General features: G+C 61.2%; 33 protein-coding genes and 2 pseudogenes (2 of these 35 cut by a window edge). 10 read left to right on the top strand and 25 right to left on the bottom strand.

Annotated features, from left to right (window positions below):
• From ACFSDX_RS24895 to ACFSDX_RS24850, 10 genes and pseudogenes are all read right to left on the bottom strand, one after another.
• On the bottom strand, window positions 1-120 hold the beginning of the coding sequence (locus tag ACFSDX_RS24895; protein ID WP_382318657.1) for a beta-L-arabinofuranosidase domain-containing protein. It extends 2,247 nt beyond the left edge of the window; the window shows 120 of its 2,367 coding nt (coding positions 1-120); its start codon is at window positions 118-120; its stop codon lies off the left edge, out of view.
• A gap of 172 nt (window positions 121-292) precedes the next feature.
• Window positions 293-1,954, bottom strand: a complete 1,662-nt coding sequence (locus ACFSDX_RS24890) for a glycoside hydrolase family 43 protein (protein WP_382318655.1) — start codon at window positions 1,952-1,954, stop codon at window positions 293-295.
• Window positions 1,955-2,019: 65 nt separating this feature from the next.
• Window positions 2,020-4,110 (bottom strand): alpha-glucuronidase, encoded by a 2,091-nt coding sequence (locus ACFSDX_RS24885; protein ID WP_382318653.1) that lies wholly within the window; start codon window positions 4,108-4,110, stop codon window positions 2,020-2,022.
• Window positions 4,111-4,152: 42 nt separating this feature from the next.
• Window positions 4,153-7,011: a glycosyl hydrolase 115 family protein gene (locus ACFSDX_RS24880; protein ID WP_382318651.1), complete on the bottom strand. Its 2,859-nt coding sequence runs from the start codon at window positions 7,009-7,011 to the stop codon at window positions 4,153-4,155.
• A gap of 251 nt (window positions 7,012-7,262) precedes the next feature.
• Window positions 7,263-7,634 (bottom strand): annotated as a pseudogene (locus tag ACFSDX_RS24875) (DDE-type integrase/transposase/recombinase); the annotation flags it as partial.
• A 61-nt stretch (window positions 7,635-7,695) separates the two neighbouring features.
• Window positions 7,696-7,905: pseudogene (locus ACFSDX_RS24870) on the bottom strand (IS3 family transposase); the annotation flags it as partial.
• A gap of 197 nt (window positions 7,906-8,102) precedes the next feature.
• On the bottom strand, window positions 8,103-8,267 hold the full coding sequence (locus ACFSDX_RS24865) for a transposase (protein WP_382318649.1): 165 nt from the start codon (window positions 8,265-8,267) through the stop codon (window positions 8,103-8,105).
• A 65-nt stretch (window positions 8,268-8,332) separates the two neighbouring features.
• The gene (locus ACFSDX_RS24860) at window positions 8,333-8,767 is read right to left on the bottom strand and encodes a hypothetical protein (RefSeq protein ID WP_382318647.1); all 435 of its coding nucleotides are present in this window, start codon (window positions 8,765-8,767) and stop codon (window positions 8,333-8,335) included.
• A 690-nt stretch (window positions 8,768-9,457) separates the two neighbouring features.
• Complete coding sequence (locus ACFSDX_RS24855) at window positions 9,458-11,641, bottom strand: ATP-binding protein (protein WP_382318646.1); 2,184 nt, start codon at window positions 11,639-11,641, stop codon at window positions 9,458-9,460.
• A 208-nt stretch (window positions 11,642-11,849) separates the two neighbouring features.
• Window positions 11,850-14,786: an FG-GAP-like repeat-containing protein gene (locus ACFSDX_RS24850; protein ID WP_382318644.1), complete on the bottom strand. Its 2,937-nt coding sequence runs from the start codon at window positions 14,784-14,786 to the stop codon at window positions 11,850-11,852.
• 366 nt (window positions 14,787-15,152) lie between these two features.
• On the opposite strand from ACFSDX_RS24850, the gene ACFSDX_RS24845 reads away from it, so the two are divergent.
• Window positions 15,153-15,530: a response regulator gene (locus tag ACFSDX_RS24845; RefSeq protein WP_382318758.1), complete on the top strand. Its 378-nt coding sequence runs from the start codon at window positions 15,153-15,155 to the stop codon at window positions 15,528-15,530.
• Between the two features lie 658 nt (window positions 15,531-16,188).
• On the opposite strand, the gene ACFSDX_RS24840 is transcribed toward ACFSDX_RS24845, so the two are convergent.
• Both ACFSDX_RS24840 and ACFSDX_RS24835 read right to left on the bottom strand, forming a co-directional pair.
• Entirely contained in the window at window positions 16,189-21,042 is a 4,854-nt protein-coding gene (locus ACFSDX_RS24840) for an Ig-like domain-containing protein (RefSeq protein ID WP_382318642.1), read from the bottom strand.
• A gap of 84 nt (window positions 21,043-21,126) precedes the next feature.
• Complete coding sequence (locus ACFSDX_RS24835; protein ID WP_382318640.1) at window positions 21,127-21,660, bottom strand: phage tail protein; 534 nt, start codon at window positions 21,658-21,660, stop codon at window positions 21,127-21,129.
• A gap of 244 nt (window positions 21,661-21,904) precedes the next feature.
• Between ACFSDX_RS24835 and ACFSDX_RS24830 the strand changes: the two genes are divergently transcribed.
• The gene (locus ACFSDX_RS24830) at window positions 21,905-22,531 is read left to right on the top strand and encodes a LuxR C-terminal-related transcriptional regulator (RefSeq protein WP_382318638.1); all 627 of its coding nucleotides are present in this window, start codon (window positions 21,905-21,907) and stop codon (window positions 22,529-22,531) included.
• Window positions 22,532-22,573: 42 nt separating this feature from the next.
• Here ACFSDX_RS24830 and ACFSDX_RS24825 read toward each other — a convergent pair whose 3' ends face one another.
• From ACFSDX_RS24825 to ACFSDX_RS24775, 11 genes are all read right to left on the bottom strand, one after another.
• The gene (locus ACFSDX_RS24825; protein ID WP_382318636.1) at window positions 22,574-25,570 is read right to left on the bottom strand and encodes a sensor histidine kinase; all 2,997 of its coding nucleotides are present in this window, start codon (window positions 25,568-25,570) and stop codon (window positions 22,574-22,576) included.
• Between the two features lie 1,105 nt (window positions 25,571-26,675).
• Window positions 26,676-26,804 carry a LacI family DNA-binding transcriptional regulator gene (locus ACFSDX_RS24820; RefSeq protein WP_382318634.1) on the bottom strand — a complete coding sequence of 43 codons (129 nt, stop codon included), beginning with the start codon at window positions 26,802-26,804 and terminating at the stop codon, window positions 26,676-26,678.
• Between the two features lie 140 nt (window positions 26,805-26,944).
• On the bottom strand, window positions 26,945-28,294 hold the full coding sequence (locus ACFSDX_RS24815) for a vanadium-dependent haloperoxidase (protein WP_382318632.1): 1,350 nt from the start codon (window positions 28,292-28,294) through the stop codon (window positions 26,945-26,947).
• A gap of 52 nt (window positions 28,295-28,346) precedes the next feature.
• Window positions 28,347-30,071: a hypothetical protein gene (locus ACFSDX_RS24810; RefSeq protein ID WP_382318630.1), complete on the bottom strand. Its 1,725-nt coding sequence runs from the start codon at window positions 30,069-30,071 to the stop codon at window positions 28,347-28,349.
• A 38-nt stretch (window positions 30,072-30,109) separates the two neighbouring features.
• Window positions 30,110-33,535, bottom strand: coding sequence for a VCBS repeat-containing protein (locus ACFSDX_RS24805; RefSeq protein ID WP_382318629.1), 3,426 nt, complete (start codon window positions 33,533-33,535; stop codon window positions 30,110-30,112).
• Between the two features lie 124 nt (window positions 33,536-33,659).
• Window positions 33,660-35,288, bottom strand: a complete 1,629-nt coding sequence (locus tag ACFSDX_RS24800) for a RagB/SusD family nutrient uptake outer membrane protein (protein WP_382318627.1) — start codon at window positions 35,286-35,288, stop codon at window positions 33,660-33,662.
• Window positions 35,289-35,306: 18 nt separating this feature from the next.
• Entirely contained in the window at window positions 35,307-38,258 is a 2,952-nt protein-coding gene (locus ACFSDX_RS24795; RefSeq protein ID WP_382318625.1) for a SusC/RagA family TonB-linked outer membrane protein, read from the bottom strand.
• 298 nt (window positions 38,259-38,556) lie between these two features.
• Entirely contained in the window at window positions 38,557-40,596 is a 2,040-nt protein-coding gene (locus ACFSDX_RS24790) for a glycoside hydrolase family 127 protein (RefSeq protein ID WP_382318623.1), read from the bottom strand.
• A gap of 502 nt (window positions 40,597-41,098) precedes the next feature.
• Window positions 41,099-43,471 carry a beta-L-arabinofuranosidase domain-containing protein gene (locus tag ACFSDX_RS24785; RefSeq protein WP_382318621.1) on the bottom strand — a complete coding sequence of 791 codons (2,373 nt, stop codon included), beginning with the start codon at window positions 43,469-43,471 and terminating at the stop codon, window positions 41,099-41,101.
• Window positions 43,472-43,599: 128 nt separating this feature from the next.
• Window positions 43,600-45,999, bottom strand: a complete 2,400-nt coding sequence (locus ACFSDX_RS24780) for a glycoside hydrolase family 127 protein (protein WP_382318619.1) — start codon at window positions 45,997-45,999, stop codon at window positions 43,600-43,602.
• Window positions 46,000-47,019: 1,020 nt separating this feature from the next.
• The gene (locus ACFSDX_RS24775) at window positions 47,020-47,406 is read right to left on the bottom strand and encodes an outer membrane beta-barrel protein (protein WP_382318617.1); all 387 of its coding nucleotides are present in this window, start codon (window positions 47,404-47,406) and stop codon (window positions 47,020-47,022) included.
• 149 nt (window positions 47,407-47,555) lie between these two features.
• Between ACFSDX_RS24775 and ACFSDX_RS24770 the strand changes: the two genes are divergently transcribed.
• The 3 genes from ACFSDX_RS24770 (at window position 47,556) to ACFSDX_RS24760 (ending at window position 52,885) form a co-directional block, all read left to right on the top strand.
• Window positions 47,556-48,635, top strand: a complete 1,080-nt coding sequence (locus ACFSDX_RS24770; protein WP_382318615.1) for a helix-turn-helix domain-containing protein — start codon at window positions 47,556-47,558, stop codon at window positions 48,633-48,635.
• A 560-nt stretch (window positions 48,636-49,195) separates the two neighbouring features.
• On the top strand, window positions 49,196-51,586 hold the full coding sequence (locus tag ACFSDX_RS24765; RefSeq protein ID WP_382318613.1) for a T9SS type A sorting domain-containing protein: 2,391 nt from the start codon (window positions 49,196-49,198) through the stop codon (window positions 51,584-51,586).
• Between the two features lie 195 nt (window positions 51,587-51,781).
• Window positions 51,782-52,885 (top strand): fibronectin type III domain-containing protein, encoded by a 1,104-nt coding sequence (locus ACFSDX_RS24760; protein ID WP_382318611.1) that lies wholly within the window; start codon window positions 51,782-51,784, stop codon window positions 52,883-52,885.
• A 238-nt stretch (window positions 52,886-53,123) separates the two neighbouring features.
• Here ACFSDX_RS24760 and ACFSDX_RS24755 read toward each other — a convergent pair whose 3' ends face one another.
• On the bottom strand, window positions 53,124-53,603 hold the full coding sequence (locus ACFSDX_RS24755) for a recombinase family protein (protein WP_382318609.1): 480 nt from the start codon (window positions 53,601-53,603) through the stop codon (window positions 53,124-53,126).
• A gap of 395 nt (window positions 53,604-53,998) precedes the next feature.
• Here ACFSDX_RS24755 and ACFSDX_RS24750 point away from each other — a divergent pair, with 395 nt between their 5' ends.
• The gene (locus ACFSDX_RS24750) at window positions 53,999-54,583 is read left to right on the top strand and encodes a recombinase family protein (protein ID WP_382318607.1); all 585 of its coding nucleotides are present in this window, start codon (window positions 53,999-54,001) and stop codon (window positions 54,581-54,583) included.
• A 66-nt stretch (window positions 54,584-54,649) separates the two neighbouring features.
• Here the strand turns inward: ACFSDX_RS24750 and ACFSDX_RS24745 are convergent, their stop codons facing one another.
• Window positions 54,650-55,027, bottom strand: a complete 378-nt coding sequence (locus tag ACFSDX_RS24745; protein ID WP_382318605.1) for an NrtR DNA-binding winged helix domain-containing protein — start codon at window positions 55,025-55,027, stop codon at window positions 54,650-54,652.
• A gap of 128 nt (window positions 55,028-55,155) precedes the next feature.
• Between ACFSDX_RS24745 and ACFSDX_RS24740 the strand changes: the two genes are divergently transcribed.
• From ACFSDX_RS24740 to ACFSDX_RS24725, 4 genes are all read left to right on the top strand, one after another.
• Window positions 55,156-55,770: an RNA polymerase sigma factor gene (locus ACFSDX_RS24740; RefSeq protein WP_382318603.1), complete on the top strand. Its 615-nt coding sequence runs from the start codon at window positions 55,156-55,158 to the stop codon at window positions 55,768-55,770.
• On the top strand, window positions 55,767-56,195 hold the full coding sequence (locus ACFSDX_RS24735; protein WP_382318601.1) for an anti-sigma factor family protein: 429 nt from the start codon (window positions 55,767-55,769) through the stop codon (window positions 56,193-56,195). The genes ACFSDX_RS24740 and ACFSDX_RS24735 overlap by 4 nt, the downstream gene beginning before the upstream one ends.
• A 62-nt stretch (window positions 56,196-56,257) precedes the next feature.
• On the top strand, window positions 56,258-56,689 hold the full coding sequence (locus ACFSDX_RS24730; protein ID WP_382318599.1) for a hypothetical protein: 432 nt from the start codon (window positions 56,258-56,260) through the stop codon (window positions 56,687-56,689).
• Window positions 56,690-57,398: 709 nt separating this feature from the next.
• Window positions 57,399-57,671: the beginning of a TonB-dependent receptor gene (locus ACFSDX_RS24725; RefSeq protein WP_382318597.1), read on the top strand. The gene runs 2,214 nt beyond the window's last position; the window shows 273 of its 2,487 coding nt (coding positions 1-273); its start codon is at window positions 57,399-57,401; its stop codon lies off the right edge, out of view.

Below are 57,671 nucleotides of genomic sequence, written 5' to 3'. Positions count from 1 at the left end.
TTCGCGAAACGGGCTGTCGAGCAGCTCCACCGACGACAAGGGGAAGCTTTGTAACGGCGCCTGCTGGCTATGCCCCATAGCAGGCAACAGCAGGGCACATGTCAGAAGAAGTTGCTTCATAAATATAACTGCTTACTCTATGGTATTTAACTGGCAACTAATAGCGAGTAAAATAAGCCAGCTAAACCGTCGCAAGCTACCATAACCGTAGTTTAAAGTTGGGAGTAGCTGCCAGGAATAGCACGCGAGTGGGAAACGGGGGCCGTAGTTTGGGTTGGTAGGGAGATGAAAATCAGTTCGCCAGCGGAGCGCCATACACCGCCAGGGCAAAGTCATAGCCGCGCTTATCGTTCAGCAGCACGAGTTGCCGATTTTGGTAGGCGCTGCCGGCGGCGTAGGTATCCTGGCGGCCCACCCGCCAAAATAGCGGCGCCGACTTCGCCACGCCCTGTAATTCCAGCGCGTAGCGGTGCCCCGCCCGCAGCGTCACCTGGCTCGCAGCGGCAAAATCAACTTGCAGAATGCCAGCCGCCTGGGGCGTGTAGCTGAAGGGTAGGCTAATGGCAGCCCCTAACAGATTGGTGCCGGCCGGGTAGGTGGGCGCGTCGGCTACCAGGCCATCGGCCGGCCCCAGGTCGTAGAGCGCTAGGGCAACGGGCTGCTTCGCATCCGTGCCGAAGCCATCGCCTCCAAACAGGTCGAGGCGCGTCAGCCGGCAATTGGCCTTCACTTCAAAGGTTTGGCCGAGGCTAGAAACTCCTTTATTATGGTTGAAGCTGAGGTTGTCTAGGGCCGCCGTGGCTGGGGCGGGCATGGTACTGAAAACGGGGGTGCCGGGCCACTGCGGGGGCCGGGGCTGGGTGTTTTCGGTAATGGTGATGCCCGAACTGGCTACCGCTGGTGCGCCCGACAAGGCCGCTGGCGGGCGCGCCTGTGGCGCGGGACTAGCGCTTGAGCGGGGCGGTACGCTCAGGCCAGCCACGGTGTGGGCAATGGGCTGTATGGTGCCGTCGGGGTTGTAGTAGAGGTACTCGGCGCACACGCTGCGCCGGCCCAAAGCGCCGCTTTCGCCGGTGGGCAGCGTGAGGGTGGCGTTGTGGTAAAACAGGTACCACTGTCTCTTAAACTCTACAATGCCCGGGTGAATCGTGTAGCTGTTTTTTGCCTGTTCAGTGAGGATGCCCTGGTAGGTCCAGGGGCCGGTCACGCTAGGGGCGGTGGCGTAGCAGAGCTTTTCCGACATGCCCTGGTGGGCAAAGGCGGCGTACGTGAGGTAGTAGGTGCTACCGCGCTTGTGCAGCCACGGCCCTTCGGTATAGTTCGGTACCTCAATGCGTTGGATGGGTCCATCCAGCTCGGTCATGTTGGGCTTGAGCTTGGCCAGGTAGCAGTTGGGATTGCCCCAGGCCAGCCAGGCCGTACCATCATCGTCCACAAATACGGTGGGGTCGATGTCGTCCCAGCCGTTGGGGCCGGGGGTAGTTTGGTCGGAGATAAGAGCCGAGCCGCGGGCATCCACGAAGGGGCCGGTAGGACTGTCGGACACGGCTACCCCGATGGCTTTCGCATTGGCTGGGGCGCCCTCCTGCACCGCTGCATAAAAGTAAAACTTGCCATTGCGGGCTACCACCTGCGAGGCCCAAGCGTCCTTAGTAGCCCACTTGAAGTCGCGCACCTTCATCACCGAGCCATGCGCGGTCCAGTGCTTCATATCGGTGGTGGAATAGCACCGCCAGTCGTTCATATTGAACATCTGCCCTTCTTTCGCTTCATCGTGCCCCACGTAGAGGTACACCTTATCCTTATATACCAACGGCGCCGGGTCGGCGGTAAATACGTCGCGTAGGATAGGGTTTTCACCCGGCTTGAGGGCCGCCTGACCGTAGCTGCGTGGGGAGGTGGCAGCTAGCCCCAGCGCAATGAGTAAGGTAGCAGGAAGGAAAGACTTAAACATACTGATGGGGGTAAAAAGCGGTAAAGCAGACGGCCCGCAAGTGGCCGGCTAATGAAGCGAGCTGATTAAGGCTGGCGGGGTTGCCTGAGCGGCCGGGGTGGGGTGTCGTTGGCAATGACGGCGTCCAGCGTATGCATGGGCGGCTCGATGGCGGCCGGAATAGGCAAGTGGCTAAACTGCTGAAAGTAGAGCAGGCAAGCGTCTTTCCACACCACGGCGTTTCCGCTTTGAGTGCGCAGCTTGTTTTGCACTACCCCAAACCGCTCGGCGTCCACGTAGGGCCGGGCCTGGTCCCACACGCGCTGACACTGGCGCACTTGCTGCACGCCATGGTCGTAATGCAACGCTAACTCGTCCCACAGCGTGCGGCCGCTTTTCATCTTGAAATCCCAAGGCAGATGGTGGAACCACAGCAGGTACTCGTCGGGGCAAGTGGCGGGGTCGTTGAATTGCGTGGCCAGGGGCTCGTGGTACTGGCTCACCGCGTCGCTACCGGTCTTGGTGCGGTCGAAGCCCACGCCATTGGCGGCGGCCTGGTGGTAATAGCCTGGAGTCCAGTCGGCGCGCATCCCGGGCGGCGCCCACCAGGGGCCGGGGCCGTAGTGCCCGTGGGTGGCCGACATGATGTGGTGCAAGCCCAACGGCATGGAGTAGTCCACGATGGCCTCACGGCTAGCTAGCATCAACTGTGTCATGGACGTCAGGAACTTCGTACTCCAGTCTGCCGCGTAGGTGGCCGGCTGAGTGGTGCCGCCAGCTGCATCGTGGAAAGTCAGCTTGAGCCACTCCTCAGCCAGCTGGGCGCTTTTGGCGCTGCTGTTCCAGGCCAGCCGCCCAAAGGCGTACCAGTTGGCCTGGGCAAAGTCGTGCCCGCACCAGTTGGTATCCAGGCCGATATTGGCTACCCCGGCCATAGCCGAGTGCGCCTGGTGGTACACGCTGCCATTAGTGCAGCGGGCTACCGTACTGCCGGGTCCGGCTTGGTACGTGTCGCTTTGCAGGCATTCTTCCCACATGGGCGCCAAAAATGCCAGGTCAATCTCGTGCCCCAGGTACTCCTGGGTAATCTGAAACTCGGGCATCACAGCCGTCTTTTTCAGCGCCCCAAACAACGGGCTGAACGGCTCACGGGGCTGAAAATCAACTGGCCCATTTTTGGCCTGAATGATGACGTTGTCCCGAAATTTACCGTCGAGCGGCATAAACTCGTTGTAAGCCTGCTTGGCGCGGTCCTTATCAGTGGGGCTGTATACGAAGGCGCGCCACATCACCAAGCCGCGGTAGGGCTTGAGGATGTCGGCCAGCATGTTGGCGCCGTCGGCGTGGGTGCGGCCGTAGTCCTGCGGGCCGGGCTGCCCTTCGCTGCTAGCTTTCACCAGGAAGCCGCCAAAATCCGGCACCTGTTGGTAAATCTCCTTCGCCTTGCTGCGCCACCACTTAATGACGGCCGGGTCTAGCGGGTCGGCGGTTTTCAGGCCGCCCAGCAATACCGGCGAGGAAAACTTCACGGAGAGATACGTCTTCACCCCATACGGTCGTAGCACGTCGGCAATGGCTTTCACCCGCCCTAGGTACTCGGCCGAGAGTATCAGCGGCGAAGCATTCACGTTGTTGAGCACGCTGCTGTTGATGCCGATGGAGGCATTAGCCCGGGCGTATTCCTGCCACAGCATTTTGTCGCGCTTGGTCACCACTAAGGCGCTGTCCTTGCGCCAAAAGATGGACTGCCCGGCGTACCCCCGCTCTACCGACCCATCAGGATTATCCCAGTGGTTGAGCAGGCGGTACTCGTACGATGGATTAGAGACCTCGTCGACCACCGGTTGGCCGGTTTGTTGGCGCCGTAGTAATTCAAATGCCCCATATAGGAGACCTGCGTCGGTGGTGGCTTCAATTTTCTGCGGGCTCAAGCGAAATCCATCGTATTTAATAGCTTTGTCTTTCTTGAGGCTCAACGTAACGGTGGCCCCGGCGCTACCCTGCCAGCCTTGCTGCAATTCTTGCTTTGCCATAGCGAGCAAGACCGACTTTTTGGTGGGCACGACTACCGTAACCGGCACCGCCGCGTGTGGGCGTAGCCAGAGCTGGTGGCCGTTTTCGGCTCTCAGCCCAAAGCAGGAACCTAGTAACCAGATACTAAGGAGGATTTTTTTCATCGGGTGGGATAAGAAGGGTAGTTCGTTGGGGGTGTTTGCGCCTTACTTCGTGCGGAAGCTTTCCGGCGGGCCTAGGTAGCTTTCTTTCAGCCCACCCGTGTCCAGCACGAGCTTTTGCAGGACAATGTTGGGAGTAATGACCCAAAATTTCAGCGTATGTACCCCGGGAGTCGCTAGCTGGTGGTTCGATGCCATGGTGCGGATATTGTCCATCATAGCCGTTTCGGAATTGTCGTTGGCCCAGGTTTCACCGGGCCGGTGCTGGCTAAGATTAAGCAGTTGGGGCTTTTCGTCATCGAAGGCCACAGCATACACCAAGCCTCCGGCGTTGTTGGTGTCGATGCTGGGCGTAAAGTAAGCTTGTAGTTTCACCGGGCCGGCTTGGTGCAGCACCACCTGGTACTCGAGGTGGGGCGCGCTAGCAGTGGGCTCCTGCTGAGGGGCCGTAGCGGGCACGAGGGTGATGCCTGTAGACGTGCGCCCGTAGTTGTCGAGTACCTGCCAGGAGGTAGTGGCCGACTGAATAGCCCGCGTGTAGTGCGGGCCACTAATAGACACATAGCCATTGCCTTCAACGTAGCCTTTACCGGTCAGCGCTGCCTGCGGGTTACGGTTGTCGATGGGCACTTGCACTACAATGCGCTGACTACCGGAGCCGCTTATTGTGACGGGCACCTGGCACTTGCCAGCCGGGGCCGTGGCCCAATCCACACGCAACCAGAGGCGCTCTTGCTGAGCAATGGTACCGCGTGGCTTGTCGATTTTAAGCCACGACACGGGGGTAGTCGCGGTGTAGGCAAACGAGTCCCGACCCCGGTTGAAGATTTCGAGGTAGTGGGGCTGGTTTTGCCAAGCGTTCAACTCCGGCAGCACAGCCGCCTCCTTAGCCAGCGGCCACCAAGCGGTGCTGCCCTCTAGGGCTACAGCCATTTCGGGCTTGCCCTTTAATGTGGTCCCTAGGGTAGCGGGCAGTTCATCATGCCCGTCGGGGCCGCGCCAGGTTTTGTAAAACACGTGGGGCTGGTCCATCATATGGTTCCACTTACCGTTTTGCAAGGTGTGGTTGTACTGGTAAGTCAGCAGCGAATCCTGCACGTAGAAGGCCTTTACTTGCTGAGCCATGCTGCGGGTTGCGGCCCGACCCTGACTGGCGTAGAGCTTATTCTTACCCAGGGCCAAGTGTAAATCCATCAGGTTAGCCAGGGCCTGGATGGGGTAGCCTACAACCTGGAAATAGGCGTCCTGGGAGGCAGAATCCAGCTGTTTACTCACTTGCACGGCCTGTTCGCGGAGGATGTGGTACCGCTCTACCAAGTGCTCAAATTCCTGGTAATTGGTGAGACTAAATGTGTTGAGCGACAGCAGCTCCGGCTTCCGCACGCCGTTATAGTCGTTGTACGTAGTGAGTAGGTTGGCTATTTGCTGGGCGTGCGCAGGCCCAAACTGCTGGCTCGCCCACTGGTGGGTAAACTCGGGCAGCTTCTCAGCGGGCCACTGCTTGGGGTCCCAGGCGTATTTGAAGTAAAAGCTGATGGGAAATTCCATGGGCTTGAGGTCGCCCACGTTCAACACCCAGATGCGGTCTACCCCGTGGTCGTAAGCCTGGTGGAACTGCTCCCACACTTTGGTTAGCTGGTTGGAATTAATCCACTTATAGCTCCAAGGGCCGCCGTTGAAATCGAGGTGATAGTACACGCCGTAGCCGCCGGCCCGCTTAGGGTCAGTGGACTTGGGTAGGCGCCGGATGTTGCCGAAGTTGTCGTCGCACATGAGTAGGGTCACGTCGTCGGGCACACGCATGCCCTGGTCGTAGTACTGCTGCACTTCTGTGTACAGGGCCCAGAGCTGAGGGATGGTCTCCACGGGCCGACCGGTCACGTCGGCCAGGATTTTGCGCTGGTCGCGTACGATGCTTTCCAGTAAGGCAATGTTGGTACCGGGCGCCATGGGCACGTCGCCGTCGCCGCGCATGCCCATGGTCACAATGCTTTCCTTAGTGCCCATGTTTTCGATGCCCTGCTGCCAGAACTTCTGCAATTCCGCTGGGTTTCGTTCGTAGTTCCAGAGGCCTTTGCCATAGCGCTGCCACTCCTTTTGCGAACGAACCATGGGCTCGTGGTGCGAGGTACCCATCACCACGCCGTACTCGTCGGCTTTTATGGGGTTTAGCTTGTCGTCGTCGTTAAAGGCATTGCCCCACATAGCCGGCCACAGGTAATTGCCCCGCAGCCGCAGAATCAACTCAAACATTTTCTCGTACGCCTGATGATTGGCGCCGCCAAATTTCTCTTTCACCCATCCTGAAAAAGCGGGTGCTTCATCATTGATGAAAATACCCCGGTATTTCACCGCCGGCTCGTTTATCAGGTAAGTACCCGGCTTCACGGCCACCATTTGGTGGTGCACGACCGGCACGTCGGCCCACCAGTACCAGGGCGATACGCCCAACTGCTCCGATAGCTCATAAATGCCATAAATGGTGCCGCGCTTGTCGCTGCCGGCAATCACCAGGGCCCGCGCAATACCCGGAAAGGGCTTGTCGATGGTTTGCGTCACCGACGCTTCCCACTTGCCTTGCACTTGGCTCACATCCAGCTTTTTGCTGCGCACCAGTGCGTCCACGAGCGGACTATGGCCTATGGTGCCGATGATGAGTACCTCTTTGCCCTTCAGTAGCTTGCGTTGCTGCAACAACTCGGGCTGGGTGCCTGTGGCCAGTAGCACATCGTGTTGCAGGTCGGTGGTCGCCCGTATGACGCCTTTATAGTCTGCCGGGCTTACCAGCAGGGGTAAGGCTTTACCATTGGCGGCCAGCACCAACTCCAAAGGTTTTTCGTCAAACAAGAGGTAGGACTGCGCCTGTGCAACCGAGCTCCACAGCACCAGTGACAAGATGTTCAATAATGAATTTTTAAAGCATATCATAAGCAGCCAAGCAGCGTGATTAGGGTTATTTTTGGTAGGTAGGCGCTGTACAGTAGCGTGAACTTTTAGTCCGCTTGAAGTACAGGCATCTGACTCACAAGCTAAAAATTCGCGTTACTGAGGTGGTCTAGCTAGGCCGGACACAATTGGGACGTGGTTTAAAGGTGGGTTTCGAAATGGTTGAGGACGAGGTAGCCGAGTGCGGAGTGCTAGCGCTCTGCGCTGTATTAGGCCATATGGTGGCTGATTTCGAGTTGAGTTTCGGTCAGGCCAGCGAAGCTACCACCGTCGAGTAGCTCGGCCTTGAAGCAGCTCCAAAACGATTTGACGTGGGCGTTGTGGTTCATGCTTTGCCGCGCCCTGTGTCGCGCTAATAGGTCTTTAAAGCGGGTAGCGGTGTACTGACTGCCCTGGTCGGAGTGCACGACGAGTCCCGCTGGGGGGCGACGCATGGCCAGGGCCTGGCGGAGCGCCTCGCTGACCAAGTCTCCAGGCATAGTGTCGCGCACGTCCCAGCCGACGACTTTGCGTGAGCAGCGGTCCAGCCACACGGCTAGGTACAGCCACCCGCCGCCCTGGCGCGGCAAGTAGGTGATGTCGCCGACCCAGACCTAGGTGGGAGCCGTGGGGGGCAGCTGGCCGAGCAAGCGGCCGTGCGCGCAAGCCGTGCGCTTGGAGCACGCGACGGATGCGCCAGCGGCCCACAGCGTGGCCGTCGGCCTGCATCTCCACCCACAGCCGGCAAGTGCCGTAGCACTGGCTGTGGTGCGTAAAAGCTTCGCGCACGGCCACTTGCCAGACCGGCTCGACCTTAGGTTGCTGCCGCTGGCGTTGCCAAGCACAATACGCGGCCGGCGCCACACGCAGCATCTGGCAAAGTTGGCGTACGGGCAAGTGGGCGGCGCGCTAAGCGATGTGCTGATAGGTGCTCACTGGGTCGGCTGGCCGAAGATGACTAGGGCTTTTTTAAAAATATCAAGCTCTTACTCGGCTTGCTTGAGGCAGGCGCGCAGGATGCGCACCTCCGGGTGGCGGGCTACCTCTTCGCTGCCCACCTCGGCCGCGAGCTATGCCTGCTGCCAGCGGTAAAGCAGCTTGGAGCTGATGCCTAGCCGCCGTGCGGCCGCCTGCGTGCTACGGCTCTCGCCGGTCAGGCGTAGAGCTTCAGCCTTGAACGCCTCGTCGTATTTACGCCGTTTGTCGGGCGACGCCCCTTTATTTTTGGTTGCCATAACTGAAGAAATATACGTCCTTCTTCTGTCCGGCTTGCCTAGATTACCCCACTGCTTAGCCACGTTTACTGGCATTCCTGAAAGATAATGGGCGCTGTTTGCGCGATGACCACACTGCGGCCTGGTCCGGTGTTGCGATGCAAGTAAAAGTAGCAGGTGACGGGGCGCTTGAGCTGCGTATTACGGCGAATAGCGGCGATGGGGTAGGTGATGGTGAGCGTATCCTGGCGAGCGGAAATAGCCGCGACGCCCTGCCGCCCATCCGAAAAGGTCATATGTGGGTTGGTGCTCTGAAACTTGATGGAAACGGCAAAGCCTTCCGTGGACTGCTCCGTCTCAGACAAACTGTAGACGAGCTTAGCCCGAATCACGGAGGTGGGCTGTAGCGTCGCGCACGGGGGCTGGTTGAGCGTCAGCAGGGCGAGGTGATTGGGGGCCGGGGTTTGCGCCAGGACGGCACTTACGGTGAGCAGGGCGAGACTACCCGGTACGACTCGCATAAACGCAGGACTTCTCACAGGGCAAAGGAAGAGAAAGGTCTCGCTGACGAAATGGTGTTACTAGCCCGTGCGACCCTCCAAAAAAGGACCGTGGCTGTTGCAGAACTCCACCTAGGGCTCGTACGCAGATACCGCTAGTCAAATCGGGCGAATAAATCGGCCGTAATCGCACCTTATTTGCGCCTTTGTAAGGGCGACGACCAGCTTTTAAATGAACCGGAGAGTTCTGCAACAGCCACGGGCCTTTATTGAATTAATTAGTGCTGGTAATTAGATTTTTATATTGCATGGCAACTACCTGCTATAAGCATAGGGTCGCGGCGTGCCCCACGCCAGTTGCCTAAGCTCTTGAAGTTACTGATTGCATGAGCACTTCAAAAAATGGCAGCTTACAAAGCCCCAAAAACAGTATTTCTGAAGCTTTTTAAGCACTCACTTCAGACCCCATTATTTGGTCCTTTTTTGAAATAGTGCTTTTAGTTGAAAGGCGTGTTAAGCTAAGAAAATGTAATTTTTAAAGGCACCGGCTAAAAACTGCGGAATCTGCTTCATGAACTGCACGCTTTCTATTCGATAACGGAGGGCACGATCAGCTTTGACTGAGCCGCGCCGAGTTGCTAAGCGCTGTGCCACTGACACAGACCTTCAGGGCACGGCCGCTACCCCATAAGCGTTCGGGGCCCCAATAGGCTACCGATGGAGTGCCGCAGGGCGAGCGCTCAGTTCAAGCGGCAGTTGCAACGTAAACTCGGTATAGTAGTCTACTTCCGACTGTACGCTCAGCGTGCCGTTATGCCCCTGCGTAACGATGTCATAGCTCAGAGAAAGACCCAGCCCCGTACCTTCCCCCGCTGGCTTGGTCGTAAAGAAAGGGTGGAAGACCTTTTGCCGGATTTCTTCTCGCATGCCGGTGCCGTTGTCATATACCTTGATTTCCAGCGCCTGAGCTAGGCGCCGCGTGCTAAGGCGCACCGTGGGAATATAGGTGGAGGTCGCAAGTTGCTGACGCTGGCGCACCGCATAAAAGGCGTTCGTGAGCAGGTTCAGCAGCACCCGCCCAATGCCTTGAGGCTCCATTTCTACTAGCCCTGACTGCGCATCATAGTCGGTGAGAAGCGTGACCACCACCGTGCTGTCCTTGGCCCGCAGCCCGTGATAGGCTAAGCGGAGGTACTCCTCGCAGAGGGCGTTGGGGTCGGTGGGAAGCCGCTTACCGGTGCTCGGGCGGCTGTGCTCCAGCATGCCCTGGACAATAGTAGCCGCTCGTTGGCCATGCGCCCGTATTTTATGCAAGTTACTGTGCAGGTCATTCAACAAGTCTGCTTCCAGTTCCGGCTCGTGGACGGGGGCTAAGCGCCCCTGTTGAAGTTCCTCCACCAACTCGGCACTGACGTCTGAAAAGTTATTGACAAAATTTAGTGGATTCTGAATCTCGTGCGCGATGCCCGCGGTCAGCTCCCCCAAGCTGGCCATTTTCTCGCGCTGAATCAGCTGGCCCTGGGTGGCCTGCAGCGTGAGTAGAGCGTAGTCGAGGGCATCGCGTTGCTCGGCAATTTGCTGATTTTTCTCGTTCAGCCGCCGGTTAGCCCGTTGCTTGAGCCCCACGTTTCGCCACAAGAGTCCGGCCAGCAGCCCCACCCCGCCTAGGCCGACCAGCAGTCCGATTAGTTGCTGGTGCTGGCGGGCACTTTGCTGCGCCTGGAGCTGGCGCGTCTTGGTGAGCAGCGCAATCTGGGCCTGCTTTTTGTCCAGTTCGTAGCCGTAGCGCAAAGCGCTGGTCTGGCGCTGCGTTTGCTCGCCGGCCAGCGTATCTGTATACGCCCGCGCCACTTGCTGGTAGTGGTAGGCGGGGGCAAACGCGCGCCGGGCGGCGTAGGCCTGGGCCAGCACCTCACTGGCATCGCGCATGTTTTCCTTGCTGCGCGTTTGCTGCCCCAGCTGCAAACTGTGGTGGGCCAGGCGAATGGCACTATCCGGCTGCCCGGTGGCCTGGTAGACTTGCGCCAGCAGCAACTCGGCGAAGGGCAAGCTATACGTATCCTGCGTAGCCAGCGCCCGGGCTTGGGCATGTAGGCCGTGTCCCTTAGCCAGAGCATAGTTGCCCTGTAGGCGGTACACGTCCGCGACATTGATTTCGTTAATCGTGCTATTTACCTGATCGTGCTGCTCGGTTGCGAGCTGCTGGGCCCGGGAATAGTAGCGCAGGGCCGCCGGCCAGTTTTTTTGCTTGGTATAGACGGTGCCGAGCGCATTCAGCATCGACATCACGACCTGGTGGTCGCCGGCTTGCTCGCCATTTGTTAGGGCCGCTTGTAAGGTGGGTAGGGCGGCCACGTAATCTTCTAGGTTCAGGTAGATGGAGCCGAGCGTGGCCTGCAGGCGCCGCTTCGTTTGCTGGTCGCGGGCCTGCTCCGCCAAGGGTAGGCCCTGCTGGGCAGCTACTAAGGCCGCCGCGAAATTGCCCTGAATGAGTTCGGCCAGCATCAGCTGCAAGTAGCTTTCTGCCTGCCCTTGCCGCTGGCTAAGGCGCGCAAATAGCTGCTGGGCCTGTTGCGCGTAGCGCCGGGCCAGCTCGTACTTTGCCTGCCGCCGGGACAAGGTGCTCAACCACAGCAAGGCCCGGGCTTCTCCCGGCGCGTAGTGCGCGTGTCTACTGCGCGTGAGGGCCTGTTCGGTAAGCGCTTGCGCTTGGGGCAAATCAGTAGCCGTTAGGGCGATGGCCAACGCCTGCAACCGCTTGATGCGCAGCGTATCCGGCTGGGCCTGCGCCTGCAACAACTCCTGTAGACTATCCACCAGGGGTCGTTGGGCGTGCAAGGGCAATGCCGTCACGAGGAAGAAGCTTACGCCAGCAATCCGGGAACGATAGGTCATAGCGGCGCGCAGTTAAGCAAGAGCAGTAGTTGCAGCCAATTCTTCATAAACAGGGGGGTAGAGCGTTTAAGGAAAAAGCTTTCTTGGTGCCAGGCAGCACCCGCCCTGGCGCGCCAAAGCACAGCTAGCCCCGGCGGACTAGCTGTGCCTAGTGGGCGGCGACCACCTGAGTCGAGCCGCCTGGCCGCCCAGCCTAGGTGGCTACTACTTAGCGGGTAAGCACGAGCTTCTGCGTCAGGGTTTGCCCGCCGCCGGTGAGGCGCACGGTGTAGAGGCCGGCGCTCAGGCCGCCTCCCCCTAGGGTGCGCTCGACGACTTGCCCAGCCGGGGCCGGGCCGTCGTAGAGCGTCGCCACGGCCTGGCCCAGCACGTTGTAGACCACCACCCGCACGGCCCCCTCCTGGGCGGGGCGGAAGCGCACGATCGTGCTGGTCGTGAACGGATTGGGGTAGGCTTCGAGCAAGGGGGTAAGGTCCAGGGCTGGGGCCTCGGGTAAGGCGGCTACCACCAGGGCGCTGGCCGTCCGGGCGTTGCCGGGGCAGGCACCAAGCTGGTCGCCGTGCTTGAGGTGGTCAGCCACGGCGTTGGCGCTGAGGCAGAGCGGGTTGCCGTTGTGGCAGACCAGCACCTTATCGTTCTTGCCGCTGTTGCCGCTGCCGCAGCTTGCGTCTACTACTGTCAGCGTCACGCGCGTACTGGCCACGCAGCCGCTGGCCGAGGTCACCGTGACCGAGTAGGTAAACGTGCCGCCCATAGTGGCGGTGAAGGTGGTCGTGGCGCTAGTGCTGCTGCTCAGGCCCGTGGCCGGGCTCCAGCGGTAGGTAGCATTGGGGCCGCCGCCGCTGGCCGTGAGCGTGGCCGTTTGTGGGCCATAGCCGAGGTAGATGGTGCTGCTGGGCGAGACGCTGACAGCGGGCTGCGGCACGGTACCCGTCACGGTCACGGTGGCCGGGCCGGTACTTACGTTGCCGCTGGCGTCGGTCACGGTCAGCGTCACGGGATTGGCCCCGAGGTTGGCGCAGCTAAACGTGCTCGGGCTCACGGTAATGGACCTAATCGCGCAATTGTCCGAGCTGCCGTTGTCGACTTGGGCGGCCGTGATGGTGGCCTGGCCGTTGGCCAGGGCCACCATCACGTTGCGGGTGCGCACCACGGGCGCCTGCTGGTCCTGCACCGTCACCAGAAACGAGCCCGTGGCCGTGCCGCCGCAGTTGGTGGCCGTCACCGTCACGCTGGTTTCACCCACGGGGAAGGGGTAGGGAAACGTGAGGGGCGTGCCGTTCACGGCGTAGCTCAGGGTAGGGGCCGGCGTGCCGGTGGCCGTAGCCGCGAAGGTGCGCGTGGCGCTGCACTGGCCCGCATCAGCGGCCAGGGTTTGGGCGGCGGGCAGCGTCAGCACGGGCGGCTCGCAGGGGGTGGTTAAGCTTACGGTGGGCGAGGAAGTGGCCGTGCGGCTGTCGGCGCACAAGCTGCTCACCACTAGCGAGTAGCCGGTGTTGGGCGCCAGGCCGGTGAGGGTGAGCGGCGAGGCCGGGCCCGTTACGCTGACAGCGGCGCCGCCGCTGGTGGGCGTAGCCGTGGCCGTGTAGCCGCCGCTGGCCGTGCCATTGCCCGTGAAGGTTACTTGCGCCGTGGTAGGCGTCAGGGTACCTAGGGCCACGGTGGTCGGGGCCTGGCAAAGCACTTGGTTCAGGCGTACGCTCACCGAGTTGCCGGTTTCATTGCTGGTCAGCAGGTCTAGGTCACCGTCCCCATCCACATCGGCCGCTACTACACTGATGGGGCCACGGTCTACCCCCACCTCTGAGCCACCGCTGAAGCTGCCCTGCCCGTTGTTGAGCCGCACGCTCACCGTGCCTTGACTCGCATTGGCCGCCAGCAGGTCCAGGTCGCCGTCGCCATCCACGTCGGCGGCCGCTACCCCAAGAGGTAGTACTCCTACGCCCACCTCCGAGCCACCGCTGAAGCTGCCCTGCCCGTTATTGAAACGCACACTCACCGAGTAGCTGCTAAAGTTAACCACTAGCAAGTCCAGGTCGCCGTCGCTGTCGACATCGGCGGCGACTAGGCCGGTTGGAAATTCCCCTACGCTCACCTCCGAGCCACCGCTGAAGCTGCCCTGCCCGTTGTTGAGCCGCACGCTCACCGTGCCTTGACGCGCATTAGCCGCCAGCAGGTCCAGGTCGCCGTCCCCATCCACGTCGGCGGCCACTACACTCCGCGTGCCGTTGCCCACGCTTACTTCGGAGCCGCCGCTGAAGCTACCCTGCCTGTTGTTGAACCGCACACTTACCGAGTTGCTGTTGTTGTTGGCGGTCAGCAGGTCTAGGTCGCCATCGGCATCCACGTCGGCCGCCACTACGCTGTAGGGCTCGTTGCCTACGCCCACCTCCGAGCCGCCGCTGAAGCTGCCTTGTCCGTTATTAAAGCGCACGCTCACCGAGTTGCTGCTATAATTAGCCGTCAGCAGGTCCAGGTCGCCGTCGCCATCCACGTCGGCGGCCGCTACGTCAAGGGGGTCGGGGCCAACGCTCACCTCCGAGCCACCGCCGAAGCTACCCTGCCCGTTGTTGAACCGCACGCTGGCCGTGCCGCTGCCCAGATTGCCGCTGCCCAGATTATCGTTAGCGACTAGCAGGTCCAGGTCGCCGTCATTGTCGATATCAGCAACTGCTACACTCTCAGTGGACCCCACGCCCACCTCCGAGCCCCCACCAAAAGTGCCGGCTGCTACGCCGGCCTGCGCGGTGAACTGATACACGTAGGGTGCGGCGGCCGCGCCGCTGGAGCTGCGCACCGTGGCCGGGGAGGTGACAAACACCGTTTCGCCGGGCTTGAAGTCGTTGGCCGGGTCTACCGTGATGGTGCTGCCGGTGGCCGTGGCGTTGCCATTGCGCACGAGCTGCCCGCCGCGCTGGTTGGAATACACGCGCACGTTCTCGGCCGAGGCCGGCGCTATGCCTTGGTTGTAGTTCAGTACCACATTCGTGCTGAGCGGGGCCGCGACGGTATTGGCCACCGGGCTGGTGCTGGTGACGGTGGGCGTCTGGGCGGGCAGGGCCAGCGGCAGCAGGCCGGCCAGCAGCAGGCCTAGGTGGCGCAGCCGAGGGCGAAGAAACCAGCAATCGGGTAGGGGTGTGCGCATAGGAGGAGGGAGTAGAAAAAGGAGAAAAGCAGCTAGGCAGCCATTTCGCACGGCTAGCGCCGCTACACGAGGAAGCGTATGGTACTCAGACGGTTTCTGCTTAGCTTTTGCAAAGATTCTACAGCTGCTTACTGCCTCACAAACTTTTCACTACCCCTAAACAGGGGGGGGGCCCGCACTTTTTTGCCCACGGCGGCCGAGTGGCTTGCCCCCTGTTTAGGGGTAGGGCGCGGCTTGCAAGCACCGCCCAGGATACCCGACCTTTACCTCATGACTCCGTTGCGCCTAGCTATTATTGAAGACGACCCCACCGTGCGCCAGCTGCTGCAGGGCTACCTCTGCCGCTAGCCCGAGTTCACGTGCGCGCTGGTAGCGGGCTCCATCGAGGACTTTCTGGCCCAACTGCCCGACGTGGTGGCCAAGCCAGAGCTGGTGTTGCTCGACGTGGGTTTGCCCGGCCTGAGCGGCATCGAGGCCCTGCCGCTGCTGCGCCGCCAGCTGCCCGAGGCCGACTTCGTCATGCAAACCGTGTTCGACGACGCCGACCGCATCTATCAGGCCCTGTGCGCCGGCGCCACCGGCTACCTGCTCAAGAGCACCCCACCCGCCGAGATAAAAGCGGCCCTGCTCGACGTGGCCCGCGGCGGGGCGCCCATGAGCCGGGCCGTGGCCCGCAAGGTGCCCGGCTACTTCAAGCCCGCCCCGAGCTCACCGCTCGCGAGCGCTCGGTGCTCGAGGGCCTGAACGAAAAGCAGGTGGCCGCCCGCCTCGACCTTTCCACCTAAACCGTGCATTCCTACATCAAGCAGCTCTACCGCAAGCTGCACGTGCGTAGCCGCGCTGAGTTCCTAGGCCACGCTATGCAGTAGTAAGAGCCAGAGATATGGAGGCTATTATTCGGTATGCTCCTTAGAGAAGAGTGCGCTACGAGTTGCGTCAAAGTGGAACTTACTGACGCTTAATCCTTTGTTAGGCACCTGGTGGCTAAGCGATACGAAGTCTGAACTACCTGCCGAGTGCTGCACGAGCAGCGAACAGACCCAGCTATTCTATACGTAAAGCCAGTAGAAGTAGTAGAGCAGGGCCAGGCCCTGCTACCCTATGCATAAAGCCAGTAAACCGGTGCGGTATTGAGTAGCAACGCAGGAAATCAGCAAAACAAGGGCTGGTATGTCAGAGGTAGAAAGAATGCGCTGTTTAGTGCCAACTAGCCCTGCTCCTTAGTTGCTGACGCCTGGGCCATTTCTTACAGCCTACCCCGGGGAGTACCACTTTTCCGGCTCTCCACGACACTGGCTCTCCACGACCAATAGCTAAGCAGCCCCCTAGGTGCCCCACACGAAGCTGTGTAGGGTACCTAGGGGGCTGCTTAGCTACCGGAAGCGCGGCTACCGGCGGAAGCTTAGCGGCTGAGCACCACCCGCTGGGTCAGGGTCTGCCCGGCGGTGGAGAGCCGGCAGATGTAGAGACCGGCGCTCAGCTGCGTGCCGTCCAGGGTGCGTTCCAGTAACTGCCCGGCTTGCACCTGTCCGTCGTAGAGCGTGGCTACGAGCTGGCCCAGGGCGTTGTAAAGCTGCAGCTGCACCCTGCTCGGCAGGGCGGCGCGGAAGCGCACAGTGGTCGCAGTCGTGAACGGATTGGGGTACGCTTCCAGATTGCTGTCCTCACTGGTGTCCGTCGTCGTAGCTGGCTCAACCAAGCGGGCGGCTTGCGCCTGCGTTTGGGCTTTGCTGCTAGGGCAGGTACCGAGCTGGTCACCGTGCTGGAGGTGGGCGGCCACGGCCGCCGAGGCCAGGCAGAGCTCATTGCCGTTGTGGCAGACCAGCACCTTGTCGTTCTTGCCGCTGTTGCCACTGCCGCAGCGCGCGTCGATGACGATGAGCGTGATGCTAGCCATAGCCACGCAGCCACTGGCCGCACGCACTGTGACCGTGTAAGTGAACGTACCGGCTTTGGTGGCCGTAAAGGTGGTCGTGGCACTGGCTGGATTGCTCAGGCCCGTGGTGGGGCTCCACTGGTAGGTGGCCCCACTGCCGCCGCCGCTAGCCGTGAGCGTGACCGTCTGCGCGCCGTAGCCCAGGTAAAGTGTGCTGGGTACGCCCCCGGTGTAGGTCGTGTTGGCGGGCGTAACGCTGATGCTGGGCGCGAAGGAGGCGCAGGAAACGCTCGTGGTAAACGTCTGCGCCGCGCCGTAGCTGGTGCCCACGCTGTTGGTGGCGTAGGCCCGCGCGGTGTACTGCGTGCCGGGCGCCAGGCCCGATACGGCCACCGTGAAGCTACCCGGCCCGCCACTGCTGGCCACCGCCGTGGTTGTGCCGCTGCCTCCTAGGATGGGCATGGCGTTGGTGCTGCTATACACCACGCCGCGGGCCGTCACGGGGGTGTTGCCCTCGCTGCTCACGGTGCCGCCGAGCGTGGCGCTGGTGCTGGCTACGTTGGCGGGAGCAGCCGTGGTCACGACGGGGGCCGTAGCGGCGGCGGGCTGCACGCTGATGGTCACCGTCGTCGCGTTGCTGCACAAGCTGGGCGAGCCGTTGTCGCAGGCCTGGTAGGTGAAGCGGTCGATGCCGCTGTAGCCTGAAGCAGGCGTGTACCCAAACGAGCCGTCGGGGTTAAACGTCAGCGTGCCCTGCTGAGGTAGGCTCACGACTTGTGCCCGCAGGCCTCTGCCCTGGTCGTTGCTGAGCACGTTGCCGGTCAGGAGCGTGTTGGCGGGCGTGGTGTAGGTGTCGGGGTTAGCCACCGGGGCCGTGCGCACCGTGAAGGGGGTAGCCGAGGTGGCCGTGCCGCCCGCTGTGCGCACGCTAACTGGGCCCGTAGTGGTGCCCGCCGCCACGGTGGCCATCAGGCTGGTGGCGCTCGTCACGGTGAAGCTGCTGGCCGCTGTGCCGTTGAAAGCCACGGCCATTACGTTGACGAAGCCCGTGCCCGTAATAGTCACTTGCGTGCTCACCGGGCCGTTCGGCGGATTAAAGTCCGCGATGGTGGGCGTCGGCTGGTAGGTGAGCGTGTACGGGGCCGACGCCACGTTGCCGTTGTTGGCCGCATCCTGGGCCGCGCCCGCCGCGAGGGCCACCGTAGTGGCGATGCCGGCCGTGGTGGGCGTCACGGCGAAGGTGTAGGTGTTGCCGCTGCCTGCGGGGCCGCTGCTCACCGTGCCATTCGTGACCGTGATGCCGCCGGCCGAGAAGCCGGTGACGGCCTCGGAGAAGGTGGCCGTAAAGGCGAAGGGCGTGGTCGGCGTTGTGCTGCCCGAGGCGCCCGCGGGGCTGGTGAGCGTCACGGTGGGGGCCACCGTGTCCACGGTGAAGTTGACCACGCTGCTGTTGGCGCTCACGCTCGCGCCGCTGCTTTGGGCCGTGGCGTAGGCCGCGTAGGTGCCGTCGGCCAGCGCTGTGGCGGGCGTCAGACTGAAGGTACCGCCCACGGCCGTGGCGGTGCCAATTGCCTGCGCCGCGCCGCCATTGGTCGCCAGGTACACCGTGACAGTGCTGCCCGCCGGGGCCGTGCCGCTAAAGGTGGGCGTGCCGGTTGTGGTGCTGTTGTTGGCCGGGTCGGTGAGCACGGGCGCGGCCGTGGTGGGCACCACCGGCGGCTGGTAGGTGATGCTAAACTGGGTAGCGGCCGCGTTACCGTTGTTGGCCTGGTCCGTGGCCGCGTTGGCGGGCACGGTCACGGTCACGGCGCCGGCGGCGGCGGGCGTCACGTTGAAGGTGTAGGTCGAGCCCGCGCCGGAGAAGCCCGCGAGGGTGCCGTTGGTCACGGCCACGTCGCCGGCCACGAAGCCCGTTACGCTTTCCGAGAAGGTCACCGTGAAGGGAAGCGGCGTGGTAGCCGTGGTGCTGCCCGCACTGCCGGCCGTCGAGCTGATGACTACCGTCGGTGCCGTCTTGTCGATAGTGTAGCTTTCCCCGGTGGTAAAGGGAACGTTGCTCACGCCCGGCGAAAGCCCGGTGCTGTTGTCCAGGTTCAGGCGCAGCGAGCCGCTGCCGGTGCCGGTGTTTACCGCTACGGTGTACGTAGTGCCCGCGCCGCTAACGCTGCCCACGCTGCCCCCGGCCAGCGTGCCGTCGGTGGCCAGCGAAAAGTTGCTGCTAGTAAGGCCCGTAACGGGAGTTGCGAAGGTGACCGTAAACCGGACCTGGCTAGCGTTGGTGGGGCTAGGGTCGGCCCGCACGATGGCCGCGACGGTGGTCGGGGTCGTAAAGCTTACCGCCGTCCCGTAGCTAGTGCCCACGCTGTTGGTGGCGTAGGCCCGCGCCGTGTACTGGGTGCCGGCCGCCAGGCCTGTCAGGTTGGCCGTGAAATTGGTGGGGAAGCTAGCGGGCTGGGTAGTGCCCACCTGCACTTTCGAGTTGGCCGTGGTGGGCGTGCCCGTGCCCGCCACATAGACCACGCCGTAGTCGCTGACGTTGGCTCCGCCATCGGCCGCCAGCGTATTGCCGCTTACCGCGGCCGTGCTGCCCGTGAGACTGCCCGCCGTACCCGTGGCCACCGTCGGGGGCATGGCCGCCGTAATGCGGATGTTGTCATACGCGATTTCTGACTGCCCGCGCGCGCGCTGCCGCAGCACAAACGTGAGGTTGCTCACCGCCGCCGCCGGGGGAAGGACGAAGGTAAAGTCCTGGAGCGCCGGGCTCAGCTGCGTGCCGGCGGCGGGGGTAAGGGGGTCGAGGTCAGCGTCCTGGCGGGCGGGCGCAGTGCCATCTACCCCATAAAAGGCCCCGAACTGGGTGAGGGTAGTGCCGCCGTCGGTGCTGTAAAACAGCTCAAATCGGTCGCCCGGGTTGGCGGCGTCGAAGTAGCCCAGCCAGTTGCCCGCCGCGCCGATGGCCACGGTAAAGCGCAGGTTGCTGCGGCCGGCGGCATTCACGGGGGCCAGCTGCACCAGGCCGTAGGGGTTGGTCGGGTTGGCGGTCGAAACGGTGCCCTCCCCAAACCAGTAGCCGCCGCTATAGCCGGTGAAGGTGGCATTCCCAACCTGGGTGCCGTTGTAGGTAGCCGGGCTGGTGGTGGCCCGGAAAGAGCCGACCCGCGCCCCGCCCGCGACGGCCCAGGCGTTGCCGAAGTAGCGCGTGCCGTCCCCGTCCGTATCAAAGTTTTCCGTGTAGTTGAGCGCGGCCGGCGCGTTCAGCGTCCCCCTAATGGTGAGCGTGCGCACGGGACTGTTGCTTACCGCCGCGCCATTGCGCACCTGGAAGGTTATTTGCCGCGTGCCGGTGTTGAGGGTGGTCGTGTTGGTGTTCGAGTAGGTTATCGAGCGCAGCGCCGCCTGGTAGGCGGCCTGGCTGGTCGTGCCGTTCAAGGTGAGCACTCCGGTGCCGGTGTTGTACGAGCCCGTGATGCCAGGCTGGTTGGTGAAGTCGAGTTGGTCCTGCGCCGCGAAATTGCTGCTGATGCGCACGGTCGCGCCCGTGAGCGTGGTGGCCGAGCCGTTGGAGTAGCCCACGGTCAGCGAGTTGGTGAGCTGCACGGGGCTGCCGCCTTCGGTGTAGCTGGCGGCGGTGGTTTCGAGCCCGCTGAGCGTGGGCGTGGGCGTGTTGTTGAGCACGCCGGTTACCCGGATATTGTCGAAGGCCAGTTCTGCGCCGCGGGTGTCGGCCACCACGCGCACGCGCAGGCTGGTGCCGGTGCCCGCTATGTCAGCGCTGATGTCCTGAAAGGCCTGCCCCAGCACCAGGCCCTCCGGGATGCTGTCCAGCGGCGAGCTGGTATCCTGCTGAAAATCACCGTTGTTCACCGGGTCGCTGCTCACCAGCAGCCCGGCCGTCACAAACGGCCCGCCGTCAAAGGAGTATTGCAGCCGGATGCGGTCGGCCGCGGTCACCCCGTTGGCGCCCGCGCCCGTAAATCCGCCGCCGCGGGGCGCGGCCAGGGCCACGGTAACGCGCAGATTCTGGTAGCCCGCGGCCGGAATAGGATTGAGCACCACGTACCCCGCCGAGCGTACTACAGTGGTGCCGAAGCCCCGCACGTTTTCGCCGGCAAAGGCATAGCTGCCCTGCTGGTTGGTGAGGGGCTGGGTGGTGCCGGGGTAGGCCGCACCACTGCTGCTCAGCTGCTTGCGCTCGAAGTACGAGAGCGGTGAAAAGGGGGTCGTCGTGGCCGGCGAGTTAAACGAGTTGGCCGAGTACCCCCAGTCGGTACTCACGCCCTCGAAGGTTTCCTGGGCCAGGGGGACAGCAGTTTGCGCCCGCGCCGCCGGGGCGAGCAGGCCGAGCAAGCTCAGCACGGCCCATAGTAAGTTTCTTTTCATAAGCGTTGGGAATGGAATTGGTGAAAAAACTGGCGTGCCCGCGGGGCCAGGGCTCTTTCCTGGGCCAGGGCGGTGCCCGGTGGGCTAGCGTGCGGGAAAAACCCCCACTAAGGCGATGGCGTAGGTGAGCACCAGCGACGGCTGGCGGTTTTCGTGGGGGGCGCTGCCGCCAGCGGCGGTGAGGGCGCCGGGCAGGCTGCCGGCCCCCAGCGTTGCAGTGTGCTGGCCAGCCGCAAACTGCGGGGCGGGGCCGGTAGCCGGGTAAGAATCCTGCGCCTCGGGTAGCTCGGCTCCCCCGCCCACCTGGATGGTGCCTGCAAACGCGTGGCCGTGCGCTGGCATGGCCGCTGGCGGCAGCGCTACGCTTTCGGTACCGTCCCGCTGGCCGGGCTGGTAGGGCGAGAGGCCAGGGCCGGCGCCCGCCCCCACTATGGCGCGGCCCCGCAGGTCGGGCAGGGCAAAGGTGTTCTGCCCATCGCTGCCATACACGTTGCCCAGTACGGCATAGAGCGTTTGGTTTTGGCTGATTGCGAGCAGGGAGCCATCGCATAGTGCCCAGCCCCACGGGGCGAAGCCAAAACCAACGGCTCGGATTTCGCCGACAAACATATCATCCATAGGGTGAACTAGGAGAAAGGGTGGAGAGAAGCAGCAAAACAATACCCAGCCACCCAGCGTCCGGTGGAGAAGTGCGTGGTAGTCAGCCAGTTTTTTATTGGCTTATGCAAAGTTTCCGCCCGCCAAACCTGGTTTGCAACTTTTCCACTACCCCTAAACAGGGGGGGTACCCAGTGGCTCGCCCCCCTGTTTAGGGGTATGGATTGGCTTGCCCGCGCGGCCCCCGGCCCGGACCTTTGCCCGCATGACTCCCCTGCGCCTGGCCATTATCGAAGACGACCCCACCGTGCGCCAGCTGCTGCAGGGCTACCTCTGCCGCCAGCCCGAGTTCACGTGCGGGCTGGTGGCCGGCTCCATCGAGGACTTTCTGGCCCAACTGCCCGACGTGGTGGCCAAGCCAGAGCTGGTGTTGCTTGACGTGGGTTTGCCCGGCCTGAGCGGCATCGAGGCCCTGCCGCTACTGCGCCGCCAGCTGCCCGAGGCCGACTTCGTCATGCAAACCGTGTTCGACGACGCCGACCGCATCTATCAGGCCCTGTGCGCCGGCGCCACCGGCTACCTGCTCAAGAGCACCCCGCCCGCCGAGATAAAAGCGGCCCTGCTCGACGTGGCCCGCGGCGGGGCGCCCATGAGCCGGGCCGTGGCCCGTAAGGTGCTCGGCTACTTCAAGCCCAGCCCCGCCGGCTCCAGCGTCGACCTTACTGCCCGCGAGCGCCAAGTGCTCGAAGGTCTGGTCGATGGCCTAAGCGAAAAGCAAGTGGCTGCCCGCCTGGAGCTTTCGACCCAAACCGTGCACTCCTACATCAAGCAGCTCTACCGCAAGCTGCACGTGCGCAGCCGCGCCGAACTCGTGCGCCAAGCCCTGCGGTAGCGGTGACTAAAAAAGTAGCTGGGACTTTGTAGTCCGAGCTACTTACCCCTGGTAAGGTACCCGCACGTGCACGCACCAGCCAGTGGCTGCCGGCCCGCTGCTGCAGTGTCCTCCGAGGGCCTCAGCGCGGCGCTGCATATTGCGCCGGCCCATGCCGCTAGCGGTCGTGGTGAGCTGAGGTGGGCCATCATCCTGAATGGTAAGTACCAGCGCCCCGCCCTGCCGTTCTAGCGTGAGGGCCAGGTGCGTGGCGGTCAGCGCGTGGCGCACGGTGTTGGTAATGGCTTCTTTGGCAATGAGGTACAGGTGCTGGCGCAGCTGCGGGGCTAAGGGCGCCGCGTCGGGCAGGCCGCGCACGGCCAGCGTGGCGTGTAGCCCGGCGGCATGGGCGGTGGCGTCGAGGTGGTCGTGCAGGCGGTCGCGCAGGGCGCCTACGGTGTCGGCGCCCGCGTCGATGCTCCACACCACGTCGCGCATCATCAGCAGGGCGGCGCGGCTGTCGAGCAGCAGGGCCTGCATGTCGGCGGTCAGCTCGTCGGGGGAGGCGGGCTCTTGCAGCAGCTCGGCGCGCAGGTTTACGCGGGTGAGCAGCGCGCCGACCTCGTCGTGCAGGTCAGCCGCGATGCGGGTGCGCAGCTGGGCCTCGCGTAGGGCGCGCCGGCCGCGCAGCTTTTGCACCCCGATGCCCGCGCCCACCAGCAGGCCAGCCGCCCCCAGCAGCAGCAGCGGGTGCTGCCACCAGGGGCGATCCACTACCACGCGCAGGTGCTGCTTGGGGGTGCGCTGGCCGGCCGGCGTCTGGCCCCACACTACCAGCTCGTAGGTGCCCGCGTCCAGGGAGCGTAGGCGCAGGTGCCGCCCGGTGGACTGCACTCCGGCCGCCGAATCGGCCAAAAGCCCAGCTGGTCGCAATTGGTAGAAAAACCGATTGAGCGCCGGCGCCCGGTAGTCGTTGAGAGCCAAGTCAAACCCACCTTCCTTGATGGGGCCGCTCAGCAGCAGCGTCGGGGTGGCCATGGGGGTAGGCAAAAAGCGTAGCGCCCCACTGCCGCTGGCCCGTGCCGTGAGTAGCAGGTGGGGCGGCCGGTCGGGGCCCTGCCGAGTGGCGCCGCGCGCTACCCGAAACGCCCCGCCTACCCCCCCGAAGTACAGCGTGCCGTCGGGCGCCCGGTAGGCCGCCTGCTTGTTAAGCTCAGGGTTGGCCAAGCCTTCGGCCGGGCCATAGATGGTGAGCTGGCCCGTGGCCGGCCGGTAGCACACCAGTCCGGCGTAGGTGCCGGCCCACAGCTCGCCCCCGGCCCCCGGCACGAGGGTCGCCACCGTGGGGGTGGGTAGCCCTTGCTCGGTGCTGACCTGCCCCACCAGGCCCTGGCCGGGCACCAGCTTCAGGATGCCGTGCGTGGCGGTACCCAGCCATACGGGGCCCCTAGGCGGAGCATACACGCATAGCACGTCGTCAGTAGGTAAGTGCCGGTTGGGCGTACGTTCTGCCGTGCTGTAGTGCTGCACCGCGCCCGTGGTGGGGTTGAGGGCATACACCCCGTGTTCGCTGGCCAGCCACAGCGTGCCCGCGTCATCTTCGCTGATGCTGCGCACTAGTTGGCCGCGCAGCGGCTCGGTGCCCGTTGGCGTGCGGTAGCGCGTCACTTGCCGGCGTTGTGCATCGAGCCGGTACAGACCGTTGGTGGCCCCGCCCCACACGGCCCCCGTTCGGGCGCAGTACACCACCCGGCCGTTGAGCGGGGCGGCGTCGGTCGTGCCTGGGTAGAGGGGGTAGTACGTCAGCACGCCCGTCTGCGGGTTCAGTTCCCCAAACGTATTTGCCTCATCCGCAAATAGTACCCGGCCGGTCGCCGACACCTCCACATCATAAAGCATAGCGGGCCAGGGCCGGCCCTCGCGGGTCAGAAACAGCGCCCGCAGGGTGTCGGTCGGGTAGCTAGCCCGCTGCAAATACACGCCGCTGTAGGTAGTCATCAGCAACTGGCCATCGGTCAGTTGGGCGAGCCCGCGCACGCTGGGCGGCCGTACTTGCCCGACTACTGGCAGTGGCCGCAAAGGCACGGCCGTGCCGCCCTTGAAGCAGCCGCGGGTTTCGGGGCTGAAGGCCCACCACAGCCGCCGCGCATCCTGCAGCAGCGTGTATTGGGTGCTCGGCTCAGTGGCGTCGAAGGCCACTGGCAGCTGTTTTACCTGGGGCAGGGTGCCCGGCGCACCCCACTGCACCACCAGCCGCCGCCGTTGCGCCAGCCACTGCACAGGCCGGCCCTGGGCATCGAGGGTAGGGTAGAAGTACTTGCTTTCGTAGGTTGAAGCAGGCAGCCAGCGCAACCGCTGTCGCAGCGTGCCTGTGGCTTCGTTGAGCTCGTACAGTGCTTGGCTGCTCATGACATACGGCGTGCCGGGTACTGGCACCAAGTACGCGCCCGGCTGCTGATACACCTGTCGCCGCTGGCCCTGGGCGCCAAGCCGGTACAGCTGCCCATTGAAGGTGCTGAGCCAGACCTCGCCGCCCGGGGCGGCCGCAAAGCTGCTGGGTTGCTCGTTCAGCATCGGTAGTAGGGGCAGCTTGGCGGGCGGGCGGGCGGGGTCCAGCACCGCTACCCGACCCGAGCTGTAGCCCACCCACAGTAAGTGGGTGCGCGGGTCGAGCCACAGCGCGTACACGGCCTCCGTCTCGGTGCCATTGGCGGCGCCGAGGGGTAGGGCGCGGCGCGTAAGCGTGCCGCCTGCCCAGCAGTACAAGCCGTCTACGCCACCTATCCAGAGGCAGCCGGCAGGGTCGCGCACTAGGGCATTGATATAGCCGTGGGGCGCGGCCACTTGGCTGGAGGTAAGCAACTGCGCCAATGGTACAGTCTGGTAGCCGTCGTAGCGGCGCACACCCTCGGGAGTAGCCACCCACAGGTAGCCCTGGTCGTCGGCCACCAGCGCCCGCACCACCAAAGAGCTCAGCACTGAGTCGGCCACCCAAGGGGTCGTAGCGGCTACCTGCGCGGCCGCCGGCCTAGCCCAGCCAAAGCTCAATAGCACGCTCACTGACCAGGCAACTAGCAAGCGGTAAGAAGTCAGCCGGTAAGGAGAAGCAACGCACAACCGTGACATGGGCGGGCATAGGGAGCAGGGCAACAAAAGGAAGCTAGTAAGCGCCGCCAGGTCGAGCACTTAGTTGTTACTGGCTGCTGCGAAGTCAGAAGCCTTATTCCTCGGTTTACTAGCTTTTTACAAAGAAACATCTATATAGTCATTGCTAGCATAATATATTATTATTACGCTGCAATTACGGAGAAAGCGGTCGTCGAAGTTTGCTGTACACAAGAGCAGTTCTACCCATCTAAATAGCTAGGTAGAGCAGACTAGAAGTGCCCTTCGACGTATCCTTTCAAAGGCGGAAAAGCCTCTGTTAGCACAGCTACAAAGCAAGCTAACTGTTACAGGTCTACAGGAGTGCCTAACTTGTTTTACCTTGCTCATTAAGTATCCATCAACAAGCTGTGAGTGAAATGTTACAACAGCTACGGGCCCTTATTGAACTAATACCTGTTAACAATCAACATAATACGTTGATAATTTTTTCAATTAGTTGATGTGTACTTTAGGATAGCGTGCCCCTTCTTTCTTAAAAGAGCTAGGTCGTAATTAGGATTGATAATTGACGGCTAGTTTTGTTCTATCAAATGGTAAAGCAACCTGTGCGCAATGTCTTATTCTACAAACCGAAGTGAGGAGCCACGAATGCATAATTCGGGTTGGAGTAGCACTTGGCGTTGCAGAAAGTATTGGGCTGAAACAGCAGTTAATTCTAGAAATAGGTGCACGGACGCAGTCCCCATTTCTGTACAGCACTGGTCAACCGACGTAAGTTGAGGCTCTGTAATGCCAGTGGAGGTGATGAAGACTACACGTATCGCTGGCCATCGATACTAAAACGCCAGTGACCTGAGCGAAGAGCAATGTTTCGATGCAGCGCCGTTCTAACTGACTGTCTTCGTGTGACTGACATACGGTGACGCTGAATCCTACTTTACTGGCCGCCTGCTCGATGGCTTTAATAACAGCCGAAAAATTTCCCCTCAATGTAAGGTGCTACTGTGCTAAGCAGCCGACTCTGCCCCTTGCGAAGAGCTGAAGCTACTTGGTTAGGCTAGTACTTGAGCTTTTTAGCTAGCTCGAGTACCCGCTGCTTAGTACTAGTTTCGACGCTATGATGGTTACTTAAAGCCCGCGAAATAGTAGTGAGTGATACGCCCAGCTCGCAGGCCAGGTCAGCCATTGATACGCAAGACGATGCAGTATTTTTTAGGATGAATGCCTATAAATTACTTATTCGCTCTGTGGCCATTCGAAGTAACTTTAGAAAATGCGAGTCAACTTAAGTATATAAATATAACATAATGAGCTGAGCAAGCTACTCTATTTACTTGCTAACTGAGTAAAATTCCTATGGCTGCACAGACGCTGCACGGCCAGCACGCCTACTTTCTGACCCAGCACCTGGCCCTGGCGGATGGCGTCGAGATAGTGAATGCCACCGTAGAGGCGCGAGGTAGCCGCCTGCTCGGCCGCCTGCTCAAAGGAAGTAAAGCGCCGGGCGCGCAAGCCAAACTCGTGCTCTGTAGTGTCAGTATAGGCGTAAGTGGGGCCAAAGTAGTGACCTAAGACCTCGGCAGCCGCCGTCGAGACGACCGAGTGCCCGCTCACATATTCGGGAAATGGGGGCGTCTGTAATAGCGGCTTCCACTGCGGGTCGAGATACCGGCGAATGGCCGTTTCGGGCCGAATCCGGTTGCTCTGGTACTTCTCCTGCCAGCAGCAGCGGAAGGCATCTGTCAGCGTCAGGGCCAGCACGGTGTGCAGCTGCATCGCTTGGCCGAAGGGCACGCGGCTTTGCCGGCAGGCTAGGCCCGCAATTTTCATCCAGTGCGCGCCCGGCGACATTTTCTTGAGCCCTACTTGCAGGTGGCCCTGGTCGCGCACGGCAAAGGGATTGCAGTCCCAAAAAGCCGCGATTTGGCGCTGCTCATCCGTTAGCGTGTTGCCGGTCTGGCGCACCTGCTGCATAAGCTGGTAAAAGCCCGAACCCGGCCTAGGGTCGAAGGCCTGCGGAGGCTGCGGCCGAAACTGATTGGTCGAATCAAGCAAAAACGGCCGAATAGTGCTGAAGTAAGGTTCAACAGGGGGTAGAAAAGCCGGGGGTGTGGGGTACCAGTAGCCTGGCCCAGTGGTGGGCGTATAGCGCGGCCGGTCGCTGATGCGGTAGTAGCCGTCCTGCTTGGCATACTTCAGCACGGCCTGCGCCACGGCTTGAGCGTACTGGGCCGAGGCTTCGGCCACGTCGGCGGGCATTCCTTTAGCTTGGCAGTCGGCGAGTACTTGCTGCTGCGCGCCGGCCAGTTGGCTCCCTGAAGGCTGAAGCTTGGCCGCCGTTTTGAGGATGGCCAGCAACGCTGCCAGCCGGGGGGAGTAGCTCGTCGCCGGGGGCACAGGCGCGCCAAACGGCTCGTGCAGTCGCTTACCCAGGGCAGGGCACGTCGTATCGCGCTGGGCCAGCACCTCATTGCCAGCTAGCAAGGCGTAGGCAAAGAACCGAGCCGCCAGGGGCGGATTGGTTACATCGTGCAGCATCAGCTCATTCATCTTATCCACGGCCTGGCCTATGCTGCTTGCAGGGGGCTCGTAGGCAGTGGGTGGCACGTGTCGGCACGCTGCGCCCCCTAGGCCGGCTAGCACACACAAGAGCAAGAGTAAAAGGAGACGGCGCATGTGAAAAGAAGGCGTGTAAGTAAACCAGTTGCGGCACCAGAAGCAAGCCCGATTACTCTATCTTGCGAGCTTTAGCGGCCTGAATACTCTGGGCCACTTGCGCGCGGTACTTGTCGAAGGTGTCGCCCGCGAAGGTGATGGTGGGGATGGGGCGCTGGGCCGCCGTGACGGGCCGGTAGTTGCTAAAACCATACTCGTGCACTCCCGTGCTGCCCGTGCCCGGCGCCGCCGTGCTAAGGTGATTAAAGGCATCGACGTAGGAGTAGAAGCCGGCTGAGTACTGCGAGTAGCGCGGCACTTGGCTCAGCGGAAATACACTTAAAAGGGCATCGTACTGCATCTCGGCGATGGGCAGCACGCCAGGGTGACGCTGGGCTAAGTCGGCTACCAGCTGCTGCGTGCCCACGTACATATCGGCCTTCGTGTTGTTCTCCCAGAGCCCGGCAATGTCCATAAAATAGGAATCGACGTGATAGTCGGTAATGACCCGGTCGATGCGGTCGCGCACGAAGTTGCGCCACGAGGCCACGCCGATGTTCATTACGGGCATCCAGCCGTCGCCGTGGCGGTCGTTGTCCCAGTCCACCCAGTTCAGGTCCCAGTTGTCGCCGTCTAGGTGCTGGGTAGTGGCATCGGCAAACTGCTTAAACACCGGTAGCTCGCGGTTGGCCGAGTTGGTACCGAACATGGCCGAGAAGTGGAAGCCCAGCTTGTGGCCCTCGTCGATGAGCTGGTGAAAGCCCTTGTCGCCGCCCATGCGCGGGTCGGTCTGGTAAAGGGGGTAGTTCCAGTAGTAGCGCCCGTCCCAGCCGGGTAGGAATACGAGCACCTGCTTCGGGTCAATCTGGGTAGCCACCCACCGCAGAATGGCCAGCTGCTTGGTGTAGTCGTTGAAGATGTAGCCCGTCCAGTGGGCGCCGTGCAGGGCCACTACCAGCTTGGTATCGCGCAGCCAGGCCGGCACATCGGGACGAGTAGCGTAGGCGGGCAGCTTATAGGCCTGGGCTACGTGGGCAAAGTAGGGCTTGGCAATGGCCTCGTAGGTGGGCGCGGTACCTAGGTGCCACAGGCAGCTCTGCACCTGCTTGCGCTTGTCCCAGCCGGCCTGCTCATAGATGAGTTCGGCGCGGTAGCTGTCGGGGCCAGGCTGCAAGAAAAACCGCGCCGGGCGCACCTCCGTTTGGCGGGCCGACAGCTCAAAGAATCCGCCCTGGGGCCTCTTAATCACGACCAGTGGAGTAGCCAGCTGCCCAAAAAGCTGCGGGTACTCAAACGTGTTTTCGTCGTCATGGGGGTCGAAGAAGCGCTCGCCGGCCAGCGATAATTCGCCCCGCGGAATGCCCCGTACCACGGTGCTAATGGACTTTACGGGCTGGTCCATTTGCGCCGATACGCGCCACTCTACGCTGCCATCGGCGTTGCGCTGGAGCTCGGCAGTAAGCTGGCCCGGCATTTTTGCCTGCCCGCCGGCCCACGTGAAGCCCTGGCAGAGGTAGCGCAGCCGGTCGCCCGTGCGCTCGATGCGCGTGTGGGCCGGGTCGATAGCGTAGGCATTCTCAAACGTCTGCACCCGAAAGCTGAATTGGAAGCCCGCAAACTCGGCCGACGGCTCGGGCCACGCAAAGCTGAATTTCATCTCGCCCTTCCCCTTCGGCGGACTGTATACCCCATCAACGGAGGTGAGCGGCAGCAACTGGCTTTGGGCAAGGACCGGCCTTGCCGCTAGCCAGCCACCCAGAAAGGCAATGGACAGGAATACGCGCGCGAGAATGGGCATTTTACGTCAAAAGAGTGTTCTGATAAAAGTAGCGTTTTCTAACGTGCTAAGCTCAGCCTTTGGGGGCGGGCCGTAGCGCGCCGCCCAGCGATGGGCCTGTTTCTAGGAAGTACAGGTAAGGTGTAAGCCTGCACAGATTGACTATTGCGGCCCACCAACAGCACCCGCCCCACTTGGGCAAAGCTGCGGATGTCGCCCTGCACCCGCAGGCCGGCGCGGGCCGGCGGCACGGCCGCAAAGTGGCCCTGGCCATCGCCGCGCAGCAGCAGGCCGTAGCTCGCATCAGCCTTGCCAAACCGAACGCGGCTGTGGCTACTATTGCCGCCCAGCAGCAGGTCGGGATGGCCGTCGCCGTCGTAGTCATCAGCCGCCAGCGCGTACACGGGCGCATACTGGGCCTCGGGGGGCAGCGGGGCCAGCCGGTAGCGGGCTTGCGGCGTGCTCAACAGGCAAGTAGTCTCCAGGTGCGTGGCTCGTAGCACCTTAGCTCCTTGTAGCTCTTCCTTGCTGAAAATATCGGTCAGTCCGGCCCCCGCATAGCTGGCGTAATTAGGGAAGCGCGAGCGGGTCATGCTCACCTGGTCCAGCAGCTCATCGCGTGAGACGTAGGGGTAGCTTTTGCCCTGGTTGTAGAGGCACAGAATGGGGTCCACGGCCCCGTTGTCGTCGAAGTCTTTGTAAACCAGCTCGGCAGGCTCCTGGGCGCTGGCTCGGCACTGGGTGTTCAGGCCCATGTTGCCCACCACAAAATCGGGTTTGCCGTCGCCATTTAAATCTTTTACCAGCAGCGTGTTCCACCACCCGGCGAGCTGGCCCGGCAGGTAGGTGGCGGTGCGCTCGGCCAGGTGACCACCCTCATGTAGCCACACCTGCACCGGCAGCCACTCGCCCACGGTCACGAGGTCGGGGCGCTGGTCGCCGTTCATGTCCACCCAAGCGGCATCCGTCACCATACCTAGGTGGCGCAGTGCGGGGGCCCAGCTGGCAGTCTGGTCCGTGAAATGGCCGCGGCCATCGTTGAGCAGCAGGTAGCTGGCGGGCGGCTCGGGGTAGCGGCCGGGCACCACGCGCCCGCCTACAAACAGGTCGGGGTGGCCGTCGCCGTTCACATCGGCGGCGCGCACGCAGCCCGTGCTATTGGGCATAAACGGCAGGCTAGTCGGACTCAGGCCGAAATTGCCCCGCCCGTCGTTGATGTACAGCCGGTCTTGCAGCAGCGCATCAGCGGGCATGAAATTGTCGTAGCCGCCGCTGCCCACGTACAGGTCCTGGTCGCCATCGCCGTCGGTATCAAAAAAGAGGGCTGCGCTATCCTCGGGCAGGTTGTCGGCCGCGAGGGCGGGCTCGTAGAGCTCGGTAAACTGCCCGTTGGCCTGCTGCGCAAACACGCGCCCCGGGTAGCCCGCCGCCCCGCCCATAAACAGGTCGGCGCGGCCGTCGCCGTTCACGTCGGCCTGGGCCAGGCACGGCCCGCCGTACGAGAGGCTGTTCACCAGCAGCGGTTGGCGCTTGAAGTCGTTCACGTTGTTTTCGGGAGCCGTGGCCTGCAAGGGCGAGACTATTTCGGTGAACACCGGGGCGGTAGGGCTGGCCAAACGGGCGCGACGCGCCGGGTGTGCGTCCGCCTCACGTAGTATCAGCGGACCAGTAGTCGGCACCGGGGCCACCACCTGCTGCCGGCCGCTGGGCCACTCCACCCGTACCGAATCGGGCGGGGCACCCGGCCCCAGACCGAAGTGCAGTACAGGCGACACGCTCGATTGGTAGCCCCGGCTCACCAGCTGCTCCTGCACCTGACTGGCCCCGGCGCGGTACAGCGTCACGCGCGCCCCGATACCTAAGCGGTTTTGTCCGGCGCCTTCCAGGCGCACGGTTAGGGCGTGGTTTTTCAAGAGCTTGCTGGCGCGGTTTTCGTACAAGAAAGCCGGGCCGTTCAGGTTATTCACTACCAGGTCCAGGTCACCGTCGTTGTCGAGGTCGGCGTAGGCCGCGCCGTTGCCGTTGGCAGGCGTCGTGATGCCCCAGGCCGTGCTCACGTTGGCAAAGGAGGTGCCGCCCTGGTTGCGGAAGGCGTAGCCCGTCATGTTGGACGACGGCATTTTGCGCACCAGCTCCAGTAGGGTTTTGCGTTGCACGTCGCCCTGGCGGTCGTGCAAAAAGTCACCCATGTACTTGAGAAAGTCCAGGTTGGTATAGTCGTGCAGAAAGCCGTTGGTCACGAACAGGTCCTTCCAGCCGTCGTTGTCGTAGTCGGCCAGCAGCGCGGCCCAGCTCCAATCGGTATTCGACATGCCAGCCAGCTGCCCCACCTCGCTGAACGTACCGTTGCCGTTGTTGAGGTGCAGCATGTTGCGCATGTACTGGGCGTGCAGCCCCACCTGCTCCCGCACCTGAAACAGCTCGAAGTTGTCGCTGGCAAAAAGTAGCTTCTGCCGGCGGTTGTCGGCGGGCAGCATGTCCAGCGTCACCAGGTCGGGGGTGCCATCGTTGTTGATGTCGGCCGCGTCGTTGCCCATCGATGAGAGCGAGGTGTGGCCCATCTGCTCTCCCAGGCGGTCGGTAAACGTGCCGTCCCGATTATTGATGTATAGGTAGTCGGGAGCTAGGTAGTCGCTCGACACGTAGATGTCGGGCCAGCCATCGCCGTTAAAATCAGTTACTGAGGCCCCTAGGCCAAACGAAAGGCGCGTATTGAGTAGCCCCGCAGCGGCGGCCACTTCCCGAAAATGGGGCAGGCGGCCGGCCAGGCCACCCTCATTTTGGTAGAGCTTGAGGCCCGTCAGCGGGTCGGGCGTAGCTAGCAGCTGCTTGATGTACGAATCGTCGAGGCTCTCGAAGCGGCGTGGGCTGTGGTTGAGCAGCAGCATGTCGAGGTCCTGGTCGTGGTCGTAGTCAAAAAACACGGCCTGCGTGCTGAAGGCCGAATCGGCGAGCCCGCACGCCGCCGCCTGCTCCTGAAAGTGCGGTACGCCTTGCTTGTCGGGCCCTAGGTTAACGAAAAGCTGGTTTTGGCGCTGGCGGCCGGGTCGGTCGCCCGAGCGGCACACATACATATCGAGCTGGCCGTCGGCATTAATGTCTACCATCGTTACGCCGGTTTTCCAGCCCTCAGGCAGCGCCACGCCCGCCGACTGGGTCACGTCTTCGAAGCGCAAGTGGCCCCGGTTCACGTAGAGCCGGTTATCACCTTTGTTGGCTGTAAAGTACATGTCATCGAGGCCGTCGCCGGTGACATCACCTAGGGCCACGCCGCCCCCGTTGTACGTGTATTCATATACTAGCACGTTGGTCAACTCGTCTTCCGCCAAGTCATTGCGAAACGTAACGTGGCTCTGCGCTGGGCTGACCAGTCGAAATAGGGCGTTGGGATTGGCAGCCGCGGGCACTTTTTTTTGCTGGCACGTTGCCAGCAGCAGGGCTCCCATAAGGCACGCGACGGGCCAAAACCGGGTGAGGAAAGACATCAGAGCAACGCAGCAGAAGTGGGTGGGATAAGGGCAAAGCAGTCGAACCGCCAGTAAGCTATGCGTAATAAAAAAGGGAAGTCTTTTGCCAGAAGACTTCCCTTTTTAGTAGTTGGCCTAGGCATTAATAACCAGGGTTCTGCTTCAAATTTGCGTTGGTATTCAACACGTTCTGCGGAATGGGCATCAGCGTACGATAATCACCATTGGGCGTGTGGGTGAGCCACGACTTCTTGGTGAACACGCCGAAGCGAATCATGTCCTGGCGGCGGTGGCCCTCAGCCGAAAACTCCCACCCTAGCTCGTCGAGCATGCGGCCGTACTGAATATCGGCTCCGCCCTGCACGGGGCTCACCACGTTGTTAGCGGCCGGCCCGTAGGGGTAGCTACTGCCCTGCGCCAAGTCGGCGGCCGTAACGGTAGCCAGGGCTGGGTTGGCCGCGAAGTTGCGCTGGCGCACCTGCGTGACCAGGGTAGCAGCCTGCGCGGCTTGGCCAGTGCGTAGCAGGGCTTCGGCCTTCATCAGCAGCACGTCGGCGTAGCGGAAGAGCGGAAAATCGTTGCTCAAATCCTGCAGTACGCCTTGCTTAATCTCAAACTTACCAACTCGAAAGCCATCGTTTTCGGTGCCAAAAACCACGCTCGGCAGCGTGTTGGTGAATGCTAGCGGCTGGCCAGCCGTGGTTCCAAACACCCCTACTAGCGGTGTGCCCGCGGAGGAAAACTGCTGCCCCTGTATCCAGCTGGACTTTAATCGGTTATCAGCAGGGTTGTAAGAGCTAATGAACTGTGGAATGGCGCAAATACCCCCGCCCCACATACTGGCCTGCGCACTGTATGTCTGCTGGTTTTGGGGCTGCAGGGTTTGCATGTGAATGCGAAAACCCGTGGCGTAGGTTTCGTCGAAGGGAATGGCAAAAACGATTTCCTTCGAGCTCTCATTCTGCGTTTTGAATACATTTGCTTGGATGGGCTCCAAGGCAAAATTAGTGGAGTTGATAACTGCATCGCAGGCGGCAATGCAGTTGGCCCATTGAGCCGTACCCGAATACACGCCCGCATTGAGATACACCTTGGCGAGCAGTGCATTGGCGGCCCATTTGTTGTTGAAACGGCCGTAGGTAGAGGCATCAACGGTAGAGGCTAACTGAGGCAGCGACTCCACTATTTCTTTCACGACAAAGGTGTATACCTGCGCGCGGGTGCTTTGGGTGGGTAAGAAACCCGCCTCCACGTCGAATTTATCGACAATGGGCACGTTGCCAAACAAGTCGCACAGCATGTAGTAGTACGAGGCCCGTAGCACACGCAATTCAGCAACTAGCTGCTCCTTGCCCGTCGTAATCGGAATCTGACCCTGCTGTACCTGGTAGAGCACTCGATTGCAGTTGGTAATACCGGCGTAAGCCTGGCCCCAGGTGTAGCCGGGGGTAGGGTCCAGGGCCGTCCAGGTGTGCTGGTGCAGGCGGCGATACGAGCCGTCGTCTACCCAGCCGTTGGGGCGGCCGGGCGTCACGGTTTCATCAGTAGTAGTTTCTTGAACACGATATGCTCCGTTAAACTCCAGAAACAGCGTGCGCCAGTTGCCGTAGGCCGGGCCTACCAGTGAGGAGAGGTCGCCGGAAGTGGGCGTGAATTGGCTCGCCACAATCTGGTTGTAGCTCTCGTTATCAAGCTTGGTGCAGGAGCCAAACAGCCCCAGGCCCGCTATTGCCAGCAGACTTGCCCGGGCGGGGGAAAAGTACTTTTTCATAAGTGCGAGGGGTGGGAGTTAGAAAGTTACGTTGAGGCCAGCCGTGAACGTGCGCACTGTGGGGTACTTGTCGCGCTCGTCTACGCCGGGCGCCAGACCCAGGCGGTTTACTTCAGGGTCCAGCCCTTTGTAGCCCGTGATAGTGAAGGTGTTAAGCGTCGAGACGTATACTCGCAGGTTCTTGACATACTTTACCACGTTGGGCTGGAAATTGTAGCCGAGCGTGATGTTGTCGATTTTCCAGTACGCCCCATTCTCGATGTAGTAGCTGTTAAACTCTAGCGGCATAGTCGTGTTGAGCACCGCTTTGCCAAAAATGGGGTCGTAGGCCGAGCGCAGGCGGTTGTACTGCGTTACGCCGGTGTTTTCGTAGTACATGCGCTGCACGTTCAGAACTTGGAAACCGAAGGCTCCGCGCATGGTCACGCCTAGGTCAAATTTCTTGTAACGAAAGTTGTTGTTCCAGCCGCCGTAGAATTTGGGGATGCCGTTACCCAGCACCTTCTTGTCGTCTTCACTATGCGTAAACTGGTCGTAGGGTACCTGCTGGCCATCCTTACTCTCGTAAATCCACTTGCCGTCGCTGGTCACATCCACCACCTTGTAGCCGTAGAAATTGCCGAGCTTCTGGCCCACCTGCACCCGACTGGTATAAGTCTGAATGGGTTCGCCGGTGTAGCCGGTGGTGAAGAAGTCGTTGGTAAGTTGGTAGAGGTCGTTGTTGAGCGAGAGCAGCGTATTCTTATTTGTCGAGAAGTTGAACGTCGAAGTCCACGAGAAATCCTTCGTTTGCACGGGTACCACGTTCAGTTGCACTTCCAGGCCTCGGTTTTCCAGCGAGCCTACGTTGGCGGTAGTCGTCGGAAACAAGTTGGGTGGTGAGGGTACCTGGTAATCGTAGAGCAGCCCTTGGGTGCGGCGGATGTAGTAGTCTACCGTACCATAAACGCGGCCCTTAAACAGGGAGTAGTCCAGGCCCGCGTTGAATTCGTGCTTCTCTTCCCAGCGTAGGCTGGGGTTGGGGTTGCTGATGGGGGCCAGCGACTGCACCCAGCGACCATTAGCTAGGAAGTAGCCGCCGTAGCCTAGGCGCGATACCCCTAGGAACGAGACGCCCGGCGCGGTGCCCGTGACGCCGTAGCCAGCTCGAAACTTTAAGTCATCCAGGAAGTCAACGCTCGACAGGAAATTCTCCTTGTTGATGCGCCAGCCCACCGAGACGGCCGGGAACGTGCCCCAGGGCTTATCAGCGCCCAGCAGGCGCGACGATGCCTCGTGGCGCACGCTGGCCAGCAGCAAGTACTTCTCCTTGTAGTTGTAGGTGACGCGCCCAAAGAAACCAATTAGGTTAAAGGTATTCTTGTCGCTGTACTGCACGGCCCGGCCCAGCCGCAGTGCGTTGCCGATGCCGATGTTGTTATACGTGAATACATCGGTCGGGAAATCGTAGTTGGTCGCGTAGAAGTTTTCGGCCGTGTTGTCCTGATAGCTGTAGCCAGCCAGCGCTGAAAGGCGGTGCTCGCCAAAGCTGTGGCTGTAGTTGGCGGTCAGTTCCAGCAGCTTGTCAACCACCTGGGTAGTGCCGCGCGAGGCGTAGCCGTTCAGGCCATCGCGTAGTGAGGAAGGGTGCTGCTTGTCTTCGGAATAGCCCCGCAGCTGGTTGTAGCGCGTATTAGACCCTAGGGCTTTGAGCTGCAAGTCATTGATGGGCTCCCACACAATACTGCCGCTAAGGCGGGTGTTTTGCGCCGAGTTTTCGCCGTCGGAGTCATAGAGACGCGAAAGCGGATTTTCATAGTTGAAAAGCGAAAACTGCTGCGCGTAGCTACCGTCTGCATTGTAAATCGGGGCCGTGGGGTTGCGAATGAGTGTCTGCCGGTAGGTGTAGCCGTTGAAGCCGCCACCATCGACGGTCGAAGTGTATTTGTTGTCGCTATTGAGAATGCCTAGGTTGAGCTTGACGCGCCCGTCAAACATACTGTGATTAACATCGGCCCGGCCGGTAAATGTCCGGTTATCAGACTTCTGCAAAATACCTTCAAAGTAGCGGTAGTTGCCGCTTACTAGGTAGTTGGTTTGCGCCGTGCCCCCGCGAAACGTCAGGTTGTGCACGTGGATGAGTGGGTTCTGACTGATGGCCTTTAGCCAATCGGTGCTGCCGCCCTGGTCGGTAAAGCTTACGCCCTCCGTAAGCTTTTGGCGGTACTCGTCGGCCGTGAGTACCTCAGGCCGGCGAGCAATGCGCTGGGTGCTGGCGTAGCCGCTGTACTCGATAGTGGGCGTGATGTTGCCCTTTGGCCGGCGCGTCGTGATGAGGATAACCCCGTTGGTACCGCGCGTACCGTAGATGGCGGCGGCCGAGCCGTCTTTCAGCACATCTACGCTCTCAATGTCTTCGGGAGCTACCGTATTGAGCGTACCCGGAATACCATCGATAAGTATCAGCGGCTGCGAATCGGCGTTGAGAGTGGCCGTGCCGCGCAGAAGTATCTGGCTGCCCGCCGTGGGGTCGCCACTAGGAGTAACCACCGTTAGGCCCGCTACTTTACCTTGTATCAGCTGACCCGCATCTTTGGTGGCGCCCTTAATGAAGCTTTCCTCCTTCACGCTCGCCACCGAGCTAGTGAGGTCGGCTTTGCGCTGGGTGCCATAGCCCACCACCACTACGTCAGCGAGTTCCTTAGTATCGGGCTGGAGCGTGATGTCAACGGTGCCGCGCCCCGCCACCGCCACTTCCTGCGGCTTTGAGCCCACAAAGCTGAAGACGAGCGTGGCATCGGCCGGCGCCTTAATGGAATAACGCCCTTCGGCATCGGTTTGCGCCCCGTTACTAGTGCCTTTTACAATGACGTTTACGCCTGGAAGAGCAGCACCTTTTTCGTCAACAACCCGACCCTTGATAGGGTCGGCCGCTTGTTGCACACTAGCCACCATAGAGGAGGCCCGACTTGCGAGAGGAGTAGCGAGCATGGCTCCGCAAAGAGAGGTAGCCAAAACCAACCGGCCAGGAGGTAAAGGAATTTTCATTTGGTGGGATAAATGGTGAGAGGCAGATGAGAAGAGATTGGTCATTTGTGCACAAACGATTGTGCATAAACGACCCAGGTTAGTCGCGCCGTCATAAACAACGCAGGTTTACTGACGCCAATAAACCTAAGAAAAGTGAGGTAGCACTTGCCAGCTAGCAACTGTTAAATGACAAGTATCAAAAAGACTAGTTATTCTTACCACCCGGCGAGTAGCCGTACTGCTAGGCACAGTCAACTAGCTATTTAGCAGTAACTGCTTCGGCCATGGGCTGGCTGATGATATCCACATCGAGTACCCGTTGCGGAAACCACACCGTCATTTCGCCTTTGCCGCGGTTGGCCCAGGCGTAGTACGGAATGGCCGTCATCGTTTTGGACACGGTCTGAATGCTGTTGGCAGTTGCGTCAACTTCTACAGTGGGCACCTTGGCTGTCAGCTCCATTATCCCATTGAGGGTGTTGGGCTTGTAGGTAGCGGTGAATGCTGTGGCGGTGGGTACCAGTAAATTACTGGTTTTGCCGTCGTTGTCTTGCCACTCGGCGCAGAACATGACGGGCCCTCGCTGCAAGGCCACCTTGCCTAGGTCGTCTTTTATGAGGGGATTGGCTACTACCTGGCGCACTTCCATGGGCAAGGTCATCTCGACCACGTCGTTTTTCTGCCACTTGCGGGCTACCACGGCGTAGCCGTTGCGCATTGTGTAGGGCGTAGTCTTACCGTTGACTTTCAGCGTAACCGCCTGCGTAGAAGGCGTGGCAAAAGTGTAGAGATTGGAAGGCATGGCCTCATTGCGCGCCCAGCCCGGAATACGCAGCAGCAAGTTAAAACTAGCCGCTGAGGCCGGGTTTACCGTAAACTTCAGGCCCCCGTCCCAGGGGTAGTTGTTCTGCTGCGTCAATTGCACGCGCTGCTTGTTCACCAGCAAGTCAGCCTTGCCGCTCACAAACAGATTCACGTACACATTCTGCCCGTTTTGGGCGTAGATGTAGCCCGGCAGGGCGGGCATCAGGCGGGCCATGTTGGTGGGGCAGCACGAGCACTCAAACCAGCCGGCCCGCGCGGGCTCAGTCTGGGCGAAGCCCAGGCTGTTCTTTATCTGCATGGCGTTGCTGTAGAAGAACGACTTGCCGTCGAGCCCTACCCCCGAAATTAGGCCATTGTAGAGCACTTTCTCCATGACGTCCACGTACTTGGCATCGCCGTGCAGCTGGAACATGCGCTGGTTCCAGAACACGTCGGCCACCGAGGCGCAGGTTTCGTTGTAGGCCGTGGTGTTGGGTAACTCGTAGTTGGCCCCGAAGCGCTCGCCGCCGGGCACTGCGCCGGTACCGCCTGTCACGTAGAACTTCTTGGCCACCATGTTCTGCCATATACTATCAACAGCAGCCAGCAGCGGCTTATCGCCGGTGAGAGCCGCCACGTCGGCCATGGCTGAGTACAGGTATTCTGCGCGCACGGCGTGGCCTTCGGCTTCCGTTTGGGCCACTACGGGCTTATGGTCTTGCCAATACGAACCATTTTTCCACGTGTCAGGGCTTTTGGGGTCATAGCCGGAGTAGTGGCCGCGCGCATCAAGAAAGAACTTGGCGGTAGTCAGGTACTTAAGCTGACCCGTGGCGCGGTAGAGCTTTACGAGGCCCATCTCCACTATCTCGTGGCCGGGCGCTACGCTGCGCTTGCCAGGGCCGAATACCGAGCACACGAGGTCGGCATTTTTGAGGGCAATGTTGAGCAGGTTCTTTTTGCCAGTAGCCTCGTAGTGGGCCACTGCAGCCTCGTAGAGGTGGCCTGAGTTATATAGTTCGTGGCTGAGCTCGCGCTCTTTTTTCCAGCGCTCTTTCCCGGCCCAGGGGTGCGGGTGGGCGGGGTCGATGGTACGGGCGGTGTAGAGGTAGCCATCGGGCTCCTGCGCGGCCGCCACCTTGGCAATCAGCTCATCTACATACGTTTCCAGCTTCTTGTCGGGGTACACGCTGAGCGAGTACGAGGCACCCTCAATGGTCTTGTAGATGTCGGTATCATCGAAGGGAAACGTGGTGGCGAACTTGCCCTGGCGGGCCGCGGCCATTTCAAAGTTCTTCACTCGGTTGGTGCTCTCGCAACGCGCAAACGACGCCGGAATAGTCACGTCGGTATTGATTTTGAGGCGCGGCAGCCAAAAGCTATCCGTCAGCTTCACTTTGGTGAATGAAACTGCTTGAATGGGATAGTCGGTGTGCTGAGCAGCGGCCGTAGCCGCTAAGCTCAAGCCCAAGGCAGTCAAGAGGGTAGTGTGCATGGTGGGTGGGATAATGGATACTCTTAAACTGTCCGCATAACAGTGCAAGAGGGAGAGAACTTAGTTGACTAGGTAAACAAGGTAGTAGCCACCACTGGCGTCGGCTACTACCTTGTTTACCAGCCCAGATACCTTGCAAATGTAAGCGAATACAATAATTACACAATCGATTGAGTAAAAAAAATGTCTCACAAGCCAAGGAAGCCTTCAAACTATATGGGGGAGGTGGTAGATATATCCTAACGCATAGTTCTACTGGCCGCTTAGTGTAGTCAGTACTAGGCCTTGTCAATCTACCAGGACCTAGTGGTCGCGTAGTCTTTTCTACTTCTGTACACACTGGACTGGTAGCAAGCGGTTGTCATCACTTTGTTCAAAGTGGGCCGAGGAAGCGCAGCCTCGGTGGCTTCGCACGCAAACCCTGCTAGAGTCGCCCTTAGATGTAGTGTAGCAGTGGTGCGTCGCTCACTTCGGGTTTGCATGCTGGGCATGTAGCTATTGTCTACTGCTGCACGTTGCGGACGCCGTAGACCGGGCCAGCGCTGTTGTTGGCTTTGGCCTGGAAGGTCACTTTCACCTGCTGCTTGCCCTTGGTCAGCGCGGGCGGAATGGGATAGGAAACGTCGTAGAAGCGGCTCTCCTTGTACCTGTTGAGGTCTTCGGTAGCAATCTTCTCGCCATCGACCAGCACGTCGAACACGCGGCCGCGGTTGTCCATGCCCCAGTAGGTGAGCAGCAGCGTATTGGCTTTGGCCGGGGCCACTTTCAGGGTGAAGGCCATCGTGCCGCCCTCATTCACGGTGCGCCACTTGCGGCCGTGCTCCTCGCCGGTTTCGGCCTTTTCGGTCACGGTGAAGCTGTGGTCGCGCTCGGGCTGCATTTCGCCTACGCGCAGGATATCCACGGTTTGCGCTTCCAGGGCCTGCTGCTTTTGGCGGGCGGCCTCGTACACGCGCTGCTGGGTGGCCCACTTTTCGGGCGTGAATACGTCCCAGTACACCGTGTAGTACTCGTTGCCAGTTTGGTTGAAGGGCATCAACGGCACATCGTGGGGAGCGCCTAGGCCGGCGGTTTGAAAGTGTAGCTGCTTAGCATCCACAGGCTTTACCCAGCCGTTGGGGTCGTTGTTGGCGGTCACGAGCACGGGCACACCGGTGACGGGCTCCGGCTCGGTGGTGCCGAGCACGCCGGCCAGCAGCGTGGGGCCGTAGAATAGGGCGCGGCGGTCGGGGTTGTCGGGCAGGGCTTCGGTGTAGAAGTCGGCGGGCAGCGTCAGCTCCACCCGGTCGTTATTTTTCCATTTGCGGTCGAGCACGAGGTAGCCTTCCGCATCGGGCATCACGGCCACGGGTTGGCCGTTCACGCGCACTTGCGGGTTTTTAGTCCACCTAGGCTGGCGCAGGCGCAGCTTGAAGGCGCGGGTTTTGGCGGCCGTTACCGTAAACGTTGCTTGGTCGCTGGCGGGTAGCTGGCTTTCCTGGCGCAGCGTCAGGCCCTTGTCCTTCCAGCTTAGCTCTGAGGGAATGAACAGGTTGACGTACACACTCCCATCCTGGCCCTGGAAGTAGATGTTTTCGGCATACTTTACGTGGTTTTCCATGCCCGAGCCCACGCAGCAGGTAAACGTATCGAACTCGTCGCTATACGTTTTGCGGCCGCCCATGCGCAAGGGCACGAAGTAGGTCGTCATGCCCGTGGCGTGGTTTTGCGAGGCCAGAATATGGTTGTAAAGGCCCCTCTCGTAGTAGTCCATCAACTTGGCCGAGGGCTGCTGCGCAAACAAATGTTGCGTGAGCTTCAGCATGTTGTAGGTATTGCAGGTCTCGGTGGTGTTCTCGCTGAGCTTGTCGTTGAGCTTGCGCGGCTCGCCTAGGTACTCGTAGTTGCTGTTGCCGCCGGTGGCGTAGGAGTGGTTTTCGGTCACGGTCTGCCAAAAAAACCCGGCAATGGCGGCGTCCTTCTTGTCGCCGGTCAGTTCGTAGCGGCGGGCGCTGGCGATGGCCTTCGGAATCTGGGTATTCGAGTGCTTGCCGGGCAAAATATCGGTGCGGGCGGCCAGCGGGTCGAGGATGCGCTTGTCGTAGAAGCGGTAGGAGAGGTCAAGGTATTTCTTGTCGCCACTCAGGGCGTAGGTGTTAGCCAGGGTTTCGGCCATGCCGCCGTATTCACACACCAGCATGTCCTGCATTTTAGACTCGTCGAGGCCCTTAATGGTGCTTCCCGTCCAGTCGGCCAGGCCCTGGTTGACCGTGAGGGCCGTTTTATTGCCGCAGTATAAATACGCGTCGAGCAAACCGGCCATGATTTTGTGCACCGTGTACCATGGCGACCACGCCCCGTTCAGGTCGAAGCCGTGCGAGCGAATATTACCGCTCGCCACCTCGGCCCACAGTTGGTTCTCCTTCGGAATGGCACCCACGTAGCCGGTTTTGCGCGCTTGCTGGCACTCCTCTAGCTGGGCTACAATGTAATCTGTTCGCTGCTTAAATTTAGCGTTGCCCGTCGAAGCATACGCCAGCGCGCAGGCCGACAAATAATGCCCTAGGGTATGCCCCGCCAGCCCCGTCGACTCCCAGCCGCCGTAGCGGGTGCCCTTGGCTTTCAGCCCGCTGTGGTCTCGGAAGTCGGCCAGCAGCCGGTCGGGCTCTATTTTCAGCAGATATTTGGTATCGGCCTGCTCGGCCACTTTGAAGGGGCTGTCGAGCAGCTTCACTTGGGCTAGGTCGAAGGCGTAGGCTTTTACCGGTACCTGAGGCTGCACTTTCATCCGGGCATCGTGCGGGGTGGGCAGGTAGGTTTGGGCCTGGGCAGCGGAGCTACCCAGGGCACCGATTAGTACCGGTAGCACCCAGGCGCATTTCGGAAAGTGCATCATGACGAAAAAACGAGTAAAGAACAGGGGATAAGCATGATAAAACGAGCGACTAAAGCCAACGCGCCTGCTTGGGCGGCGCCGAGACGAAGTCACTCTAGACTTTGTTTGAAGTGCTTCACGCGGGTGGCTTACTTCACTATCCATTCGTGAATGCCGGTGGCGTTGTCCACGGGCAGCTGCACTTCCAGCTTCAGCGCGGTGGTGCGCACCGGCTCAAACGTCACCGTGTTGTACTGGTCCTTGGCCACGGCATAGGGCGTGGTGTTTTTCACGGGTAGCCACTTACCGTCTTTCTGGTAGTAGACCTTATAGCTCGCCGGGATGCGGCAGTCGCCCCAGGGCCCGTCGTCGAACCAATACACCTTGGACTCTGATACCGTGGTGGGCTCGGCAAAGTCGTACTGCACAAACTCGGTAGTGTTCTTTTTAGGCCACCAATGCAGGTAAGGGTAGTTAGCGTCCTTCGAGTCGAGGGGGTCGTACTGGTCGGCGAGTGCCTTGAGGGTTTTTGTGCTTTTCAGCGATGAACTAGGGGTACTGCGCGACGCCACCGTGGGGGCGGGCTGGGGCTTGGAGGCCGACGCTTCGTAGGGCACCCACACCGTCATGTCGCTGGGGCCACGGTTGGCCCAGGCGTAGTACGGGATGGCTTTTACGGCCTGCGGCGTGGTCAGGAGCTGGTCGGAATTGAGCTGGCGGCGGGTGCTTACGCCGGTAGTAGTCAGCACGTCGATGCCGTTGAGCAGGCCGTCCTGGTATACTACTTCCACCGGTGCTTTTTGATCAACGGTGATGTTCTGCACCAGACCGTTCGCGTTGTCGGGGCCTTCGAGGCAATACACCACCGGGCCGCGCTGGAGGGCGAATTTGCCCCGGTCGTCTTTCACCTGCGCGCTCGCCACTACCTTCTCGATGGCCATGGGCAAGCTCAGCGTCACGTGGTCGCCGGGCTGCCAGCGGCGTTTCAACACCGCGTAGCCGTGGTCGAGGGTGTACTGCACCGCTTTACCGTTGATGCGCAACGGAATGGGCTGCGGCGCAGCATCCACGAACTGATAGAGGCCGCCAGGGCTGGGCTGCTGCTGCGCCCAGCCCGGAATACGGATGCGCAGCGTAAACTCCTGCCGCCGCTGCGGGGTCACGGCTAAGTCGAGCTGGCCGTCCCAGGGGTAGTTGGTCTGCTGCTCGATGTTGACCTTGCCCGAGGGCAACTGCACGTCGCTGGTGCTGGTCATGAACAGGTTCACGTACAGGTTGTCGGCGTTTTGGGCGTACACGTAGCCGGGCACCGAGGCCATGAAGCGCGTCATATTCGAGATGCAGCAGGCGCAGGCAAACCACGCGCCCCGCTGGTGCTGCCCCATCGAGGCCAAGGGGTTGGGGTAGAAGAAATGGTCGCCGCTCAAGGACACGCCCGCCAGCAGGCCGTTGTAGAGAGTGCGCTCCAGCACGTCCACATATTTGGCATCGCCGTGCAAGAGAAACATGCGCTGGTTCCAGTACACGTTGGCGATGGAAGCGCAGGTTTCGGCGTAGGCCGACATATTGGGTAGCTCGAAGGGCTTGCCGAAGGCCTCGCCGTTGCCGGTGGCCCCGATGCCGCCCGTGATGTAGAGCTTCCGGCTCACCACATCGTTCCAGATGGCGTCGATGGCCGCCAGATACCGCTGGTCGCCGGTGAGGGCGGCCACGTCGGCCATGGCCGAGTACATATACGTGGCGCGCACGGCGTGGCCCACGGCCTCGTCCTGGTCGATGACCCGTTTATTGGCTTGGTTGTATTCGTCGCCCTTAGGGCCGCGCACGTCCAGAAAAAACTTGGCCAGGGCGAGGTACTGCGGCCGGCCCGTGACGCGGTAAAGCTTGGCCAGCCCGATTTCGACCACCTGGTGGCCAGGGTACACTTCTATTTTACCGGGCCCGAGGTCGCGCACCAGCAGGTCGGCGTTTTTGGTGGCAATGTCGAGCAGCGTTTTCTTACCGGTGGCCTGGTAGTGGGCCACCGCCGCTTCGTAGAGGTGGCCCGCGTTGTAGAGCTCGTGGCTAAGGTCTTCTTCCTTTTCCCAGCGCCGGGTACCTATCCACTCGTGGGGCCTGGCCGCCTTCACCGTGCGGAAGGTATAGAGGTAGCCATCTGCCTCCTGCGCCTTCCCGATGAGGGTAATCAGCGAATCAACGTAGGCTTCCAGCTTCGCGTTTTTCTTGACCTGCATGGCATACGACGCGCCCTCAATCACCTTGTAGATATCGGTGTCGTCGAAGGGAAACTGCGTGAGCTTGTCGCCGGGCAGCTCGCCCGCCGCCCGCCTAAAGTTGTCGATGTGGCCATCCTGCCGGCACTGCTGCAAAGTGTGCGGAATGGTCACCTCAGCGTTGGTCTGCATCTTGGGCGCCCAAAACTTGTCGTGCACCTGCACCTGCGTAAACGGCACCGGCTGAATGGGGTAGTCGCGAGGAGGTACCTGCTGGGCACTGACAACGTTGCAAAAGCCTAGGCATAGTAGGCTGAAACTTAAAACTGGGCGCATAGCAAGGGAGCTGGGTGGCAGGATGCTCTAGGTTCAGTAGCGATATGAAGTTGCGGCGCCACAGACTAAAGCAGAGCATAATTTACTGGTTATTTTGTTGTATCAATAAAAGAATAAAATATTTACTTTGAATATGTTACATGTTTTGCGCAACTCGCTTATCGGTATAAGCTTCGAATAGTTCACTCATACTTTTCGAGAAGACACAGATTGCATAATTTCAACAGTATAGTGTATTTATTAGACCCAAAGTTCACTGAAAATTATGCAATAAATACTCCGCAGTTATTTCCGTATAAAATAGACCTTGGCTTACTTAAGAAAGCGCCTAGTCATCAGTGCTGGTTAATCATTGTAGTATCACTTGCAAAACAGTTTCTAAATAATAAAATATACTTATTTTAAAGTATTATTAACGGTACTCACGACCACAAAAGAGTGTGGCTGCTACGGGACGGAAGGCAAGTGCTATTGAAAAACCAAGCTAATAATACTTTAAGCAAAGCTTTTCATTCATGCTTGGCAACTAATCCGTTCTGTTGTCAAAATGAACAGAGTATCCTACTAAATCCACGGAGCGTGTCTGTTGCAGAACTCACCGCGTGGCTCGGCAGCAAGCAATATTGCCAGCAAAGTGCTGGAAATATTCTCATTTAGGTGGTATCCTGGGCTATTTTGGCTGCCTGAGACGTCACAGGCTACTTAGCATGGAGTTCTGCAACAGCTACGGGCCCTTATTGGAGTAAATAGTGCATTCCGTCAGATAATTGCATGCGAACACATAAGTATATTACACAGTCCGGCAGACAGACCAAGTGCTAAGAAATGCGGTAGGCGGTTGGCCGGAAGGCGAGCAGCGCGCTCAGCGCCAGCGGCACGGCGAGCGAGCGGAATAGGCGGGAGCGGGTGAACAGGCGGGTAAGTTTTGAAAGAAAAAAGGAATGATTAGAAAAGCAGGTGACCTACCCGCCCTGGTCGCTTTTTTGTCCTAACACCCCGGTTTGGCGGGCCAAGTCCAGCTTACCTGCCCAGGCGGCTGCGTTCGGTGGCGTTGGTGTTAGTTTCGACGCGCTTGCGCTTAAAGTCGGTTTTGCCGAAATTGAACGTGAAGGCTAGCTTCACGTAGCGGGTATCGTTGCGCAGGCGACTGGCGTAGGATAAGGGCTTGCTAGCGGTCGTTTCGAGAGAATTAAGCTGGTAAATGAGGTCAGCCACCGTCAGGGTGAGCGAGGCGCGCTTGGCGAGGAAGGTTTTCTTCACGCTTAGCGAGGCGTAGAAATAAGCCGCCCAGTCGAACAAACTGTAGATGGCCGGTGAATTGTAGAAGCCATACGCCCGCACTGACCAGCCCTGGCCGAGCGTGAAAGTGGTGTCGCTCATGACGTTGACGTAGCTTTTGCTTCGCATAAGGATGCTCAGGCAGCTAGCTGCTGCCAGCAGCTTGGGCTGCCTTTGGCCACCGCATTCCCTCGACGCCGGCGCGCTCAGGTCAACGCACCAGTGTATTTTTGACGCTGCCTTTTTCAGCTACCTCTGCCAGCCCCTATCCTTAGCTCATGCCCTTGCGCCTGCTCGTCGACACGCCTGGCCTTTCCATCAGCTACGACTCCGACAACCAGTGGCACTATGTTGAGTGGAAAGGGAAGCACGACCCCGATTCCTCCTGGGCCGCGTGTCTGCTCATGCTGGACACGCTGCGGGCGTTTCCCTGCGCGAAAATTCTGAATGACAATTCGGGCATCACGCGTACCACGATGCAGCTCTCGGCGCGGAGTTTGGACTGGCTGACCCAGATGCACGCCGCCGGGTTGCAGGTCTTGGCCTGGGTACTGCCTCAGAAGTTGGCCTCGCGGCGCACCACTGAAGGCTTCGTGCTCCAGATTGAGGCTCCCGCCGTGTGCACCTTCGACGAGCTGGCTTCCGCGTATGCTTGGCTGCAGCGGCAACCCAGCAATGGCCCGGCGGGGCAGGCACCCACCGCGGGCCACCCGCTCGCCGCGGCGAGCGGCGGCACCCGGCCGGCCGAGCTGGCGGCGCACTCCCCGGCTGCCCCTCCTACTAGCTGGACCACGCCCACCGCTGCCCAAGCGCCCGCGGTGGCGCGACGCCCAGGGGGGGATACCCTGCTAGCCCACTGGCAGGCCCAAGCGAGCGAACACCTGGCCGATGAACAGTTTGGGCCCACCGAGCTCGCCCGCTTGCTGTGCCTGAGCGAGCGCACGCTCTATCGCCACCTGCGCGAGCTGACCGGCCGCACGCCGACCGCGTGGCTGCGCGCGCTGCGCCTAAACCAAGCTCGGCTCCGCTTGGAAGCTGCTGCGGATACGCGGCTAGCAGGCTGGCAGGCCCAAGCGAGCGAACACCTGGCCGACGAACAGTTTGGGCCCACCGAGCTCGCCCGCTTGCTGAGCCTGAGCGAGCGCACGCTCTATCGCCGCCTGGGCGAGCTGACCGGCCGCACGCCGGCCGCGTGGCTGCGCGAGCTGCGCCTCGACCAGGCCCGGCTCCTCCTGGAAGCTGGAGGCTTTGGCTTGGTGACGCAGGTAGCCGAGGCGGTGGGCTTTGCCAGCTCCCGGTATTTTGCGACCCTCTACACCGAGCGCTTTGGCCGGCGCCCCGCCGACTACCCGGCCTGAATAGGGGAGTAGCCAGTAAGTAAGGCGGCCAGCACCTGAACCAGCCCTTCAGCGCGCCGGATGAGGTAGTTAAAAGGGTACTTTCCAGAGAGAGAGGGCAGCAGCAGTGTTGCAGAAGGCCTGCCAAAATAACTGGCTCGGCTGCCAATCTGTGGTACTGTCCGCAGATTGGCGAGCATTTAACAAGGTTGGCTAGCGGGGGTGTGCAGTTTTGCAGCGCCAACCACCCGTTGGCTGGCCAGACACCTAGCGTACCAAGCAAGGCTGGCGGCCTAGGGGAATTAAGGCGCCACCCACTCTTTCTCAGCTATAAAACATTACTTAGCCAAGGGCTGCGGCAGCTCCGCGCGCACCCGGCTGGGCAGGCCCCGTGCTTGCCCAGCCCAGGAGGCCAATACGGGGGCCAGCCGCCCCGGCAGCTAGATGGCCCTAAACAGCGCAATACCCGGAGCAAATTATGCTTGACAGGGGAATAATTACTACCTGAATACCCTGCCACAGCAGCTTTAAGCCTGCCTGTTGCCGCTTCTCTTTCTTACCCTTCCCCCTTTTTTACCTTTATGGAGCAAACCTACTCTCCCTGGCTAACCCGCCGCCTAGCCCGCCCGCCGGCGGCGCTGGGGCTGCTGCTGGCCACCGCTGGCATCGCCCACGCCCAAACCCCCGCCGCTACGTTTGCCCCCGCCGCCACCTACGGCACGGGCGGCAGCAATCCCCAGAGCATCGCGGTGGCCGACGTGAACGGCGACGGCAAGCCCGACCTGCTCACGGCCAACTTCAGTTCCAACACGGCCGGGGTGCTGCTCAATACGACAGTGTATGCGCCCACTCTCACCACCATCAGCCCCAACCCGGCGGCGGTGGGTACCAGCGTCACGCTCACGGGCACCAACCTGACGGGGGCCACGGGCGTGAGCTTCAACGGCACGGCGGCCCCCGGCTTCGTGGTCAACGCCGCTGGTACTTCCATCACGGTGAGCGTGCCCACCGGGGCCACGACCGGCAACATTGCCGTGACCACGCCCGGCGGCACCAGCAACGGAGTGGCGTTTACGGTGATTACGGCCACGACCTGGACGGGTGTCATCAGCACCGCCTGGTTTACGGCCGCCAACTGGAGCGCCGGCGTGCCCACAGCTACTATTGATGCTATCATTCCAGCCGGCGCTCCTTTCGCGCCGCTCATCACGGCCGGTACGGCTGAGGCCCAAAACCTGACCCTGAGCACCGGCGCCACTCTGAGCCAGAGCGGCGGCACGCTGCGCCTGACGGGCAACCTGACCAACAACGGCACCCTGGCCGCCACCGGCGGCACCGTCGCCACCAATGGCAGTGCCCTCCAAACCCTGGGCGGCAGCAGCCCGCTACCTTTCTGGAACCTGACCATCGGCGCAGCCAGTGCCAGCCTGGGCACCAGCGCCAGCTTTCAGCGCGTGCTGACGCTGACGGGCAACCTGACCACCAACGGCCAGTCGCTGACGCTACTCTCCCGCGTGAGCGGCGGCGCGGCCCTCGATGGGCTGGTGGTGAACAACGGCGGCGTAGTCATGGGCACGGCCACCGTGCAGCGCGCCATCGACCCCAGCGTGAACCCCGGCCCCGGCTACCGCCATTACTCGGCCCCGGTGAGTAATACCACCGTGGCCGACCTGACGACGCCCGGCTTCATGCCCGTCGTCAGCCCGGCTTACAACACGAGCGCCACGCCTACGCTAGTGCAGCCCTTCCCCACGGTCTTTGGCTACGACGACAGCCGCCTGAACCTGGCTAACAATCTGCCGCTTTTCGACAAGGGCTACTTCTCGCCCGCCGCTCTCAGCGACCCGCTCGCCGTGGGCCGGGGATACAGCGTCAATATTGCGGCCAGCGAAGTGGTTGACTTTCAGGGTACGCTCAACAATGGCACCTTGACGCTGCCCCTCACCAGCACCCGCAACACCTACCCCGACGGTGGCTGGCAGCTGCTGGGCAACCCCTACCCCGCGCCGCTCGACTACTCGCGGGTAACGCCTGTTGACCGCCTGGGCCTGGAAAGCGCCATCTACGTGTACAGCAGCACCAGCCAGTACCAGGGCCGCTACCGCGCCTACATCAACGGCATCGGCAACCCCGTGCTGCCCGTGGGCCAGGGCTTCTTCGCCCGCGTGACCATCGGCCAGACGAGCGCCACGATGACCTTCCGCAACTCCCAGCGCCTGACCGTGCCCAACGGCACGTCCTTCCAGCGTACGGCCGCCGACGCCCGCCCCCTGGTAGCGCTGACCCTGCAAGGGGCCGGCAACCCGCTGCTCGACGAGGCAACGGTGTACTTTGAAAGCGGGGCCACCAGCGGCTTCGAGCCGGCCTTCGACGCCGAGAAGCTGCCCAACCCCACTGGCCTGAACCTGGCGACCAGCCTGGCCAACGGCCGCCAGCTCAGCATCGACGGCCAGCCCGAGTTGGGCAGCAGCCAGTGCGTGGTGCCGCTGGCCGTGGGCGTGCCCGCGCCGGGCATCTACACCTTCACGGCCAGCCAGCTGCTCAACCTGAGCACCGTGCCCGTGTACCTGCGCGATGGGCAACTCGGCACGCTCACCGACCTGCGCCAGCAGCCTACCTACCAGTTCACGGTGAGCAGTGCCACGGCCCTGAACACGACCCGCTTCGCGCTGGTGTTCTCGCCCCAGCAGCCGCTGGCCACCGTGCCCGCCGACCTGGCCCAGCAAGTGGCCCTCTACCCCAACCCGGCGAAGGCCAACACGCAGCTCACCCTGGTGCTGCCCGCCGCCCTGGGGCGCCAGCCCGTCACGGCGGCGCTGCTTGATGCCCTGGGCCGGGTTGTGCACCAGCAGGTGCTACCCGCGGGCCTAGCGAGCCACACGCTGCCCCTGAACGACCTGGTCAGCGGGGTGTACTCGCTGCGCCTGACCACGCCGGCCGGTGTGGTCGTCAAAAAGCTGGTCATCGAGTAAGGCTGCGGGCCGCAGCTAGGGTAGCCTCGGCTTCCCTAGCCGCGGCGAGCACCAGGCACTGCCCACCCCCGGCTTCGGCTTTCGCCTGACCTTTTTAAGCGCTAGCCCTTTAGCTGCCTGCCTGGCAGCTAAAGGGCTGAGGGCGGTACTGGCCTATCTCTCTACGCCCCTGCTACGACTGGTACTGCTGCCGCTATGAAATTACCCTATTTTTGCGCCTGCGCCGCCAGTCGGGCTGGCGGCTATTGCCCGTGTACCTGCCTGGCCACGGGCAGTAGCCGCCGGGGCGGGGCGGCTGGCCGGCTGGCGTCGGGGCTACTGCTGCTTACGCTGCTCGGCGGCGCGGCCCACGCGCAGCGACCCGATTTGCGTCTCGGCCTGGTGGCCAGCGGCGGCACGGATGCCGACTCGGCGGCGGTGTATTTCGAGCCGGGCGCTACCCCCGGCTTCGACATTGACTTTGACGCCGGCAAGCTGCTCAACCCCTCGGGCCTGAACCTGGCCAGCCTCACGGTGGACGGGCAGCAGCTGGCCACCAACGGGCTGCCGCCTTCCCTGCTCGGCAATCCGCTCGCGGTCAGCCTGTACGTAACTGTGCCGGCCTACGGCACCTACACCTTGCAGGTGGGGAAACTCGCCAATTTCGCCCCCACTGCCGTGTACCTGACCGATGCGCTGCTCCAAACCACGGCGCTGCTGGCCCCGGGCACCGCCTACGCCTTCGAGCTGACGGCGGCCAACACCAGCGGCACCTACGCCACCAGCACCCGCTTTGCCCTGCAATTCGTGCCGAGTGCGGCTCCCTTGCCCGTCACGCTGACCCGCTTCACGGCCGAAGTCCGGCCGCGGGGTATGCAGCTCGCCTGGGGCACGGCCACGGAGTGGCACAGCGCCTACTTCGCCGTCGAGCGCAGCGTCGATGGGCAGGCGTTCGCCGAACTAGGCCGGGTGGCGGCCGCCGGCAGCAGTGGCCAGCCGCGGGACTATGCGCTGCTGGATGCGCAGCCCCTGGCCGGGGTGGGCTACTACCGCCTGCGCCAGGTCGACCTGGATGGCAGCCTGTCCTACTCGCCCGTGCGGGTCGTGGCCCCCGCCCCGCAAGGACTGACGCTGTTTCCGAACCCGGCCCACGCGCCGGTGACCTTGCTCGACGCGGGGCCGCAGGGGCTAGTTCAGATACTGGACGGGCGCGGCCGCCTCGTGGCGATCACCACGGCCGATGCGACGGGTCGGGCCCATGTAGTGCTCCCCGCCGGGCTGGCGGGGGGCTCTACGTGGTGCAGGCGGGCGCGCAAGTAGCCCGCCTACTAGTGGTAGAGTAACTGTTACGCAGGTGGCGTTCGATTCGCCCCAATTGCCGTCGCAGGTGCGGCTGGTGGCAGGCATAGGAGGGCCATAACCAGCAGCTGAACGGCGTTTTCGAGGCCAACACTACCCTGCACCACTCTGGCGCGCCTGCGTGAGAACCTGGCCAACCAGCACCGCGCTATTTTCCGTTTTCTGAGAAGGCCCCGTCAAGGCGGGCGGCGGCCTGCGGCTAGGCCATTGTGCGCAGGTACAACCGCTTGATTTGCTCGGCCTGGAAGGCCTTGCCCATACGAGTCACGAAGCGCAACGCATGCAACTTCTCCACGATTTGGGAGTAGTTAAATCCCTTCTCGCGCAGCAGGCTGTGGGCCGCCGCCTGCTCAATAGGCTCATTGGCGTGCGCATTCGCTCGGTTCTGGTCCCGTCCCTGCTGCGTATCGGCTGGCGTCAAGGTAGCCGGGGTACCCAGTTGCGCGCCTTGGGCTAGCTTGGCGGCGAGCGCGTCTTTGGTTTGTTTGGAAATCGTTTCGCGCTCGTGCTGGGCGAGCACGGCGAAAATGCCCACTGTAGGCGTCTTCGCATCGGACATATCGCAGCACACGAAGTCCACGCCCGCATCGCGGAGCTGGAAGATGAAGCTCGCGTTCCTCGACAATCTATCCAACTTGGCCATAAGTAACGTCACGCCTTCCGCCTTGGCCAGGGCCATCGCAGTGGCTAGCTACGGGCACTGGTTTTACTTGCCCGACTTGACTTCGACAACCTCCGCCACTAGGGGCGTTGCCTGGCTAAACGTCGACACCGCGGCTCGCTGCGCTTCCAGGCTGAGGCCGGACAAACCTTGCTTCTGGGTAGAGACGCGCAGGTGGGCCACGGGAGAGGAGAAGATTTAGACAAAACGAGCCAGGATTTCGGTTATTTAACAGTCTTTAAACCCGTGAAGGGACTCTAAACACGCAGTAGGTCAATCACTTTTATAAATTATTCAGCAGTCGCAGCGATAATGAGGCCCTTATTGGATAGTTTAGGCGAGGGCGTTTCCAGCGCGTGGAGGCACTTTTTATGAGCCTTTTTCACTGACCCTTATTGGAGTACCTTCAAGACATGACAACCGTCGCTCTTTACGCCCGCGTCTCGACTAAGGATAAAGGTCAGAGCACCGAGAATCAGTTACCCGAACTGCGGCGCTTTGCGCAGGCTCACGGCTACACCATCTACAAAGAGTACGTGGAACACGAGTCGGGCGGAACGGGTAAGCGCTCGGAGTTTCAGGCTCTCTTTGCTGATGCCCACCTTCGGCGCTTCGATTTGGTGTTGTTCTGGAGCTTGGACCGTTTTAGCCGCGAAGGGGCGTTGCCCACCTTACAGTACCTGAATCAACTGCAAGGCTGGGGCGTGGGCTATAAGTCGCTCACCGAACAATACCTCGATTCGGTCGGGCTGTTTCAGGAGGCTATTATCTCTATTCTAGCCACACTAGCCAAGCAAGAGCGCATTCGACTGAGCGAACGGACTAAAGCTGGGATGGCCCGACGCCGCGCTGAAGGCGTGCAGATAGGACCGCCGACCAAAAGCGCAGTGGTCATTGACCAGATACGAGAGTTGAAACAGCGTGGCTTATCGAGCTATGCCATTAGCAAGGCCTTACGTATGTCGGCGAGCACCGTAGCTAAGTATGTGCTTGGCTAGCTGCGTAATTCGAAGCATGAAGAGCAAGCAGCTAGGAGTTTTGCTCTCCGGTGAAAATAGGTGGCGCTAGTAAGGGCTCAACTGGGTCGCTTTCGTAAACGCCTCGTAGGCAGCTAGCTTAAATTGGTGGTATTTACCCGGGCGATGCGAAACGTTTGTTTCCACTTGCGCCAAGGCTTCCACGTACGGCAGACCCTTGACCCATTTGCGGAAGTTGCGATTATCGAGGGGGACCTGGTAGAGCGCTTCGTAGAGCTTTTGCAGCTTAATTGAGCGAAAATTTTGGGGTAACAGGTAAAAGGGTACGGGTCGGTTACGTGCGGCCTCTCGTACGCGCTGCCAGGTGTCCTGCACTTTCTGCTCGTGGTTAAGCAGGAGTGCAGGCAACTGCGTCAGCGCAAACCACTGCGCCCGGTGCGTCCGGTTTACCGGTATCTCGCGCATTTAGGAGTACCCACTGGCGGCACTGCCACGCCTACCCGAACGGCTGGTACCGGAGCCTTTCCAAAGATGAAACTACCGTTAAGCCGTTCGGCTGCAACAAGATTCCAGCTGACCAGTCTCATGCCTTGATGAGCAACCCGCCCACCCCTTCCGCGACCGACCAGCAGCTTGTGGCGCAGGTGCTGGGGGGGGACACCGCGGCCTTTGGGCAACTTATGCAGCGCACGCAGGGACTAGTCACGCAGATGGTATCTAAAATGATTCGCCATCCGGCCGACCGACCCGATGTTGGGCAGGACGTGTATGTGAAGGTTTTCAAGAACCTAGTCGGCTTTAAGTTTCAGGCAAAATTCTCCACGTGGGTCGGCCAAATCACCTACAATACGTGCTTGATGTATCTGGAAAAAAAGCAGTTGGTACTGGTGGACCCCGCGGAACCCGAACCGGATAGCGCGGTGGAGGAGGGCCGCCGCGCCCCGCCGCCGCTGGTTGCGGGCACGGATTATGACCCCGAAACGGCCCTGTTTGGCCAGAACCTGGCTGACATCTTGAGCACGGCCATCGAACAGCTACCCCCGCTCTACCGCACCTTAATTGCCTTGTATCACCAGCAGGAGCTGAGCTACGAGGAAATTGCCCAGATAACTTCCCTACCGGGCGGCACCGTGAAAAACTACCTCTTTCGGGCGCGAAAATTATTAAAGCAACACTTGCTGGCCACCTACCAACGCGACGACTTATGATGAGCTTCCATCTTGCCGAGCGGACCCTGCAGGAGGCCGCCGAATCGACTGCCTCGTTGCCCGCTTCTCAACTGGCTCACCTACACGGCTGTCCCCTGTGCCAGGGCCGGGTCGCTACCTACCAACAGCTGCTCACGGCGGCGGCGCACTTGCTGCCACCTCCTTTTCCGCTTGACTTCACCGCGCGCGTCCTGGCACAATTGCCCCGGGCCAAGCCGGCTTTTCCCTGGGCGCTGAGTGTCGTGGCCGTACTCGTATTGGGGATGGTGGTCGTGTTTCTGTCCCTGTTTGGCGCCCTGCTGGTACAGACTTTTCAAAGCTTAGCTACCGGGCTGGTCACCGCGGGGGGCATCCTCGTGGCCGGGCGGTGCCTGGCGTTGCTGGTCCGGCATCGCCGGCAAATGCGCCAACTCGCTTTCTCCTAAAAACTTTTGCAACATGACCGGCGCTGGCCAGTCTCATCCAGTACCGCTACCTGGCTCACTCTATGAAATATTTTTGGCTGCTCCTGCTTTTTTGCCTCGCCACCTGGCAAGCTTCGGCTCAGGGTCCTGGTACGTCGGGACCGGTCTTCGATGAGGACCTGGTCGCAAAAGGGTTCGTGATGACAGGATTTATCCTGCTCTGCAACTTTGTCGTGATTGCTATTAAGCTACTATTGAACTACTTGCTGAAAAAGCAGATGGTCGCGGCCGCTACCTCAGAAAGCATTGTCGAGCGCCTGCTGCCTGTTGCGCAGAACGAGCAAAACAAGGTGGTGAAGTGGGTGGCGCTACTCCTGAGCACGGGCACGGGGCTAGCGCTGTGCAGCCGCTACCTACCCTGGGAGCTGCACCCCGTCATTATCCTACTCTTCAGCACAGCCGGCGGCTTACTGGCCTACTACTTCTTTCTGCGCTACCAAGCAAAAGTAAAGTAGCCAGTGGCTAGCAAGTAGTCCAATCCTATCGCTGCCTCCTACCTATCGGATAGCTAATTCACCCTTTTATACTTTCTTGTATGCATTCCCCAACCAAGCTTCTTTGTCTATTTTCTGTAGTGGCCCTGTGCGCCGGCACCACGCCCGCCCTGGCTCAGGCGTCCGGGGCCGTCAGTATCACTCAAGTAGCCCCCGCCTCCCTGCGCCTGCGTCTCGAAAATCCTACCGCCTTGGCCGGTCGCGTGCAGGTCGTACGCCTAAGTAACGGGCAAATTCTCTTCACCGAAACGTACCCCGGTCTGGCGTACGGCCACCGGTTTGACTTCGACCACGTGCCTAGCGGCCGCTACCTCGTGTATATACAGGCGGGTGACCAAGTACAGCGCTGCCTAATAAGGGTGCAGATCCGGGACCAGAGTTCAATCATCCGAAGAATTAAGCTGGCTTCTGGCACGATGCCGACTGCCGTGGTGGTCAAATCCTGGCAATCAGCCTCCGATAGCAGGGCGGTGGCGGCCGGCGCAGCACTAAACCCAAGTACTCCCTCGCAGGGTCCACGGTAGAATACCTCGAATTAGTAGCCCGCCAAGCGCACCCAGCTTCCAGTACCAGTTGCTCTAATGCTATGAAAAAGTCTCTCTTTTCTTGCGTATTTAGTATGCATTGCAAGGTAGTATGCATTGCAAAAAATACTATAAATCAACTATTTATGAACTATCAGGTAAAGAGCCTAGCTACCATAGGGCTCCGAATTACCGGCTGCCTTCGAGGAGTCGGGTACCTCGGCTGGTTCAGTCTGGTAGCGACGGGTCTGCTGCCCGGTCCGCTGCTGGCCCAGGGGTCGGGGAGGGTGTCGGGCACCTTGTTAGACCAGCGTACGCGCCAGCCACTGCCCTTCGCTAACGTCTTGCTGCTGCGACGGTCCGACTCGACCCTCGTCGGCAACACCCAGACCGCTGAAAATGGCACTTTTGCCCTGACC

Source organism: Hymenobacter bucti, from assembly GCF_042681145.1.
GTDB lineage: Bacteria > Bacteroidota > Bacteroidia > Cytophagales > Hymenobacteraceae > Hymenobacter > Hymenobacter bucti.
The sequence above is the reverse complement of the archived record's forward strand: the minus strand, read 5'-3'. Positions and strand labels throughout refer to the sequence as shown.

Excerpts from the sequence above, each read along its gene's own strand:
- ACFSDX_RS24730 (WP_382318599.1), top strand. The coding sequence starts at position 56,258 with ATGAAATATTTTTGGCTGCTCCTGCTTTTTTGCCTCGCCACCTGGCAA.
- ACFSDX_RS24810 (WP_382318630.1), bottom strand. The coding sequence starts at position 30,071 with ATGCCCATTCTCGCGCGCGTATTCCTGTCCATTGCCTTTCTGGGTGGC.
- ACFSDX_RS24860 (WP_382318647.1), bottom strand. The coding sequence starts at position 8,767 with ATGCGAGTCGTACCGGGTAGTCTCGCCCTGCTCACCGTAAGTGCCGTC.
- ACFSDX_RS24830 (WP_382318638.1), top strand. The coding sequence starts at position 21,905 with ATGACTCCCCTGCGCCTGGCCATTATCGAAGACGACCCCACCGTGCGC.
- ACFSDX_RS24835 (WP_382318640.1), bottom strand. The coding sequence starts at position 21,660 with ATGGATGATATGTTTGTCGGCGAAATCCGAGCCGTTGGTTTTGGCTTC.
- ACFSDX_RS24750 (WP_382318607.1), top strand. The coding sequence starts at position 53,999 with ATGACAACCGTCGCTCTTTACGCCCGCGTCTCGACTAAGGATAAAGGT.
- ACFSDX_RS24785 (WP_382318621.1), bottom strand. The coding sequence starts at position 43,471 with ATGATGCACTTTCCGAAATGCGCCTGGGTGCTACCGGTACTAATCGGT.
- ACFSDX_RS24775 (WP_382318617.1), bottom strand. The coding sequence starts at position 47,406 with ATGCGAAGCAAAAGCTACGTCAACGTCATGAGCGACACCACTTTCACG.
- ACFSDX_RS24890 (WP_382318655.1), bottom strand. The coding sequence starts at position 1,954 with ATGTTTAAGTCTTTCCTTCCTGCTACCTTACTCATTGCGCTGGGGCTA.
- ACFSDX_RS24765 (WP_382318613.1), top strand. The coding sequence starts at position 49,196 with ATGGAGCAAACCTACTCTCCCTGGCTAACCCGCCGCCTAGCCCGCCCG.
- ACFSDX_RS24815 (WP_382318632.1), bottom strand. The coding sequence starts at position 28,294 with ATGCGCCGTCTCCTTTTACTCTTGCTCTTGTGTGTGCTAGCCGGCCTA.
- ACFSDX_RS24800 (WP_382318627.1), bottom strand. The coding sequence starts at position 35,288 with ATGAAAAAGTACTTTTCCCCCGCCCGGGCAAGTCTGCTGGCAATAGCG.
- ACFSDX_RS24790 (WP_382318623.1), bottom strand. The coding sequence starts at position 40,596 with ATGCACACTACCCTCTTGACTGCCTTGGGCTTGAGCTTAGCGGCTACG.
- ACFSDX_RS24820 (WP_382318634.1), bottom strand. The coding sequence starts at position 26,804 with ATGGCTGACCTGGCCTGCGAGCTGGGCGTATCACTCACTACTATTTCG.
- ACFSDX_RS24850 (WP_382318644.1), bottom strand. The coding sequence starts at position 14,786 with ATGCGCACACCCCTACCCGATTGCTGGTTTCTTCGCCCTCGGCTGCGC.
- ACFSDX_RS24840 (WP_382318642.1), bottom strand. The coding sequence starts at position 21,042 with ATGAAAAGAAACTTACTATGGGCCGTGCTGAGCTTGCTCGGCCTGCTC.
- ACFSDX_RS24760 (WP_382318611.1), top strand. The coding sequence starts at position 51,782 with ATGAAATTACCCTATTTTTGCGCCTGCGCCGCCAGTCGGGCTGGCGGC.
- ACFSDX_RS24755 (WP_382318609.1), bottom strand. The coding sequence starts at position 53,603 with ATGGCCCTGGCCAAGGCGGAAGGCGTGACGTTACTTATGGCCAAGTTG.
- ACFSDX_RS24735 (WP_382318601.1), top strand. The coding sequence starts at position 55,767 with ATGATGAGCTTCCATCTTGCCGAGCGGACCCTGCAGGAGGCCGCCGAA.
- ACFSDX_RS24740 (WP_382318603.1), top strand. The coding sequence starts at position 55,156 with ATGAGCAACCCGCCCACCCCTTCCGCGACCGACCAGCAGCTTGTGGCG.
- ACFSDX_RS24795 (WP_382318625.1), bottom strand. The coding sequence starts at position 38,258 with ATGCTCGCTACTCCTCTCGCAAGTCGGGCCTCCTCTATGGTGGCTAGT.
- ACFSDX_RS24780 (WP_382318619.1), bottom strand. The coding sequence starts at position 45,999 with ATGCGCCCAGTTTTAAGTTTCAGCCTACTATGCCTAGGCTTTTGCAAC.
- ACFSDX_RS24745 (WP_382318605.1), bottom strand. The coding sequence starts at position 55,027 with ATGCGCGAGATACCGGTAAACCGGACGCACCGGGCGCAGTGGTTTGCG.
- ACFSDX_RS24855 (WP_382318646.1), bottom strand. The coding sequence starts at position 11,641 with ATGACCTATCGTTCCCGGATTGCTGGCGTAAGCTTCTTCCTCGTGACG.
- ACFSDX_RS24865 (WP_382318649.1), bottom strand. The coding sequence starts at position 8,267 with ATGGCAACCAAAAATAAAGGGGCGTCGCCCGACAAACGGCGTAAATAC.
- ACFSDX_RS24885 (WP_382318653.1), bottom strand. The coding sequence starts at position 4,110 with ATGAAAAAAATCCTCCTTAGTATCTGGTTACTAGGTTCCTGCTTTGGG.
- ACFSDX_RS24805 (WP_382318629.1), bottom strand. The coding sequence starts at position 33,535 with ATGTCTTTCCTCACCCGGTTTTGGCCCGTCGCGTGCCTTATGGGAGCC.
- ACFSDX_RS24770 (WP_382318615.1), top strand. The coding sequence starts at position 47,556 with ATGCCCTTGCGCCTGCTCGTCGACACGCCTGGCCTTTCCATCAGCTAC.